General features: G+C 69.4%; 39 protein-coding genes and 5 pseudogenes. 16 read left to right on the top strand and 28 right to left on the bottom strand.

What is annotated here, in order from left to right; translation table 11 throughout:
• A pseudogene (locus tag OP79_RS57600) lies at window positions 1–104 on the bottom strand (HD domain-containing protein); the annotation flags it as partial.
• Between the two features lie 144 nt (window positions 105–248).
• Here OP79_RS57600 and OP79_RS50080 point away from each other — a divergent pair.
• Both OP79_RS50080 and OP79_RS44220 read left to right on the top strand, forming a co-directional pair.
• Complete coding sequence (locus OP79_RS50080; RefSeq protein ID WP_425428684.1) at window positions 249–569, top strand: MvdC/MvdD family ATP grasp protein; 321 nt, start codon at window positions 249–251, stop codon at window positions 567–569.
• A gap of 21 nt (window positions 570–590) precedes the next feature.
• Window positions 591–1,697 (top strand): methyltransferase domain-containing protein, encoded by a 1,107-nt coding sequence (locus tag OP79_RS44220; RefSeq protein ID WP_033328807.1) that lies wholly within the window; start codon window positions 591–593, stop codon window positions 1,695–1,697.
• A gap of 213 nt (window positions 1,698–1,910) precedes the next feature.
• Here the strand turns inward: OP79_RS44220 and OP79_RS50075 are convergent.
• A pseudogene (locus OP79_RS50075) lies at window positions 1,911–3,901 on the bottom strand (autotransporter).
• Window positions 3,902–4,156: 255 nt separating this feature from the next.
• On the opposite strand from OP79_RS50075, the gene OP79_RS44210 reads away from it, so the two are divergent.
• Window positions 4,157–5,251: a glycoside hydrolase family 43 protein gene (locus tag OP79_RS44210; RefSeq protein ID WP_033328806.1), complete on the top strand. Its 1,095-nt coding sequence runs from the start codon at window positions 4,157–4,159 to the stop codon at window positions 5,249–5,251.
• Window positions 5,252–5,340: 89 nt separating this feature from the next.
• Window positions 5,341–6,753, top strand: a complete 1,413-nt coding sequence (locus tag OP79_RS44205; protein ID WP_033328805.1) for an RICIN domain-containing protein — start codon at window positions 5,341–5,343, stop codon at window positions 6,751–6,753.
• Window positions 6,754–6,762: 9 nt separating this feature from the next.
• On the opposite strand, the gene OP79_RS44200 is transcribed toward OP79_RS44205, so the two are convergent.
• Window positions 6,763–7,743, bottom strand: a complete 981-nt coding sequence (locus tag OP79_RS44200; protein WP_033328804.1) for a polyprenyl synthetase family protein — start codon at window positions 7,741–7,743, stop codon at window positions 6,763–6,765.
• A gap of 198 nt (window positions 7,744–7,941) precedes the next feature.
• On the opposite strand from OP79_RS44200, the gene OP79_RS44195 reads away from it, so the two are divergent.
• Window positions 7,942–8,991 (top strand): rhamnogalacturonan acetylesterase, encoded by a 1,050-nt coding sequence (locus OP79_RS44195; RefSeq protein WP_033328803.1) that lies wholly within the window; start codon window positions 7,942–7,944, stop codon window positions 8,989–8,991.
• A 253-nt stretch (window positions 8,992–9,244) separates the two neighbouring features.
• Window positions 9,245–10,987, top strand: coding sequence for a DUF2264 domain-containing protein (locus OP79_RS44190; protein ID WP_033328802.1), 1,743 nt, complete (start codon window positions 9,245–9,247; stop codon window positions 10,985–10,987).
• On the opposite strand, the gene OP79_RS44185 is transcribed toward OP79_RS44190, so the two are convergent.
• Window positions 10,932–12,335: a hypothetical protein gene (locus OP79_RS44185; RefSeq protein ID WP_033328801.1), complete on the bottom strand. Its 1,404-nt coding sequence runs from the start codon at window positions 12,333–12,335 to the stop codon at window positions 10,932–10,934. The genes OP79_RS44190 and OP79_RS44185 overlap by 56 nt on opposite strands.
• Before the next feature lie 182 nt (window positions 12,336–12,517).
• On the opposite strand from OP79_RS44185, the gene OP79_RS44180 reads away from it, so the two are divergent.
• Together OP79_RS44180 and OP79_RS58155 are read left to right on the top strand one after the other, a co-directional pair.
• Entirely contained in the window at window positions 12,518–12,940 is a 423-nt protein-coding gene (locus OP79_RS44180) for an NUDIX hydrolase (RefSeq protein ID WP_033328800.1), read from the top strand.
• Between the two features lie 25 nt (window positions 12,941–12,965).
• Window positions 12,966–13,304, top strand: coding sequence for a DUF397 domain-containing protein (locus OP79_RS58155; protein WP_078492419.1), 339 nt, complete (start codon window positions 12,966–12,968; stop codon window positions 13,302–13,304).
• A gap of 334 nt (window positions 13,305–13,638) precedes the next feature.
• On the opposite strand, the gene OP79_RS50810 is transcribed toward OP79_RS58155, so the two are convergent.
• From OP79_RS50810 to OP79_RS44165, 4 genes and pseudogenes are all read right to left on the bottom strand, one after another.
• A complete protein-coding gene (locus tag OP79_RS50810) occupies window positions 13,639–15,846 on the bottom strand; it encodes a GDSL-type esterase/lipase family protein (RefSeq protein WP_169786250.1) in 2,208 nt (735 codons plus the stop codon).
• 824 nt (window positions 15,847–16,670) lie between these two features.
• Window positions 16,671–16,820, bottom strand: a pseudogene (locus tag OP79_RS58150) (NF041680 family putative transposase); the annotation flags it as partial.
• 89 nt (window positions 16,821–16,909) lie between these two features.
• A complete protein-coding gene (locus OP79_RS44170) occupies window positions 16,910–18,064 on the bottom strand; it encodes an EstA family serine hydrolase (protein ID WP_033328799.1) in 1,155 nt (384 codons plus the stop codon).
• Between the two features lie 132 nt (window positions 18,065–18,196).
• Window positions 18,197–18,760, bottom strand: coding sequence for a cysteine hydrolase family protein (locus OP79_RS44165; protein WP_033328798.1), 564 nt, complete (start codon window positions 18,758–18,760; stop codon window positions 18,197–18,199).
• Between the two features lie 57 nt (window positions 18,761–18,817).
• On the opposite strand from OP79_RS44165, the gene OP79_RS44160 reads away from it, so the two are divergent.
• Window positions 18,818–19,021, top strand: coding sequence for a hypothetical protein (locus OP79_RS44160; protein WP_033328797.1), 204 nt, complete (start codon window positions 18,818–18,820; stop codon window positions 19,019–19,021).
• A gap of 99 nt (window positions 19,022–19,120) precedes the next feature.
• Here the strand turns inward: OP79_RS44160 and OP79_RS44155 are convergent, their stop codons facing one another.
• Window positions 19,121–19,846 (bottom strand): hypothetical protein, encoded by a 726-nt coding sequence (locus OP79_RS44155; RefSeq protein ID WP_033328796.1) that lies wholly within the window; start codon window positions 19,844–19,846, stop codon window positions 19,121–19,123.
• A gap of 16 nt (window positions 19,847–19,862) precedes the next feature.
• A complete protein-coding gene (locus OP79_RS44150; protein WP_245685668.1) occupies window positions 19,863–21,194 on the bottom strand; it encodes a hypothetical protein in 1,332 nt (443 codons plus the stop codon).
• A 105-nt stretch (window positions 21,195–21,299) separates the two neighbouring features.
• Here OP79_RS44150 and OP79_RS44145 point away from each other — a divergent pair.
• Both OP79_RS44145 and OP79_RS44140 read left to right on the top strand, forming a co-directional pair.
• Window positions 21,300–21,788: pseudogene (locus OP79_RS44145) on the top strand (DUF5753 domain-containing protein); the annotation flags it as partial.
• Complete coding sequence (locus OP79_RS44140; protein WP_033328795.1) at window positions 21,769–21,987, top strand: DUF397 domain-containing protein; 219 nt, start codon at window positions 21,769–21,771, stop codon at window positions 21,985–21,987. The pseudogene OP79_RS44145 and the gene OP79_RS44140, both read left to right, overlap by 20 nt.
• Before the next feature lie 4 nt (window positions 21,988–21,991).
• Here OP79_RS44140 and OP79_RS44135 read toward each other — a convergent pair whose 3' ends face one another.
• Window positions 21,992–22,276: a putative quinol monooxygenase gene (locus OP79_RS44135; protein WP_033328794.1), complete on the bottom strand. Its 285-nt coding sequence runs from the start codon at window positions 22,274–22,276 to the stop codon at window positions 21,992–21,994.
• Window positions 22,277–22,411: 135 nt separating this feature from the next.
• On the opposite strand from OP79_RS44135, the gene OP79_RS44130 reads away from it, so the two are divergent.
• Window positions 22,412–22,885, top strand: coding sequence for an NUDIX hydrolase (locus OP79_RS44130; RefSeq protein WP_281194240.1), 474 nt, complete (start codon window positions 22,412–22,414; stop codon window positions 22,883–22,885).
• A 260-nt stretch (window positions 22,886–23,145) separates the two neighbouring features.
• Here OP79_RS44130 and OP79_RS44125 read toward each other — a convergent pair whose 3' ends face one another.
• The 6 genes from OP79_RS44125 to OP79_RS44100 form a co-directional block, all read right to left on the bottom strand.
• Entirely contained in the window at window positions 23,146–23,730 is a 585-nt protein-coding gene (locus OP79_RS44125; protein WP_033328793.1) for a TetR/AcrR family transcriptional regulator, read from the bottom strand.
• A gap of 76 nt (window positions 23,731–23,806) precedes the next feature.
• Window positions 23,807–26,845 (bottom strand): AfsR/SARP family transcriptional regulator, encoded by a 3,039-nt coding sequence (locus tag OP79_RS44120; protein ID WP_033328792.1) that lies wholly within the window; start codon window positions 26,843–26,845, stop codon window positions 23,807–23,809.
• Window positions 26,846–26,965: 120 nt separating this feature from the next.
• Complete coding sequence (locus OP79_RS44115) at window positions 26,966–28,240, bottom strand: LLM class flavin-dependent oxidoreductase (RefSeq protein WP_051745574.1); 1,275 nt, start codon at window positions 28,238–28,240, stop codon at window positions 26,966–26,968.
• Window positions 28,237–28,644, bottom strand: a complete 408-nt coding sequence (locus tag OP79_RS44110; RefSeq protein ID WP_063742130.1) for a winged helix-turn-helix transcriptional regulator — start codon at window positions 28,642–28,644, stop codon at window positions 28,237–28,239. The genes OP79_RS44115 and OP79_RS44110 overlap by 4 nt, the downstream gene beginning before the upstream one ends.
• A gap of 128 nt (window positions 28,645–28,772) precedes the next feature.
• The gene (locus OP79_RS44105; RefSeq protein WP_245685666.1) at window positions 28,773–30,545 is read right to left on the bottom strand and encodes an MFS transporter; all 1,773 of its coding nucleotides are present in this window, start codon (window positions 30,543–30,545) and stop codon (window positions 28,773–28,775) included.
• 76 nt (window positions 30,546–30,621) lie between these two features.
• Window positions 30,622–31,461 (bottom strand): NAD(P)H-binding protein, encoded by an 840-nt coding sequence (locus OP79_RS44100; protein ID WP_033328791.1) that lies wholly within the window; start codon window positions 31,459–31,461, stop codon window positions 30,622–30,624.
• Between the two features lie 183 nt (window positions 31,462–31,644).
• Between OP79_RS44100 and OP79_RS44095 the strand changes: the two genes are divergently transcribed.
• On the top strand, window positions 31,645–32,418 hold the full coding sequence (locus OP79_RS44095; RefSeq protein WP_245685665.1) for an SDR family NAD(P)-dependent oxidoreductase: 774 nt from the start codon (window positions 31,645–31,647) through the stop codon (window positions 32,416–32,418).
• A gap of 147 nt (window positions 32,419–32,565) precedes the next feature.
• On the opposite strand, the gene OP79_RS44090 is transcribed toward OP79_RS44095, so the two are convergent.
• Both OP79_RS44090 and OP79_RS44085 read right to left on the bottom strand, forming a co-directional pair.
• Window positions 32,566–34,107 (bottom strand): hypothetical protein, encoded by a 1,542-nt coding sequence (locus OP79_RS44090; RefSeq protein ID WP_033328790.1) that lies wholly within the window; start codon window positions 34,105–34,107, stop codon window positions 32,566–32,568.
• A gap of 83 nt (window positions 34,108–34,190) precedes the next feature.
• Window positions 34,191–35,546, bottom strand: a complete 1,356-nt coding sequence (locus OP79_RS44085) for a jacalin-like lectin (RefSeq protein WP_033328789.1) — start codon at window positions 35,544–35,546, stop codon at window positions 34,191–34,193.
• A 254-nt stretch (window positions 35,547–35,800) separates the two neighbouring features.
• On the opposite strand from OP79_RS44085, the gene OP79_RS44080 reads away from it, so the two are divergent.
• Together OP79_RS44080 and OP79_RS44075 are read left to right on the top strand one after the other, a co-directional pair.
• The gene (locus OP79_RS44080) at window positions 35,801–37,522 is read left to right on the top strand and encodes a PHP domain-containing protein (protein ID WP_033328788.1); all 1,722 of its coding nucleotides are present in this window, start codon (window positions 35,801–35,803) and stop codon (window positions 37,520–37,522) included.
• Window positions 37,519–38,031, top strand: coding sequence for a hypothetical protein (locus tag OP79_RS44075; RefSeq protein ID WP_033328787.1), 513 nt, complete (start codon window positions 37,519–37,521; stop codon window positions 38,029–38,031). Before OP79_RS44080 ends, OP79_RS44075 begins: the two co-directional genes overlap by 4 nt.
• 10 nt (window positions 38,032–38,041) lie before the next feature.
• Here OP79_RS44075 and OP79_RS52965 read toward each other — a convergent pair whose 3' ends face one another.
• Window positions 38,042–38,140, bottom strand: coding sequence for a DUF397 domain-containing protein (locus tag OP79_RS52965; protein ID WP_078492416.1), 99 nt, complete (start codon window positions 38,138–38,140; stop codon window positions 38,042–38,044).
• 180 nt (window positions 38,141–38,320) lie between these two features.
• Here OP79_RS52965 and OP79_RS44070 point away from each other — a divergent pair, with 180 nt between their 5' ends.
• Complete coding sequence (locus OP79_RS44070) at window positions 38,321–39,475, top strand: DUF4037 domain-containing protein (protein WP_078492415.1); 1,155 nt, start codon at window positions 38,321–38,323, stop codon at window positions 39,473–39,475.
• Between the two features lie 17 nt (window positions 39,476–39,492).
• Here the strand turns inward: OP79_RS44070 and OP79_RS44065 are convergent, their stop codons facing one another.
• From OP79_RS44065 to OP79_RS50070, 8 genes and pseudogenes are all read right to left on the bottom strand, one after another.
• Window positions 39,493–40,698, bottom strand: coding sequence for a PP2C family protein-serine/threonine phosphatase (locus tag OP79_RS44065; protein WP_245685664.1), 1,206 nt, complete (start codon window positions 40,696–40,698; stop codon window positions 39,493–39,495).
• 320 nt (window positions 40,699–41,018) lie between these two features.
• On the bottom strand, window positions 41,019–42,098 hold the full coding sequence (locus OP79_RS44060; RefSeq protein WP_033328785.1) for a glycoside hydrolase family 10 protein: 1,080 nt from the start codon (window positions 42,096–42,098) through the stop codon (window positions 41,019–41,021).
• 149 nt (window positions 42,099–42,247) lie between these two features.
• Complete coding sequence (locus OP79_RS44055) at window positions 42,248–43,414, bottom strand: MFS transporter (protein ID WP_051745572.1); 1,167 nt, start codon at window positions 43,412–43,414, stop codon at window positions 42,248–42,250.
• Window positions 43,411–44,250 (bottom strand): ABC transporter permease, encoded by an 840-nt coding sequence (locus OP79_RS44050; protein WP_245685663.1) that lies wholly within the window; start codon window positions 44,248–44,250, stop codon window positions 43,411–43,413. The genes OP79_RS44055 and OP79_RS44050 overlap by 4 nt, the downstream gene beginning before the upstream one ends.
• Window positions 44,251–44,252: 2 nt before the next feature.
• Entirely contained in the window at window positions 44,253–45,059 is an 807-nt protein-coding gene (locus OP79_RS44045; protein ID WP_033328784.1) for an ABC transporter permease, read from the bottom strand.
• Window positions 45,060–45,068: 9 nt separating this feature from the next.
• Window positions 45,069–46,133 carry an ABC transporter ATP-binding protein gene (locus tag OP79_RS44040; protein ID WP_051745565.1) on the bottom strand — a complete coding sequence of 355 codons (1,065 nt, stop codon included), beginning with the start codon at window positions 46,131–46,133 and terminating at the stop codon, window positions 45,069–45,071.
• The gene (locus tag OP79_RS44035) at window positions 46,130–47,296 is read right to left on the bottom strand and encodes an MFS transporter (protein WP_033328783.1); all 1,167 of its coding nucleotides are present in this window, start codon (window positions 47,294–47,296) and stop codon (window positions 46,130–46,132) included. The genes OP79_RS44040 and OP79_RS44035 overlap by 4 nt, the downstream gene beginning before the upstream one ends.
• Window positions 47,289–49,358: pseudogene (locus tag OP79_RS50070) on the bottom strand (beta-galactosidase small subunit-related protein); the annotation flags it as partial. The pseudogene OP79_RS50070 and the gene OP79_RS44035, both read right to left, overlap by 8 nt.

Genomic DNA, 49,358 nt, shown 5'->3' with positions numbered 1-49,358 from the left:
TGCCACACCGCGAGGTACGCGGCCCGCGCGGGATCGGCGCCTTCGAGCTTCGCGATGATCGTCGCAAGCAGAGCGGTGCGCCAGGAGTGCTCGGCCACCAGGTGGGCGGGGCGGTGATCTGCAAGCCACTCATGGGCGGCCCGCTGGAGTACCCGGACGGCCGCCGTACCGGAGTGCCGACGACCCTGATCAACCCCGACACCATCGACGACTCCGTGTCCCTGACGGCGCACCTGTTCCAGGAGTGGGTGCCCAAGTCGCATGAGGTGCGGCTGACCGTCGTGGGCACGGACCTGTTCGCCGCCGAGATCCACGCGGGCAGCGACGCGGCCCGGGTGGACTGGCGCAGCGACTACGACGCCCTGACCTACGACGTGTCCAAAGTGCCGGACGACGTACGGACGGGCGTGCTGGGCTGGCTGGAGCACTTCCGGCTCAACTTCGACGCGTTCGACTTCGCCGTCACCCCGTCCGGGGACTGGGTGGGTGATGTTCGAGTGCAACCCGTCCGGAGAGTGGTCCTGGATCCAGAACAAGACGGGCCTGCCCATCGCCGCGCACCTCGCTGACCTACTCGCCAAAGGACGACCATGACGACGCACACCGAAGAGCGCGCCGAGGAACTGCGCGCGGCGCTGGCCGACGACCTGGAGGCCAGCGGCCAACTCACCGACCCCGCCTGGCGGAAGGTGTTCGAGACCGTCCCGCGCCACCCCTACGTACCGGAGTTCTGGACCCTGACCGGCCAGGGGCAGCGGCGCGTGACGTTCGCCGACCCGGACTGGCTTGACCTGGTGTACACGGATGACGCGCTGGCCACCCAGCTGACCGACGGCGTGGCCACCTCGTCGTCGACGGCGCCCGGCCTGATGCTCACCATGCTCCAGGCCCTTGACGTCGCCGACGAACACCGGGTGCTGGAGGTCGCGACCGGCACCGGCTACAACGCGGCGCTGCTGTCCGAGCGACTGAGCAGCCACCAGGTGGTCAGCGTGGAGGTCGACCCCGTGCTGGCCCGGCTGGCGGAGTCGCGGCTGCGGCGCAGCGGATACCCCCCGCTCGTCGTCGCCGGGGACGGCCGCGACGGGTACCCGGACCGGGCCCCGTACGACCGGCTGATCGCGACCTGCGGGTTCAGCACAGTCCCGGCCGCGTGGCTGGAGCAGGTGAAGCCCGCGGGAATGATCGTGTGCCCGCTGGGTTGGGGCACCGTGCGCCTGGTCGTCGCCCACGACGGCCGTGCTGAGGGCCGGTTCCTGCCCACCGGCTCATACTTCATGGCCGTACGCGACACCGGCACCACCGGCACACCAGTGCACCCCGGCAGACCAGGTGCGATGAGCGGCCGACTCACCGGCCTGGACCTTGCCACCGTCGCCGAGGACGACGCGTTCCGCTTCGTGCTGTCCCTGGTCGCGCCCGGCACCGCATCCGCAGCGGAGCGCGGCGACGACGGCCGGACAACGGCCGTGGAGCTGTGGAGCGCTGATGGGTCGTGGGCGCGTGCCGAGGGCGAGACCGTACGGCAGGCAGGGCCGCGCCTGCTGTGGGACGCGGTGGAGGCCGCACACGAGCTGTACGTCGAGCACGACCGCCCCGGCCGGGAACGCTTCGGCGTAACCGTGACCGCCGAGGGACAGCGCATCTGGCTGGACACCCCCAGCCATCCCGTGCCTCAGGTCCCTGTCGCGGGCTAGGTGTATTGCCTGAGAGGCCCCGTCGAGCTACCCCACGGGGCGTCCCACGACCTACGCCCACCTGTGTCCGGACGAAAAAGATCGCACCCGATCCATCACGGCCGCCGTTCTAGGCGCCCCGAGGACCGGGTGCGGAAAGGGAGACGCTGCAACCAACATAATCGCAGGTCAAACGGCAAGATCGAAGATCAGGCCTTCTTGGTCCACGATGGCTCACGCCGCATGCCGCCCACCCCTCCTCCCCGTACGCCTGCGCCTGCTCACCGGCACCATCAGCGCTACCAGCCCTCCCAGAACCGCCGCGGCCACCCACCACGCGAGCGGTACGGAGCTCTCGTTGCTCGCATCAGGACGACGTCGTTGCCGTCGCCGCCGCGGTAGCTGATCCGGTACTCGGTCTTGCCCACCTTGAGCTTGGCGCCTTCCTTCAGGCCCTTGAAGGTGCCCTTCGTCTTTGCCTTGCCGGTGTGGTCGATGACGGTGACCGTCTTCGAAGGAGTCGCAGCAGTCGAAGAAGCCGCAGCAGTCGCAGAGGCCGGCTCGACCACGAGCCTCCCGCCCAGCCGCAGCGCACCCCCCACCTTCAACGCCCGCTCCTTCACGGTCAGTTGACCGCCCGCACCCTGCGTGTAGTCCCCGGTCACCGTCACCCCGCCGGAGACCTTCCCCGAACCCGTAACCGCCACCGCCCCGACGACCTTGCCCTTGCCGGACAGGGACGAGCTCAGGTTCAGCACCCCTCCGGACGCCCTGCGCACATCCAGCCGCGCGCCCGGTGAAGTGAGCCGGATCCCCTTGCTCCGCGCCAGGCTCGCCCCATCCAGCGCCAGCGTGCCCTTCGTGACGGTCGTCGTGCCCGTGTACGTCACGCCGCTGGTCAGCGTCGTCGTGGCGGCACCCGACTGCGTGACGGAGCCGCTGCCGCTGATCCTGGACAGGGAGAGCGGCTTGGCGGTGTTGCGGAGTACCAGCGAACCGTTGTTGACGAGCTTGTAGAGGTCCCCCTTGGTGTACAGGCCGCCGTCGCCACCGGACTTGCCGCTGCCCAGGCGCAGCACCGCGCCCTTCTCGACCGTTGTCGAGCCGTTGTAGTACTGGACGGCGGCGAAGGTGACGTCGTTGCCGGGCGTCCCCTTGATGACGATGTCGCCGGCGCCGGGCGTGGACAGCGTGTCGTGGAAGACGCCGCCGCCGATCGGCGCGCCCAGCGTCACCGGCCCGTTGTAGTTGAAGGTCAGCAGCGAACGGGATCTGGCCGCGAGCAGGTTGATGTATACGGTCTCGGCGGTGCCCGGCATGAAGATCTTGTTCGTGGTGCCGTCGCCCCACTGGACGTTGGCGCCCTTGATGTTGGTGCCGCGCTTGTTGATGTTCTTGCGTGCGGGCGTCCAGTTCAGGGCGGGGTCGCTGAGTGAGGGGTTGGTGTCGCCACCCTGGTTCGACCAGCTGTACTGGCCGGTCAGGACGACCTTGCTGCCCGGCCGGGACTGGACGTTGATGTCGCTGCCGTACTCGCGCTGGTAGAAGTCCATGCGCTGGGTGACGGTCTGGCCCAGCGGGGTGTCGACGGTCCAGGTGCCCTGGTTGAGGACCTTGCGCATGTTGGGCAGTGACGTCGCGTACTCCGGTCGTCCGGCGTTCGCCTGTGTGCCGTTGTCTATCACCCCGGAGAAGGGGTGGGTGCCCGAGATGTCCCAGGTGCCCCAGAGGAACCTCGGCTGGGTGATCAGCCCGGAACCGCTGATGGTGCCCAGGTTGTAGGCGCTCGTCAGGGAGAGCCGCAGGGTGCCGTCGACCCGGACGTTGTTCTGGTTGAGCCGGAACGCCGGGGTGTTGTACGGGAAGTGGCCGATCAGCCCGGTAGTACCGCCGTTGCCGTACTGCAAGGTCGCGCCGCGCTCGACCGTGATCGCGGGCGGGTCCGGGTTGGCCGTGGTGACGTACGGGTGGTTGCCGCCCTGCGTCCGCACCGCTTGCCGCTGCCGGGACTTCGGCAGCGTGAAGTCGCTGTCCTTGGTCAGGATCAGGGTGCCGGAGCCGCGCACGGTGAGCGTGCCCTCACCCCGGAACACCCCGTTGTACGTGGTCTTCCCGGCCGGCACCGTCACTACCGTGTCGCCGTCGAGCGTCACATCGCGGCCCGCCAGTACCGCCGCGGTGACGTCGTCGGCCGCGGCGGGTGCCGCCGTCGCGCTCGGCGTCATGATCCCTGTCGCGAGCACGGCCAGCGCCGCGCCCGCTCCTGCTGCCCGTCCACGGATGTTCTTGTTCACGCCTGTGGAGACGGGAGCAGAGCGGGGGCGATAACAAAAACTTGGGTCCGACTTGGGATCGGAAAGCGTCCGACTTTTTCTAACCTCCCGACCCGTTGACCTCCTCGTAACACACCCTTACCGTTTCGGCGTTCGGAATCGCAGATACCGTTCGAAATGTCGAATGGTCCAGTGTGAGGGAACGACATGAGCCGCCTTGACGAGAGCCCCGAAATCCCGAGTCGCAGACTCGTCCTGAAGGGCGCCCTCGCCGCGGGCGCGCTCACCGCCGTGCCCCAAATCGCCCAAGCCGCCACCCCGGACGTCGCCGGCGCGAGCTCCAAATACGTCAACCCGCTCGTCCGCAACCGCGCCGACCCGCACATCCACCGTCACACCGACCACCGCTACTACTTCACGGCCACGTCCCCGGAGTACGACCGCATCATCCTGCGCCGCTCCCGCACCCTGCGGGGCATCGCGACCGCCGACGAGGCCGTCATCTGGCGCAAGCACGCCACCGGTGTCATGGGCGCGCACATCTGGGCCCCGGAGATCCATCACATCGACGGCAAGTGGTACATCTACTTCGCCTCCGCGCCCGCCGAGGACATCTGGGCGATCCGCATCTGGGTCCTGGAGAACTCCCACAGAGACCCCTTCAAGGGCACCTGGGTGGAGCGCGGCCAGCTGAAGACGGCCTGGGAGACCTTCTCCCTGGACGCCACCACCTTCACCCACCGCGGCACCCGCTACCTCTCCTGGGCGCAGCACGAGCCCGGCATGGACAACAACACCGCGATCTGGCTGTCGAAGATGGCCGACCCGCTGACCTTGACGGGTCCTCAAGTGCGGCTCACCACACCGGAGTACGACTGGGAGACCATCGGCTTCAAGGTCAACGAGGGCGCGTCGTTCATCAAGCGCAACGGCCGCATCTTCATGTCGTACTCGGCCAGCGCGACCGACCACAACTACTGCATGGGCCTGCTCACGGTGGACGCCGACGCCGACCTCATGAACCCGGCGAACTGGTCGAAGTCCCCGACCCCGGTGTTCACCAGCAACGACACCACCAAGCAGTACGGGCCGGGCCACAACTGCTTCACCGTCGCCGAGGACGGCCGCACCGACGTCCTCGTCTACCACGCCCGCCAGTACAAGGAGATCGTCGGCGACCCGCTGAACGACCCCAACCGCCACACCCGCATCCAGAAGCTCGGCTGGAAGCCGGACGGCACACCGGACTTCGGCATCCCCGTCGCCGACACCCCCGTCCGGGACGGCAAGCGACCCAACTGACCGGCTTCGCACGTCACTTCACCATTCTGAAGGAGAGTGTCCAGATGCCACATGCTGGGATAAGACGTGCCGCGACAAAACGTGCTGGGATGAGACGTCTGTACGCGATCCTCGTCGCCCTCTGTCTCGCGGTCGCCGGAGCGCTCGCGACCGCGGGCCCGGCCCAAGCGGCGCCCCAGACCATCACCAACGGCACGCAGTTCACCGACACTTCGGGCAATCCGCTGCACGCGCACGGCGGCGGGGTCCTCAAGGTCGGCTCGTACTACTACTGGTTCGGCGAGAACCGGAACTCCGACAACACCTTCCGGTACGTGTCGGCCTACCGCTCCACGGACCTGAAGAACTGGGAGTTCCGCAACCACGTCCTGACCGAGGCCACCGATCCGGAGCTGGCGACCGCCAACATCGAGCGGCCGAAGGTCATGTACAACGCCGCCACCGGCAAGTACGTGATGTGGATGCACAAGGAGAACGGCGTCGACTACAGCGAGGCGCGCGCCGCCGTCGCCGTCTCGGACACCGTCGACGGCGACTACGAGTGGCAGGGCAGCTTCCGTCCGCTGGGCCAGCACATGTCCCGTGACATCACCGTCTTCACCGACACCGACGGCACCGGCTACATGATCTCCGCCGCCCGCGAGAACTACGACCTCCACATCTACCGGCTGACCAGCGACTACGCCGGCATCGCCGCCCTGGTCGCCGACCCCTGGCACGGCGGTCATCGCGAGGCCCCGGCCCTCTTCAAGCGCAACGGCGTCTATTTCATGCTGACTTCGGGCGCCACGGGCTGGAACCCCAACCAGCAGCAGTACGCGACAGCCACCTCGCTCGCCGGTCCCTGGACGGCGATGCGGAACATCGGCGACTCGACGACGTACGGCTCGCAGACCACGTACGTCCTTCCCGTGCAGGGGAGTTCGGGCACCTCCTACCTCTACATGGGCGACCGCTGGGGCAACTCCTTCGGCGGGACGGTCAACGACTCGCGGTACGTCTGGCTGCCGCTGACCTTCTCGAACTCCACCACGATGTCCATGTCCTGGTACCCGGAGGTCACCATCGACACGGCCGCCGGGACGGTCACCGGTCGGGGCGGCCCGTACGAGACGCTGGCCGCCCGGCACAGCGGCAAGTGCGCCGACGTCCCCGACCAGTCGATCCTCGCGGGCGCCCAGATCAAGCAGTGGACCTGCAACGGCGGCGGCAACCAGCGGTTCTGGTTCAAGGACCTCGGCAACGGCTATGTCCAGCTGATGGCGCGTCACAGCTCGCTGTGCCTGCGGGAGAACGCTTCCAACGTCACCCAGGAGGCCTGCTCCACCTCCGCCACCGCGCAGCAGTGGACGGTCACCACGTCGGGCGGCTACGTCACGCTGAAGTCCCGCGCCAGCGGCGAGTGCCTGGACGTGAACGGCGCGTCGACCGCCGACTCCGCCGCGATCATCACGTACGCCTGCAATGGGGCGACGAACCAGCAGTGGACTCGGGCCAGTTGACGTAGGCCCTCACTCCGTCTGGTGGAGGAGGAGTTCGGCCGACTCCTCCACCAGATGGCGCAGCACCGGTACGTAGTTTCCGTCGCCACCCAGTTCGGTCAGGAGGCGCTGGGCTTCGTCGCGGAATCTGCGCAGGTCTGCTTCGTACTGCTGAAGACTGGTGGGCGCGAGAAGGAGAGCTGTGAGCTCTGGCCTCGCTTCCTCGGAATTTTTCGCGGCTGCGTGCAGGTCCAGGAGGCGATTCCTGGATCGAGGTGACGCGTTCTCGAGGGTGCAGGCGAAGAGATAGGTGATGGTGCCGTTCCGCAGGTCTTCATTGCGGCCGGAGAGGATGTCCTCCTGGTCGTTGAAAAGCTGCCACAGGATTCCGAAGACATCGCCGAACTCACGCCACATCCGTATTCGTTCGTGTTCCGCGCCGGCCAATATCGCACCCATTGCCGTGATCATGCCGAAGGGTGCCCCTGATTTACCTCGGTACGTCGTGACCACCGAGTCCCGTGTGGCGTCGCCGGCATCTCGGCGCAGATCGCTCAGCTGGCCCTCGGTGCTGACGATTGCGCAGGTCACAAGCTCGGCTGCCAGGGCGCTGCGCACCGAGTCGGGAACCTGTTGGGCCTGGATGATGTGAAGGGGAAGGGCGTTTCCGCTGGTGATCGAGGCGAGCAGTGCCTCGTTCTTGCCGAGCGCACCGGACACGCTTGCGGCCTGCCCGTCCGCCAAGTCGTCGAGATAGCAGGCGGAAGTCCACCACAGCACATGGACCGCGGACAGCGGAACTGCCGGTCCGGGATCTCCCGTCTCGGCGGCGTGCACCAGGAGCGGCAGTACTTGCAGGGGGTACTTGAACTTCTGGTGCTGCAGGAGTTCGGTGACCGCATTCTTGATGGCGGTCGAGGAGGGGCCGAGCCGTTCGATGCCGGTTTTCAGCTCCGCGTCGATATCCGAGGAGAACTGCCGGTACAGGTCCAGGTATGAGATGGAATTCATGGTGACTTCCTTTTTGTCGTGCCGCTTATGGCCCCGATTTGATCACTCGGAAACGTGGGCCAGCCAGAGCGATTTCCAGTCATGGCCGGTTTCTTTCCGGTGGTACGGAATCGAGATACCGCACGCCCCTAGAAAGCGCTTGCCATCGCGGGGTACGGTCCATCGACCAGGAGAAGTCGCCCTGTTGAAGGAGCCGCGTTGAGACGCACCCTGATAGCCGTGCTGGCCACGCTGACCGTCGCCACGGCGCTGTCCGCCACCCCGGCTTCGTCCGCCACTCCGGCGCAGACGGGCGCCCGCGGCGCGGGCCTGGAGAACTGCACCGCGACGGCCTGCCACTTCGACGTCGCGCCCGGCACGTACGACGTACGCGTGCTGCTCGGCGGCGACGCTGAGGCGAGTACCGGCATCACCGGAGAGACCCGCCGCACCCTCCTCCCCGAGACGGCCACCGCGGCGGGCGAGCGCGTGGCCCGCAGCTTCACCGTGAACGTCCGTACCCCAGAGGGCGAACCCACCGGCCCCGCGGGCACCCCCGGCCTCGACCTCACCCTCGGCGGCTCGGCCCCCGCGCTCGCCGGCATCCGCGTCACCCCCGCGCGGCACACCCGCCAGATCTTCCTCGTCGGCGACTCCACCTCCTGCGACCAGCCCGGCGACCCGTACTCCGGCTGGGGCCAGCAGCTGCCCCAGTACCTCCGCAAGGGCCTCTCGGTCGCCAACTACGCGGATTCCGGGGAGAGTACGGTCAGCTACCTCGACAACCCCGCGCTCTTCGCGACCGTCCAGCCGCTGATCCGCAAGGGCGACTTGGTCCTCATCCAGCTCGCCCACAACGACAAGCAGACCGACGAGGCGACGTACCGCGCGAACCTCGAAACGCTCGTCGCCGGCGTACGCGACCGGGGCGGCCGGCCCATACTGCTCACGCCCATCGTCCGCCGCTGGTTCAACGCCGACGGCACCCTCAACAACGGCACGGCGCTGCTGGTGAACGGCCTCGGCGTCGACCACCCCGCCGTCACCCGCTCGGTGGCCGCCGCGCACGGCGTACCGCTCATCGACATGACCGCCAAGACCAAGGCCCTGGTGGAGTCGCTCGGCGTGGAGGCCTCGAAGGCGCTCTACCTCTACAACGAGAAGCGGGACAACACTCACACCTCCGCGCACGGCGCGACCGTCTACGCGGACCTCGTCCGCGACGAGCTGGTCGCCCAGCGACTGGTCCCCAGGGGCCTGGTGAGGTGACCCAAGACCCTGGGGCGTCCCGACCGGAACCGGGGCGTCCCAGGTACCTCAGCGTTCCGCTGGGTGCGCAGTTAACTGGGGCTGCGCCCCAGGCCCCCCGCCGGGGGGGTGACACTGCGTGTCGCGGCTGCGGGCCCGTCGTGGCTGGTCGCGCAGTTCCCCGCGCCCCTATTGAGGGGCCTGCGGCCCTCAATAGGGGCGCGATACTGCACCCGGACTTCACCAAAGCCCGCCTAGACAGGAAGCACCACCCATGATCGCAGGCGTTCCCGAAGACGACCGCACCCTCAGCCCGTACACCGGCTACACGCGCGCCCACTGGGAGGCCGCCGCCGACTCCCTGCTCGCGGCCGTGGAGCCCTACGCCTCCGAGGACCGCGCTCTCTACCACCTGCCCGGCGAGCACACGAGCTGGTCGGGCCGCCTGTCCGACGGCCTGGAGGGATACGCCCGTACGCTCCTGCTGGCGGCCTTCCGGCGCGACGAGAAGGCCCTCGTGCGGTACGCCGACGGGCTCGCCGCCGGAACCGCCGGCGTCTGGCCGCGCATCGAGGACCGCAGCCAGCCCCTCGTCGAGGCCGCCTCGATCGCCCTCGCCCTGCGCCTGACCCGCCCCCTCCTGTGGGACCGCCTCGACGACGGCGTACGGCAGCGGGCGGCGGCCTGGCTCGGTGACGCGCTGACCGCCGAAGCCTGGCCCTGCAACTGGGAGTTGTTCCCGGTCACCGTCGGCGGCTTCCTGGAGGAGATCGGCTACGAGGCCGAGTCGTCGCGGGCGGCGATCGACCGTGGCCTCGACCGCATCGAGCAGTGGTACGTCGGCGACGGCTGGTACACCGACGGCGACGGCCGCAAGTTCGACTACTACAACGGCTGGGCGATGCACCTGTACCCGGTCCTGCACGCCTGGCTCGCGGACGACACACGTCTGCTCGACCTGTACGGCGACCGGCTGTCCACCCATCTCGCCGACTACGCCCGCCTGTTCGGCGCCGACGGCGCCCCCATGCACCAGGGCCGCTCGCTCACCTACCGCTTCGCGACGACCGCACCGCTGTGGCTGGGCGCGCTCACCGGGCGTACGCCGCTGCCGCCGGGGGAGACGCGCCGCCTGGCCTCCGGCGCGCTGAAGTACTTCCTCGACCGGGGAGCCGTGAACGACCGAGGCCTGCTCACCCTCGGCTGGCACGGCCCCAACTCCGCTGTCCTGCAAGGCTATTCGGGCTCGGCGTCTCCGTACTGGGCGAGCAAGGGCTTCCTCGGTCTGCTCCTCCCCGCGGACCACGAGGTGTGGACGGCGCCCGAGGAGCCCGGCCCGGTGGAGCGGCAGGACGAGGTGCGGCCGGTCGGCCCGCCCAACTGGCTGCTTCAGTCGACCAGTTCGGACGGCCTGGTCCGCCTCCACAACCACGGCAGCGAGGACGTCCGCTACGACCCGTACTACACGCGGCTCGCGTACTCGACGGTGACGGCGCCTTCGGAGACGTACGACAACAGCGTGATCGTCGACGAGGACGCGAGCCGAACCGGCATCGAACCGTTGGGAGTCGGCGACGGGTGGGTGGCTTCGCGGCACGAGGCCGGGGGCTCTGCCCGGGTCACGAGCCTGGTCGTGGCGTCCGGCGCGGTGGAGGTACGCGCGCACCTGGTGGCGGGCGCGCCTCCCGGAACCCCCGTGCGGGTCACGGGCTGGTCGACGGGGGAGGAGCGGCAGGACGGCGAGGAGGGCCTACGGGCTGAACTCGTCCCGGCCTTCGGCCTGTCGGGCACATCCACCCTGGCGGGCGTAACGACCGAAGAGCCCACGTTGTTCGTAGCCCTCGCCCGCCTCACCGCCGAACCGGACCCCCTCCCGCTCCAGGCCCTGGTGTCCGTGGAGGTGGAGGGGGCGTATGAGGTGCGCGTCCGCTGGGCCGACGGCCCCGAGACGCGTTTTCGGTTCAGCGCTCCAGACGGGCGATCCGCAGCTTCTTCGTGGTCGGTGACGCCCCTGTGAGTGCCGTCGAGTAGGACGGCGTGACGGGTGCGTACGCCCAGGTGAGGGAGCCGTCCGCGAGGGCCGCGATGTCACCGGTGATACGGGCCTTGACGACCTTGTCCGGCGTCTTGAACTTGCCGTTCCAGTCGATCAGGCGCAGGTGCGTGCCGGTGAAGGTGCCCGTGCAGGTGCCGTTCGCGCACTTGGCGTTCTTCAGGGACTCCCAGGAGACGAGCAGCCGGTCTTTCCCGTACGGGGCGATGCGGACGTTGACGTGCTCGGTGCCGGGGGCGTTCGTGAGGTAAGTCGGCTTGCCCGCAGGGGAGTTGCGGTTCTTGAGGAAGGCGACGGCGACCTGATGGGTCTTCGTCTTCGGCTTCACCGTCCAGCCGCGGCCGCTCGCGTCGTCCGGGTTCTTGGCGGCGGAGGCGGCGCCGCGGGAAGCGAAGGCGGTGGCATAGCGGCCGCTGGACGACTTCACGAGGTCGCCGGTACGGCCCGGGAACGTGCCGCCGCAGTAGCCCGCCCAGCACTGCTCGCGCTGCACGACCGGCGCGTTGTCGGGCGCCCCGATGCCGGTCGACACGAACAGGCCCGAACGCCAGTCGTCGAAGCAGAGGGAGGTGAAGGCTCCGGTGGGCTCGGCGTGCAGCGCGATGCCCTCGTTGTGGCTGCAGCCCCAGCCCCAACCGCCGCTGAGCTTCGCGCCCTTGGCGCTGACGTACGCCAGCTTGTCCCCGAAGTGGCCGTCGGCGAAGCCGCCCGCGCCGTGCACGACGAAGTACGCGCCGTACTTCTTCCCGTTCCAGGCGAGCTGCCCGTCGAGCAACGGGGCCGTGTCGTGCGAGGCGGTGCCCGTGAGCTTCGTACGGAACGCCTGCTTGCCGTTCTTGTAACGGACGAGCGCGGCGGCCGTCTCCTTCCACTTGTTGCTGTCGGAGACGCGGGTCACCAGCGCGAACCCGTCGTTGTGCGCGACCAGCCCGCCGACCTCCTTGGCGCCCTTGACGACCGTGTCGGATCCGGAGCGCTTCCCGGCCTTCGTGAGCGGCGTGACATGAATCCCGTCGGACGCGGGCCAGGCCACCCGGAGGGTGCCATTCGGAGCCACGGCGGTCGCCGTGCGCGTCCACTCGCGGGTGTTGTTGTAACCCGCCGACAGATAGGGGAACTTAGCCGCCAGATTCACGGTGGTGTTCGTGACGGCGAGGTCGTCGGCGGCCTTCGGGGCGGGCGTCGCCGTGGCGGTCGCGTACCACGCACCGGTCAGTAGGACGCCCGCCGCGAGCGAGCCCGCCACGGGCTTGCGGGCGATTCGGCGGCGGCGGTGTCTTGTTGTGGGCGTTACGGATGTTGCGGGTGTCATGCCTCCGAGTCGCCGCCGGGCGGGTGGAGGTTGCCGCGCGATTGAGCACGCCCAGCGGCAACGCCTCCTATACCACGAGTGGAGGAGCCGAGCCCGCATTGAAGGGCGTAAGCCTGGTACGGTTGAGACTTTCGCGGGTACTGAACCCTTTGGACTCCGACCGGCAAGGGACCGAGGAAACCATGGATATGGACATCCCCGGCGACAAGCGACTGGCCGCCGCCGTAGTGATGCACAAAGGGCGTGTGCTGCTGGTGCGGCGTAGTGAGACCGAGCGGTTTCTGCCCCGGGTGTGGGGGGTGCCCTGCGGGAAGCTCGAACCGGGGGAGAGTCCCCAGGACGGCGTTCTGCGGGAGTTGAAGGAAGAGACCGGGCTTCTCGGCGAGGTCGTCCGGAAGGTCGGCGAATCGTCGTTCGTGAGTGAGTATCGCGGCCACGAGGTCAAGAACTGGCAGGACAACTTCCTGGTCAGGCCCCTCTCCCGGCACATCACGCTGCCCGAGCCCGACCAGGCGTACGCCTGGCTGAGCCCGGCCGAGCTGAGTAGCGTCGACATCGACGAGTACAACCTCGACATCGTGCGGCAGGCTCTCCACCGCGTGTGACCTGCCCGCGCCTCACGAACTGCGCATGACCTGGGCCCTTAGCCTGAGTTGTAACCTTTCTCGGGTTGTCTGGGCTTGCCGCATCGGCCATCCACACAGGTCAAGTGGCGTGCCCGCGCCTGATGCGGCGTTCGAGAACAGCTACCGTGACGACGGGCGGGGCGGGGTGGCCTACCCTCCCGCGAGCCTGATTGCGCTGCTCCTGTACTGCTACTTCCCCGGCATCGTCCCCGTACGGGACTCCAAACGCCCCCACGGCCCCATGCTTTTGTTCCCCGCTACCGCCTGGGGCCGTTTCGTCGCCGCCCCTCAGCCGCGGTGCCGGACGCCGCGACGCCGCTCCCTATTGCTCCCCAGGTCGTAAGCCGACCGCAAGGGAGGCCCAACTCCTCAGTGGGCGCAGGACGGCCAAGAACCGAACGCCGGAGAGCCGAGGGAGTCCTGCCGGGCCCGGGTCCAGGTGGATGAGGACGTTCGTCGGCCCGGTTCAGGCAGCGGGAAGGGGTGGCAGGCGCGGTCTCCTCAGACGACGGGCGGCACCACCGCGGAGATCGGTGGTGCCGCCGTGTACCGCCCGGACGCGCTGCGCCCGTTACGCCATCGCTTTCCGGTCCGCCGGTTGATACCGACGGCCCGGGCAGTCCCGGTGCGGGCCGCCCTTGAGCCCCTCGCGGAGCCCTGCGCCCGGGATCACCGGCTCAGCTGCGGCAGCGATTGATCGCCGAGCAGCCCCGGTTGTAGGTGTTCGCCGGGACGGGGTCGTCCGCCGCTTCCTTGAGCAGGGACGCGTACGCTTGATGTCCCTTGGCGTTGGGGTGGTACGAGTCTTCGGTGTGGAGCAGGCCAATGGTGCCCGGGTCGGTTATGAAGGGGTCCGCTGAGCAGACGCCGTGTCCGTCGAAGGCCGGCTGGGGATCCACGAACTGGACTCGTCGCCCAGCCTGCTTCACCGCGTTCTGGACCACCTGGCTGAGAGTCTCGGCGGAATGGTTCATGCGCTTGCGCACGTTCGGGAAGGGGTTGATGCGGTTCTGCGTGAGCGTGCACGAGCCTTGCTCATCGAACAGCTTGGGGTATCCGAGGACGATGAGACGGGCATTCGGTGCGGCGGCCAGGACCTTTTGGTAGGTCTCCGTCAGCCGCCCCTCCAGGTTCATCATGAGCGTCTCGGATATGTTCAGCGCGTCCGAGCAGGCTTTCTCCGAGAACAACCCCACGGGCTTGGCGCACTCCCTCATCGCGTCGGCGAACCTGATGTCGTTGCCGCCGATGGTGAGCGTCACCAGCTCCGTGTCCGAGCTCAGCGCGTCCAGCTGCCCGTTCAGGACGTTCTGTGTGACCGCCCCGGCGCACGCGGCGAAGGTGAAGTCGCCGACGGTGACATTTCCATAGAGTGAGTCCAGCTTGGCGGTCAGGGGACCGTAGGCCTGCTCACTGCGCTGGCAGTTGTTGCTGTGGTTGACCGAGGCAGGCGGGTTGTTCACTTCCAGGCCGTCGACCGGCGTGATCGTTTTGTCGTTGGGCAGGTACGGCCCGGCGCCGGTGCCGGCCGAGAAGGAGTCGCCGAGGGCGACGTAATTCAGTCTGTTGTCCAGCATGCCGGCGACGTCCCGGGGCTGGCGCTCCGGCGGTCGGCCGCTGCCCGAGGTCGGCTCGACGTCCCGGGGCTGGCGCTCTGGCGGTCGGCCGCCGCCGCCCTGCGACCCGTCGTCGGCAAGCTTCAGCTGGTACGGGCTGCCTTCCGGAACGATGGGGTCGATCGGCTGGACATTGGTGCTGTTAGGTGTCGGCGGGTTCTGCCTCTCCCCGCAGTTGCCATCTTTGTCTGCCCGGCCCCCCTGGACGATTCCGATGGCAATGACCGAAGATCCGGCTTCCGCGAAGACCGGGCCACCGCTGTCGCCGCCCTGAGCGCAGAGGTTTGTCCGGATCAACCCACCGATAGTCGCGATGGTGCCGTCGGGCATCCGGCTTCTGCTGCTTGCGCTGAGCTCCGTGATCTCTCCGCACGTGTAGTCGGTGGTCATTCCGAGCTTGCAGACGGCGGTGCCCACGATCGGATTACGGTCCACCCCGGTGACCGGGTCCTCGATGAATGCGAGTTTTGGCTGGCTGGAGAACTGGGCATTCAGCCTGACCATGCCGAAGTCGCCCTCCGGCCCGAGGTGGACGTTGAACGCGGTACCGGCGTCCTGGTCGTTGACCTCAATCCCCTCGTTGTTCCGGAGGCAGTGGCCGGCGGACATGAAGCCGTCGGCGCGTGTTGATCCTCCCTCGGCTCCTGGGTCGAGAGCGGAGATGTCGATTCCCCACCCGGCCGTACACGACATCCCGTTTGAGGTGAAGCCGCTTCCGGGATCGACGTCTGCGGTAGTGCGGAGCGTGCCGGCGCCCTTGGTGACCGTCACCAGATCGCCGTACTGCTTGGCCTTGGCCCGCAGCGACGCAAGGTTCTTCGCGGAGAAGCCGGAGGAGTAGGTGACGTTGACGGTGCCGCTCTTCGGATCGATACCGACGCTCAGGCCATGGCTGTTCTTCACCGACGCCAGCAGCTGCTCCTGGATGCCCGTCAGCTCTTTCCAGCCGGCAGTTACCTTGTGTGGCGTCACTCCGGCAGCGCGTGCCAGCGCAGCGCCCCTTTCGGTCACCACGTTCGCCACCAGCCGGCCGGCGCGGTTGATGTACAGCGACTGGAAGTCACCCGGCGCCTCGGCCCGCAGCTTGCGGGCGACCTGCCGAGATCGCTCCTGGTTCTTCAGCCGCGTCTCCGCGGCACTGCGCGTCATGCCGGAGCGAATCAGGTAGTCGACCGCCGCCTGGTGGGCGCGCTTGGGGTCGATCTCCGGACGATTCGACCGCATCCCACGGCTGGGGGCATCGTCCTGGGCGGCGTCGGCCTTCTGCAACTGCGGGAGCACCAGGGCGCCGCCGCCCAGCAGCGTGGCCCCGGCGAGGAAGGTCGCCAGGAACTTCCCGTTCAGCCATCGGGAACGGCGTCTGCGCGCACGGGCGCCGGGCGTCGACCCGGCGCCCGTTATCGGGGTCTTTTCCATTCGTCCACTTTCTTTGCGCCTTCGAAGATGCCCCCGGAAGAGCCGGTCTTCGCCAGGCCCGCCGGGCTTCGGTCCGGAGGCCGGTACCGGCCGCCTCGGGGCGATCCGAGGCCGATGAAGCGACATCTCGTCGCGTCCATTACGGGGGCCCCTGGGGCCTCAGGCGGCCTCAGAGTTCGCGCAGGTTATCAGCTGCCACTGATGTCACATACCCCTGTCATCGGGCAATGATTAAGCCCTTTCAACCTCCCCCAGGAAGCTGGGCAGTTGCGCTGTCAGACGAGAAAAACCCCTGGTGGATGGGTTTTCGACCAGGAAGAACCCGCACCCACCAGACGCTTCGCATGCCCGTTCCACCGCTCAGGCTGGACGCGCCCAACTCCCCCTCCCCTTCGCAGTCCGCCTGCGGGAGCACCGCTGCCGCCTCGGCGCCCGAGACCACGCCCGAGCGCGGAACGACAGGCCCCGCCCACCTACGCAACGTTCATCGGCGCGCCCAACTCCGGCCGGCTTTGACACACCACACCTTCACAGTTACGCGCGTTGCGTTCACAAACTCTTGCGAAGACGCCGCGCGCCAGGTGCGGGTTCACCCGCACTTCAAGGCAGGCGCGTTCTCCAGGGTTGGGCCATCCGCCCTCGCCGAACGGGGACGAGGGCACGTACGGACGTGAAGTTTGGTTGCGTTCGGTGATGCTCTCGGGGCGTTTGGCCGTCTTTCCCACGTCGTAACGGATGGCCGGGTGGCGATTCTTCGAGCCAAGTGGCCTTACCAGGCCGGGGGTTGATGGTTTCGGCGCACGGGCCGGACAGTGCAGAGGCTGTCGCACGGCTTCTGGCCCCTCCTGCAGTGTTCCGAAACCACCGCCACGGGGCCGCGTGACCCGTCACCCCGCAGCCGGCGTGTCCCCGCCTCTCAGAGCACGCTGTAGAGGGCGTCGATGAGCGCCATCTTCCGAGGGTCGTCGGCGATGTGCGGCCCCATGCGGTTCATGACGTAGCCCAGCGAGACGCCTGCCTCCGGATCGGCGAGACCGCAGGAGCCGCCGAATCCGTCGTGTCCGAAAGCCCTCGGATTCGGACCGTAGGAGTTGTTGGGGCCGCTGAGCCAGAGGCCGAGGCCGATCTCTGTCTCGCTTTCGAAGCCGGCGCCGAGCACCAGATCGCGGCAGGCGCCCTGCCCTTCACGGACCCGCTCAGCAGCCTCCGGCGAGAGGACGCGATGCGAACCGTACGACCCGCGCCCGGCGAAGATCCCGTACAACGCGGCGACCGCCCGTGCCGTGCCGTGCCCGTTGGCGGCCGGGATCTCGGCGGCCCGCCACGCCGCCGTATTGGCCTCGGTCGCGCCCGCCAGGGGATTGGCCAGTGCGGCCAGCGCCACGGGCGTCAACTGGCTGAAGATCGCCGCCTGTTCACTCGACGAGGCGGTCGGCGGATGCACCAGCTCGGCCGTGCGCCCGGCCTCCTTCTCCGGCAGTCCCACGGTGAAGTCGATGGCGAGCGGACCGGTCACCTCCCGCTCAAGGAACGCGCCCGGCAGCAGCCCCGAGACACGCCGCACCACTTCACCGACCAGGAAGCCGTACGTCAGCGCGTGATAACCCGAGACCGTGCCCGGCTCCCACCAGGGCTCCGTCGCCGCGAGGCGCTTCGTGGTCAGCTCCCAGTCGTAGAGCTGCTCCAGCGAGTGCGGCTCACGCAGCCCGGCCAGGCCCGCCCGGTGCGACAGCAGATGCCGTACGAGCACCGACTCCTTGCCCGCCGCCGCGAACTCCGGCCAGTACGCGGCCACCGGCGCGTCGAGGTCGAGCAGCCCACGGTCGGCCAGGATGTGCGCGCACAGCGCCGTCGGCCCCTTCGTGGTCGACCACACGTTGACCAGCGTGTCCCGCTCCCAGGCGCGCGTCCGCGCCGCATCCGCCCAGCCGCCCCACAGGTCAACCACGGTCTCGCCGCCCACCGTGACGGTCACGGCCGCGCCCAGCTCGTCGCGGTCCCGGAAGTTCTCCTCGAACGCGACGCGCACCGCCTCGAAGCGTGTCTCGCAGTGGCCCTGAGCCTGGGACATGGGTCCTCCGTCGTCCGCCGGGAACACCGGGCGCGGAATGGCGGCCCCGGCTCCCCTGAACGTACCGACCGGTCGGACTGGATGGAAGTCGCTGTACCCGACGCGTCCCAGGCCCGACCGGGCGGCATCCCGCTATTGCGGTGCGATGGCCTTGAGCCAGTCCTCGACGGCGAGGACATCTGCCCACTGCGGGAACAGCTTTTCGGTGAGCATCGTGTGCACCTCGGGGTCGGTGTCGAGGCAGGCATCCGCCAGGACGGTGAGGCCGAAGTCCAGGTCGATGGCGTGCCACAGGGTGGACAGCACTACAGCACTGGTGGCGATGCCGGTGAGAACAAGGCTGTCGATATCGCGAGCCCTGAGCACCAAGTCGAGGTCGCTGCCCGAGAACGCGCTCCCCCGCCTCTTGGTGACCACGACGTCGCCCTGCTGGGGCGCGACGTCGTGATGGATCTCGGTACCAGGGGCACCCTCGGTGAACAGGCCGGCCCGCACGGCGTTTGTCATCACCTTGTTGCGAGGGCTGACTTCCGGGTCGCCCGGCCGTAACCCCATCACCACGTAGATCACGGGGATTCCGGCAGCCCGGGCACCGTCGATCGCCCTGCGCAAGCGCGGCAGATAACCGGAACCGTCGTCGGCGATGGCCACGACGTCCCGTTGGACGTCCATCACCAGAAGTGCACTGTTCGCCATGCCTGCCGCCCCTTCTCCGTTGGGAAACAAGGGCAAGTCTGGTGGATCAACCGATCCGTGGTGGAGGTTTCGGAGGTCCTCATCAGCGTCGCGCCGCAGTGCGCCCATGACCGGTGTCGGTTCTCATCGACCTTCCTTGTCCTCGGCAAGAACGCCACCGAGACGTTCCTGGCCGCTGAGCGCGATCTCCTGACTGAAACCTTCCCGAACGGGACGGTCGAGGAGCGCTACGTGGTCAGCTTGGCCGTTGCTACCCGTTGACATGGCAGTAGGTCGGCGGGCGGATCCGTCCATGCGATAGGGCTCTGACTTGTGTCGAAGCCCAACTCAACTTGTCATGTGGGGCTCAGGCATGAGCCCTTACGAGCTCCTGAGCAGCTCCGCCAACGCGTCGAGTTCGCTCAGATACTCCTCCACCCTCAGCGGCACCTTCGGCACCGCGCCCGGATGCGGTCCCGCCGCCGTGAACACATCGGTGTGGCGTCGCCGTCCGCTGCCCGTCTCCAGGAAGAGCGTCACCGTCGGCTCCGTCGTCTCGGTCCACGCGCGGTGCAGGGTGTGGGCGGGGAGGGCGTAGGTGCTGCCCGCCGCGTACTGCGCCACGTGCGTCAGACGCAGCCGGGACGGGCCCGCGGGCTCCAGGAGCCAGTCGGCGGACTCGTCGGACAGGGACTCCTGGTAGCGGTCCGCCTCGACCCCGCCCTCGGGCTCGGACGCGTACAACTCCATCGTCAGCTGCCCGCGTACGACGTAAGAGGCAAGCGGGGAACGGTGGTTGTGGATGTCCTCCTTGCCGACCGCGCCGCGACCTGCGTGCCACAGGTGGGCGCGCAGCATGTGGTGGGGGCCGCCGTCGATGAGGAGGAGCTTGTCGAAGCCGAGGACATGGCGGTACGAAAGCCGGGCGCAGCCTTCCGGGTCGCCCTCGCCGGAGGCGAGTTCGGCGGTCAGCTCCAACAGCCGGGCGGGAGAGCCCAGTTCGGCGATGACGGTGCGGGCCGCCAACACTCGTTCGTGCTCGGGGAGTTCGCCGTCCAGTGCCTCGGCGAGGAGTCGCCTCGCCGCCTGGACCTGCCGACCACCCATGCACGCTCCCTCTGACTCAGCCATGCGGCTGGTACATCCATACGGCATGAGCGCGCAGCGCCGAAAGACCTTGATAGGTCATCCACATGGGACGACGCAGCTCGCTGGTGGTGTCCTCGCGGGGCCAGGTCCATATGCCGTCCGTCTGCGCGGCCCACACGGCGGTGGCCGCGCCGTCCAGCCGCTCGCGCCACTCCGCCTCCATGTCGTCCTCGCGTGCGATGTCGCGGGCGCCCGGGGTGAGCAGGGCGCGGACGACCCAGGAGGCGGTGAAGTGCCGTACGTTCAGGACCTCGTGGCGTGACGGGTCGTCGGGGCGCGGGCGGCGCACCTCCTCGCGGAGGCTGGTCAGGTCGAGGCAGGAGTCGTGCGGGGCATCCGGGCAGGCCAGCAGCCAGCGGATGCCGTCCTCGCGGGCGGCGCGCGCGTTGGCACTCTCGCCCACGACGCGGGCCGCGCGGTCCAGGGCGACCACGGCCTGCGAGGTGTGCAGCGGGGAGGGCGGGCCGTGGCGGGGCGCCAGACGGTAGCTCCAGCAGCGGCGGTGCTGGCGGCGCGGGTCGGTGACGGCGCCGTCGACGAGGGCCTCCTGGAGGATCGGCAGTACGTCGGAGCGGGGTGCGGCGCGCAGCAGGCCGCGCAGCACGGTCGTCACGACATGCGTCAACTCGCGTCCGTTGCGGTCGAGTTCGAGCGTGAAGCCCGACTCGCAGTGCGCCACCTCCGCGGCCACCCGGGCCGGGTCCACGCCGGCCCTCGCCAGTGCGCCGAGCACCAGCGCGGTCACCTCTGGCCGGGCCACCGTCCCCTGCGAGCGCGCCGACCAGCCGCCGTCCGGCAGGCGCAGCCGCCACAGCGTCTCGACCAGCTCGCCCGTGCTCAACCGCCCGTCGGGGACGCCGAGATCGAGCGCGATGTGCAGCCCGTACGCCGTACCGACCGGCGTCGGCCGGCCCGCGCTCTCGCCGAGCGAGTGCGGCCAGCCGGTGAGCCGTCCGCACACCGGGTCGTCGACCACGCAGAGCTGCTCGACGAGAGCGTCGTACGCCGACGAGAACAGCTGGGGAAGCGGTCCCGGCCCCGACAGCGACGCCGATCCCGCGTTGAACTGCCCAGTCCCCGTAAGGCCGTTGCGCTCGGACCGAGCCCGCAGCAGCTCCGCCGCCAGCCAGGCCGCGAGCGCCGTACCGAGTCCGGCGACCCCGGCGATCGCATACCGTGCGGCCTGCCCGTCGATGCTGTCCGGCAGCAGGCCGAACAGGGCCTGGAACACCGCGTAACCGGCGGCCACGCAGCCGAAGCCGCCCAGCCACCGCACAAAGCGGGGTGGCCGGGGACCGTCCGGCACCGGCGGCACGGGATTCCCTGCTCCACGCCCCAGCACAGCGCGACCGCGTCGAGCAGCAGGAGTCCGCGGCCCGTCTCGTCGTCCGGGCCCGGACGACGTTGGATGAGCCAGGCGTACGCGTCCGGGTCGCTGACCTCCAGGCGCGTACGGTCACCGTCCGTACGGGTCAGACGGACGGTCATGGAGCGGGCCCGCCTCTTCGAGGACGACCACAAGCAGCCGGAGTACTGGGTGGTCCTGCCAGAGGTGCTGCTGCGCAACCCGATCATCCCGCCGGAGGAGATGGCTGTACAGCTGGAGAGGATCGCGGCGCTGGCGCGGCGGCGCCGGATTGCTCCACAGAGCCTTCCGTGGAACTGCGGACCGCACCCGCTCATGCTGGGCATGGTCAAGATCATGACCTTCCCGGATGCCCCGCCCCTCGTCTACACGGAGTCGTCGTACAGCGGTGACACCATCGACGATCCGGCCCTCGTGAAGAGCTACCGCAAGGCATACGATCGGCTCAGGGCCGCCGCACTGCCGCCGGAGGCGTCCCTCGCCATGATCGAGGCAGCGGCAGAGGATTACCGAAATGGCAAGCAACCGGATTGACTTGAGCACTGCCGTCTGGCGCAAGAGCAGCTACAGCAACGGCTCCGGCGGGGACTGTGTCGAGGTCTGTGACGACCTCCCCGGCCTCGTCCCCGTCCGCGACTCCAAGAACACCCGGGGCCCCGCCCTCCTGTTCCCCGCGAACGCCTGGGTTCCCTTCATCACCGCGCTCAAGGGCGGCGACGTACCGACGAGTTGATCGCTTATGGAGCCTCGACACCGGAAATCCGGTACCTGCTCACCGCGGCGTCGCGGATCTGAGCCGCCTGCTCAGGCTCGGGGCCCGCGCCGCGGAAGCGTTCGAGGTCCTCGTCCGTCTCCCAACGCTCGTACACGTTGATCCGATTCGCCTCGATCAGGTCGGCTGACAGGGCGAAGTCGAGGCAGCCGGGGGCGGCCCGGGCCTGCTCGATCACCTTCGAGCACCCGGCCAGGTACGCGTCGCGGGCAGCAGCGTCCACGTACAGCTTTCCGGCAATAATGATCACGTTTGCTCCAAGTCCTGTGAATACTCGTCTGTGGTGCAGCGCGACCGGCCTTCGGCAGCGCCGCTGCGGAGATAGACCACAGCGGCACGGCAAACTCATCGGTCACACGACGAGATGCCGCCTAGTGTCGGGATCGTGGAGACGACACATCGGCCCGCCGCGCGGGTGATCTGCCTGGATGCTGCCCACCGTCTGCTTCTTCTCCACTGGCGTGATCCGTTTGACGGGGCACGGCTCTGGGAGCCGCCCGGCGGGGGCATCGAACTGGGCGAGAGCCCGCTGACGGCGGCACGTCGTGAACTGGCCGAGGAGACCGGCCTGGACCCGGCCGCGGTCCTTGACCGTTGGGTGCCAGTCGAGCGTGACGTGCGGTGGAACGGCAAGCGGTACGTCGGGCAGGAACACTTCTTCGTGGCCCATTTCGCCGAGGACCGACCGGAGTTGGTTCCAGCCGGCCTGCTCCCCGATGAACGTGCCAACCTCGACGAATACGCCTGGGTCGCGTGGCCCGACCTGGACTCGCTGCCGGATCGGATCGAGCCGCCGCAACTACCGGCCGTTGTCGCAGCGTTGGCACCGGAGGGACCTTGGGGCGATCTCGCCCTGTGACCTTGAAGGGTGCCGGGCTGCCTGGTCGGCCCAGCCGCCCCGATCGACTTCGGCGGGGCCGGGGACTGGGCGCCGCGAGCGAGCCCGTGGGCCTGCCGCGTAAAAACGTGAACGATGAGGGACGAAATGTCCTCCAGGCGCTCAAACGAGAGATGCATGAACACGGCGGGGAGAACTGCTCACGCTCTGGGACTCAGCCCACCGAGGATGACCAGCAGCACGGGTCCGCTGCCGCGCACCTTGTGGGGCGGGGGGTGGTCTCAGACATGTTTCTTCTCCTCCCGGGGCCAGTGCTCCAGGGCGATGTGCAGGGCATCGACGGCCTTGTCCCAGGACGTCTGTACGTTGCGGGGGTGGCCGAATCCGCCGCTCGATTCGAGGTGGCAGTAGCCGTGAAATGTGCTGCGCAGCAGCCGTACGGCGTCGGTGAGATCGGGCTCCGACAGCCCGTAGCCGCGCAGCATTCCGTACGTCACCTCGGCGGTCCGGCGCAGCACCTCGGACTCGGCGACCACGGCCGGGTCGACCCGGATCTGCGTGGCCGCGTACCGCCCGGGGTGCTTCAGCGCGTACTCCCGGTAGGCGTCGGCGAACGAGACCAGCGCGTCCTTGCCGGCCCGCCCGGCCACGGCGAGCTCGATCCGTTCGATCATCTCGCCGCCCGCCAGCAGCGCGAGCCGCGTGCGCAGCTCCCGCACGTTCTTGACGTGCGAGTACAGACTCGCGTCCTTCACCCCGAACCGCCGCGCCAGCGCGGTGACGGTGACCTTCTCGAACCCGACCTCGTCGGCGAGCTCGGCGGCGGCCTCGACCACGCGGGCGGTCGTGAGCCCGGCTCGGGCCATGGGGGTCACCTCCGGTCACCTACGGCAGAACCTAGACCTCCTAGGTTGGCGGCCCATGTAAGCACGTTTCCCACGCTTACCGCTGTAGTTGCTTGAGCAGTCTGCGGGTGCTGGGGGAGGGGGACGTGTCGATGCGGCTCAGGGCCGCCTCGCAGCGCTGGAACGCGGTGAGGACGCCACCGTCGTCGCCCAGGGCGTTCGCCGCGCGCATCCTCACGCGCCAGGCCACTTCGCGGAGCGGGTCGAGTGCGGTCGCCCGGTCGCACAGGCGGGCGGCGTCGACGTACTGGTGGAGTTGCAGGGCGAGTTCGGCCGCCGACGAGAGGGCCTCGACGGATTGCCGGGTCAGGGTCCCGCGCCGTTCCTCCACCCACTGAGAGGTGCGGTCCGGCAGGTACTCGCCCTCGTTGCGGGCCAGGAGCCCCTCGATCGTGGACAGCTTCGCTTGTCCGGCCAGCCGGTGCGCCTGGGCAAGGTCGGCTTCGAAGCGCAGCGACTGACACCCGCGGGCGACTTCTTCGGCGAGAGCCAGTCTGTTCTGCTCGACGGTGAGGCGCAGTTGGGGCGGCAGTGCCAGGTTCAGCTGGTGGACGGCCTGGCGCAGGTAGGCGCGGGTCGACCGGTCGTCACGGGCGAACAAGGCGTCCAGCACGTCCCGGCGATCGGCGGCGTGGCCGTGCCTGCTGCTCAGGTAGGAAAGCAGTTCGAGGCTCTTGCTGATGCGCAGGCGGGCCTCTACGCCGTCGACGGCCAGGGCGTGCCGTCCGAACTCCGGGACCGTCACCGCCGGAACCCGCTCGGTGACCTGGATGTTCGCCCCTTGGGCGGCGAGCGCCCGGCCGACCGCGTGCCACGGGGTGTCCGTGTCGGCCTCGGCGTCGATGCGCCGCGAGGCGACCGCGGGGAACTCGGTGAGGATCTGGAGCAGTACGTGGTGGGACCCCTGACGGCCGGATGTCTCCAGGGCCAGATCGGCGGCCCGGTCGGCCTCGTCCTCGTGGCCCGCGCGCCATTCCGCCTCCGCCAGGAGCACCGCGACGATGGGCAGTTCCAGGAAGAGGCCGCCGGCCTCCAGGAGCGACACGGCATCGCGCAGGCAGGCCAGTGCGTCGGCGTCGGCGCCGCTGCGCAGCAGGAGCCAGCCTCGCCAGGCCCGGGCCTTGGCCCTGAGCTGTAGCGCATGTTCGATGAGCGGGTCGTTCTCCAGCTCGTCGAGGAGCCCCATGGACGCCGCGGCGTCGCGACGGTCGACGATTCTGAGCTTGACCAGCCCTTCCGTGAATCCGATGTACCAGGCGTGTGCCCCTGTGTCGAGGGCGAGCTTGCGGCCTTCCTCGAGGGCCGCGATCGCTTCGGCGGGGCGCCCGGCGTCCATGAGAAGTCCTGGCACCACCACGCCCAGGCTCAGGGAGTTGGAGACCGAGTCGCGGGTCCGTTCGTACAGCTCCAGGGCCCGGCGAGTGTGGCCCTGCGCGCGGAGCGCCCCGATCTGCCACGGGGTGGCCAGTGACGTGCCCCAGTGCGACTGCAGGGAGATGTCGAGGTCGGTCAGGTGGCCGAACCAGTACTTCGCGATCAGCACAGCCGCATCGAACGGCCCACCGGTCAGCTCCGGTGGCGTGTCGGTGCGGTAGGAGGGATAGATGGTCCCCAGTCCGTAGCGCACAGCGGCGACCTCCCCGCCAGGGTCGGCCAGCCGCAGGATCTCGTCCACATCTTCAACACGGCCGCACTGGGCGTAGCAGTAGATCATCAGCGCTGCCGCTCGTTCGGATGCCTCGACGACCTCCTCACGGACACCGGACTTGAGGAGCGCGTCAGCGATGGCCACTCCCCCTCGGGGGTCGTCCCGGGCCCAGGCGAGCATCAGTCGTGCCGTGGTCAGTTCCGTGGGCTCGTGGCCAACAGTGCCGACCGTGCCGAATGCTTCAAGCCAGCGTTCGGCCACGGGTAGGTCCAGCCGCTCCATCACATGTCGGATCACGCGCGCCGCGCAGACACGTGCCTCGGCCACCTCTCCCGCCTGCAGCAGGACCTCGGTGGCCTCCTCGTCGTGCCCCTCGTCGGCCAGGAGCCTGCCGTGGGCCCGGCGGATCCGGCGCAGTTGTGCGTCGTCGCGGTGCTCGAGCTGTTCCAGCAGGAACTCCCGGAGCCGCGGATGGCAGCGCATCGTGCGACCGTCGGGCGACCAGACGACGGGCAGCCGGAACGAGCGCAGCGACCTCATCCGCCCGGCAGGGCTGTCCAGTCCGAGCGCCCGGGCCCGCTCGGCCGTCACCGCGTCGAGGACCGAGGTCGTCACGAGGAACTCCCGGTCCGCGCCGGGCAGTTCGCCGAGGATCCGCGAGGAGATGTAGCCGTGCAGCGGGTCGGCCTCGCCACCGACGACCGCGGTGTGCTCCTCGGAGCGCCAGGCCTCGAACAGCACGCCGGTGACCCAGCCGCCCGTCGCCGACACCGCCTCGGCCGCGTCGATCGTGTCGTTGTCGTTGAGCCGCAGGGCGTCGGCCGCCTCCTCGACGGTGAAGGCGAGGTCTTCCTCACGCAGGCCCGCCACCGAGGTCGGGTCGAGTTCCCGATGGACGGCCGCCGGGATGTCACGCCGGCTGAGCAGCACCGCACGCACCGTACGCGGCAGATAGTGCAGGAACGTGCCGAGCGCCTCCCACCCGTCGCCCGAGACCCCGAGGCGTTCCAAGTTGTCGAGTACGAGGACGAGTTGGTGTCCCTTCAGGGATTCGGCGAGCAGCCCGGCGGACTCCGTGTGCTGGATGCCCGCGCGCAGCGCACGGGTCGCCACCTGGCGGGCGGCCGGTACGTGCCGGGCCAACGCGTCCTCGAGGTAGGCGAGCAGGCGTCCCGGCCGGCTGTCGGTCGCGTCGACCGACAGCCACGCCACCGGGTGGGGCAGCCGCGTCGTCGCCTGCCGGATGGCGATGGTCTTGCCGGCGCCCGCCGTCGCCAGTACGAGCACGACCTGCCGTCGTTCGATGAGCGTGCCGAGGGCGGTGTCGATCCTCGGTCGAGAGACGAGCCGTTCCGGCAGGTCGGGAACGGAGAGCTTGTGCTGGATGAGACCTACGGCGTCGGGCGCCGTCTGACGGGGGTCGTTCATGTCACCTGACCATGAGGGCCTGCCGAAGTGGTCCGCGACTCGGCTCGGCAGCGGTGCCCCGGAGTCTGCCCCTTCACCGGCCTCTCGGTCCAGCGCAGCGGGGCACTGTCGCGCAGCAGGTCACAGGCCCACCTTGCCCGTCGCCCAGTACGGCTGTGAAGTGCTGCGGAACTCGGGCATGATCTGCTCGGCGTACGTCTTCAGCTGCGCCCGCTGGATGTCCGGCGCCTCGTCGCCGGGCAGCGCCTGCGCCCAGTACTCCCAGACGAACCAGTCCAGCCGGCCGCCGCCGTAGACCTCGTGCATGTCCTTCATCTGGTCCCGGACCTGGTCCGCCGTGCCGCAGAAGAGCAGTCCCGTCTCGTACATACGGCGGGTCAGCGCCCGCGCGTCGTCCAGTCGCACCTTGCGGTGGGGGTCGTCCGCGGCGGTGCGCAGGCCTTCGTTGAAGCCGAAGGCCTGGAAGAAGTTGTGGAACCAGTAGCCCGCGGTCTGCACGGCGAGGTCGAAGGCCTCGTCGAAGGTGTCGCCGAGGAAGACCTTCGCGACGACGCCCATGCCTTCGCCGAGCCGAAGGTCGCGGCGGTGCGCGCGGGAGGTGTCGCGGTACAACTCGGCGATCGAGCGCACCTTCTCCCGGCTGCGGGCGGTCAGCAGCAGTGTCCGTCCGTTGCGGGCGGCGTCGATCACGGTCCGCGGTGAGGTGGTGGTGGGGACGAAGATCGTCGGCCGGTACAGGGGCTTGGGGACCACGCCGATCTGCCGCACGGTGTCCTCGTCGTCGATCTCGGCCGGGCCGCCGTAGGCGCGGGTCCAGTCGGCGAGCGGCCAGTCGCGGATGCCGCCGGTCGGGTACGGCACCTGGAAGTGCTTGCCGATGTGCTGGAAGGAGTCCTCGGCCCAGGCCTGTTCCACGATCGACAGGTACTCGTTGAAGATCTCCCGGTTACGGGCGTCGGAGCGCGGGTGGGAGGAGACGACGGCGTCGTCCTGGGCCAGGGTCTGCATCCAGCGGCTCTGGCGGCCACGGGCGAAGGCGACGCCGAGCCGGCCGGGGAACATATGGGTGAACATCGCGAGGTCCTCGGCGATGCGCACGGGGTTGTGGGCGGGCAGGACGAGGGACATCGGAGCGAACATGATCTGCCTGGTCTGCGCCGCGAGCTTCGCGTAGAGCAGCAGGCTGTTGGGCATGTTCTCGCCGCCCTCGGTCTGGAAGTGGTGCTCCGCGCTGCCGAATCCGTCGAAGCCGAAGGCGTCGGCCCAGCGGGCGATGTCCTCGTAGTTGCGCAGCATGGCCTGATAGGCGTGGACGTCCCGGCCGATCGGGCGCCGTGCGCGTCGCTCCGAGGGCGTCGCGGGGATGGCGCTGCTGCACCAGACCAGTGTTTTCACGGTGTCTCCTTCTGGGGTGGGCATGGTGGCCGACCCCGCGAGTCCCGCGCCGGGAGGTGGTCCTGTGCCCACATGGTCAGGGCGGCCAGGGGGATGAGGAAGGCGTCGCCGTGGGGGGTCAGGGTGTACTGGCTGCGGGGAGACGGTCCTGGGCGGGTGGTCCGGGTGATGAGGCCGACCGTGGTCAGTTCCTGGAGACGGTCGGCGAGCGTGTCGTCGCTGATGCCGGGGACCCGCTCGCGCACCCGGGCGAAGTCTGCCTGGCCCGTGGCCAGAGCCGCGATGATCAGACCGTTCCAGGGTGTTCCCAGCAGGGCGAAGGCTCGGGTGAGGGCGAGGACGGACTCGGGTGGCCGCGGGAGTTCGGACCAGTGCACGGACTCGATGCGCTGTGGGGTCGTCATGGGTGTCCGCTCCTGTACGGCGAAGGCGTCGCGGTGCGGTGTGGCGCCTCCGCCGTACGTCGTCGTGATCGTTGCGGGCGCGGTACGCCGCCCTGTGCGGGATCGGCCCGCGTGGACAGTGGCCGCGGTCAGCTCATGTGGACGGGCGCCGCGCCCTCGGTGTGCTGCTGCCTGCCCGCGTTGACGGCCAGGAACATGACCGCCAGTCCGCCCAGGAACATGGCGCCCGAGGCGACGAAGGCCATGGTGTAGCCGTGCGTCAGCGCCTCGCCCGCCTTCGCGACCAACGGGAAGTCCTGGGTGGCCAGGCCCCTGAAGAAGGCGGAGGCCGCCTCGGGCAGCTTGTCGTTCGCCGCCGAGGTGGAGATCGTCGACAGGACCGCGAGTCCGAGTGCGCCGCCGATCTGCTGGGCGGTGTTGAGCAGGGCCGAGGCCATACCGGTGTCCTGGTGGTCGACGCCGCTCACCGCGCCCAGCGTCATCGGGACGAAGCTCATGCCGAGCCCGAGAGCGGTGACGAACATCGCCGGCATCAGATGTCCGGCGTACGAGGAGTCCGGCTCCAGGGTGGCGAACCAGAACATGCCCGCCGCCGCGACCAGCAGGCCCGGTCCGGCGATCAGCCGGGGCGCCAGGTGGGTGACCAGCTTGGAGCTGATACCGGCGGCGGCCGCCATGCCGACGCTGAAGGGCAGAAAGGCGAAGCCGGTCCTGACGGCGCTGAAGCCGAGGACCAGCTGCATGTAGAGCGTCAGGAAGTAGAACATGGCGAACATGCCCGACCCGACGAACAGCATCGTGCCGTAACTGCCGGAGCGGTTACGGTCCTTGAACAGCCGCAGCGGCATCATCGGGTCCGCGGCACGCGCCTGGATGACCAGGAACGCCGTCAGGAGTACGGCGGCTGTCGCGAAGGACGCCAGCGTCAGGCCGTTGGTCCAGCCGTGCTCACCGCCCCGCGTGATGCCGTACACGAGGGCGATCAGACCGCCGGTGCCGGTGATGGCGCCGGGGACGTCCAGGCGGCCGGGGTGGCGTTCGGCCTCGACGAGGGTGCGGGTGCCGGCGAGGACGGCCAGGCCGATGGGGATGTTGACGAAGAGCACCCAGCGCCAGTTGAGCGCGTCGGTCAGTACGCCACCCAGCAGCAGGCCGACCGTGGCGCCGACGCCGCCCATGGCCGCGTACACGCCCATGGCCGTGTTGCGTGACTTGCCGGCCGGGAAGGTGGTGGTGATCAGGGCCAGCGCGTTCGGCGCGGCAAGGGCGGCGCCGACGCCCTGGAGGATGCGGGCTCCGATCAACAGGCTCTCGTTCGGGGCGAGTCCGCCCAGCAGCGAGGCAGCGGTGAAGACACCGATGCCTGCCTGGAACACGCGCCGCCGTCCGAAGAGGTCACCGGCCTTGCCGCCGAGCAGCATCAGCCCGCCGAAGGCCAGCGCGTAGGAGTTGACGATCCACGCCAGGTTCGCGTCGGTGACACCCAGGTCGGCCTGGATGGCGGGCAGGGCGATGTTGGTGATCGTGGCGTCGAGGATCACCATCAGCTGGGCCGCGGCGATCACGAAGAGCGCCAGGCCCAGATGCCGTCGGCCGCCCGAGGGGGCTCCGGACGCGTCGGCGCCCGGCTGCGCCGGGGGTGCGGTGGTCGTGCTGTCGGAAGGCAAGGGGGAACTCCAAAAGGTGCTGATGGTGGCGATGGTGCCGATGGGCGAATTTGGCGAACGGCGAAATCGTGCCGTCAGGGTGTTAGCGAAGGAGAAACCCGAGGTCACGCACCTTTCGCCGGCCTCGTGGGCGCTGAGCGCCCAGTACCCGACGAGCCACGCGAGGACGAGCGCGCCGACCGTGGCGAGGAAGACGCGGAGGCGGCGCTCCCGAACCCGGAGCACCGCCTCCACGCGGGCCTCGCACCCCGCCTCAACTCTCCCTGCTGTCGCGGCCCTTGCTCTGCGGGGCTTGCCCATGCTGGGGGCGTCAGGAGTTCCAGACGCCCTGCGCGGCAACGGCCTTGGCGTAGTCGGAGAAGTCCCGGGCAGGCCGCCCCAACGCGCGCTTGACGCCGTCACCGAGTGCGGCGAGGCCGCCGGAGCGTACGTGCTCGTACAGGCCGATCGACAGCTGCACCCACTCCTCGGGCACACCCTGCGCGCGCTGCTCCTCCGCGTACTCCTCCGGGGTCAGCGATACGTAACGGATGTCGCGGCCGGTGGCCCGGGCGATCTCCTCGACCGCTTCGGCGAAGGACATGAGGCGAGGGCCGCTGACCTCGTAGCACCACCCGGCGTGCCCATCCTCGGTGAGCGCGGCGACCGCCGCCTCGGCGATGTCGTCGGCGTCGACGAACGCCTCCTTGCCGTCCCCGGCCGGCAGCCGCACCTCGCCGCTCAGCACGGGGTCGTACAGAAAGTCCTCGCTGAAGTTCTGGAAGAACCAGCGCACCCGCAGCACGGTCCACTCCAGGCCCGCGTGCTCCAGCGCACGCTCCGTGGCCAGTACGTGTTCCTGGGCGGGGCCCCAGGCATCGCTGGGTGTGGACAGCAGCACCGCGTGCCGGGCTCCGGCGGCGGCTGCCTGCCGGGCGAACGCAGCGACGTCCTCAGCGGCCTGCGGGCTGCCGAGGTCGGGGTGCACCAGGTACATCTTCGTCACGCCGCGCAGTACGGGCTCCCAGGTACCGCGGTCCGACCAGTCGAAGGCCGGCGTACCCGAACGGGACGCTGCGCGGACCCCCACGCCCCGCTCTTCAAGCAGCCGTACCACCCTGCGTCCCGTCTTGCCCGTAGCACCCGTCACCAAGATCATCTCGTCGCTCATGGCCTCCACTGAACCAGCCGCCGTCGGCCCCGACCATGCCATGCAGACTCAGGTCCATATCCGTTCGTCCACCAGGTTCATCGGTAGTGCTCCGCCGCTCACGGCGGAGGTGAAGGCGAGGAGCCAAATGAGATGACTTCTTGAGGGGTGTGCTCCAGGGACCTCAGAAGGTTTACTCGCCGCATGAATGAGACGAATGGAATGCTGGCCGGTAAGACCGTCATGATCACGGGTGCGTCGAGCGGTATCGGAGAAGCGGCCGCTCGTCTGTTCGCCGCCGAGGGAGCGGCGGTTCTCCTGATGGCCCGCCGCGAGGACGTACTGAAGCACTTAGCCCAGGAGATAAACGACTCGGGCGGCCGGGCGGCGATCAGCGCGGGCGACGTCTCGGTCGCCCAGGACGTACAGCGCGCCGTGGACGCGGCCCGTGAGCACTTCGGCGCCTTGGACGCGGCCTTCAACAACGCAGGCTTCGCCGGCGACGACCTGTCCCCTCTGCATGAGCTCGACCAGGCCCTCTTCGACCGCATGATGGCCGTCAACGTCAGCGGCACCTGGAACTGTCTGCGCTCCCAGATCCCGGTGATGCTCGAAGCGGGGAAGGGGGCGATCGTCAACACGTCCAGCACCGCGGCCATGGGGGCCACCGGAGCCCCCGTGCCCTACGTCGCCGCGAAGCACGCGGTGCTCGGCATGACCAGGGCCGCAGCGGCCGAGTACGCGGCACACGATATTCGCATCAACACGCTCGTCGTCGGCACCACCCGCACAGAAATGATCAACCAGGTAGTGGATGCCTACCCGGAGTTGGGGCCTGCTTTCGTCGCCCGCCAGATGCAGAAACGCATGGCAGATCCCGTCGAGATCGCCCAGGCGGCCCTGTGGCTGTGCAGCGACCGCGCCTCGTTCGCCACGGGGTCGGCACTGGCCGTGGACGGCGGGTGGACGGCCGGCTGACGGCTGCCGCAGGTGGCGAAGGCGGGAGGCGACGGGTGAGGGGGCGCGGCCCCCTCAAGGCGTCATCTCGGTCAACAAGACGTCATCTCGGTCAACATGCGGGCCTTGAAAAGATGACATGCAGGAGGGGCCACCACGGGACCGCACTCAGCAGCGCCTGCCGTCCGCCACCACCAGCGCCACGTCCTCGGCCCGCACCCGTAGGGCGTGGCGGGTGGTGTCATCGCCTCGGGACGGGGCCGGGTCCCAGAGCCAGACGGTGTCGCCGCTTGCCTGGAAGGAGAGGACCGGGTGGGCGGTCGGGACGGGGCCGTTGATGACGGGCGTCTTGTCGCCGACGGGCTCGACGCAGACGAGTTCGGCCCGGATGCCGAAGTAGGCAGGGGGACGTCGGCCCGCCGCTGCCGCGTCCATCGTTCGGTCGGCGGCCTTCTCCACGTCGCCCAGCGCCAGTTGCACGACCGTCAGGACCGCGATGAGCCCCGCCAGAACCAGCATCATGCGGAAGAACCCGCCGACGGTCGCCGGCACATTGAAGTGCCGTGCCCAGCCGGCCACCGCGACGAGCACCAGGAGGAACAGCACGGCCACGGTCAGCGGCCGGGCGGCGATGGCGTATTGCCAGTAGAAGCCCACGTGCACCGCGCCGGCCGGGATCCCGAACATCTCCTCCAGATACATGGCGTGCAGGAGCGACCCGACCCACGGCATGACGAACGGCAGCGGAGCGGCGAGGACGGGCAGGAACCACTGCACGTTGCGGCTGAACCAGGACGCACTCAGCGCGTACCAGAGTCCGAAGGCGGTGAGGCCGATACCCAGGGCGATGCCCAGCCCAGGGAGCAGCCGGGACAGCCCCGTGTCCTCGGAGTGCCCCCACATCCAGCCGCCGAACGTCATGCTCCCCGTCAGGACCACGCCGAAGCCCAGCTGGACGAGTCTCGGACGCGGCGCGTTCGAGGTCATCCACACGCCCACCGGCCAGGAGATGGCGGCGGGTATCAGCAGCGCCGCGAACCGCCACACGGAGGTGAGGGCGCCGAGGATGATGCCGCTCGCGCAGCAGACCAGCACGATCGCGCAGACCACCGCGATCGTGCCCACGTCGCGATGCGGTTCGGCCGACCCGGCACTGGCCCTGGGCGCGCTCGCCAGGCGTATGTCGTGCGCGTCGGGGTCGAAGGGCGGACCGCCGATGTTCCGCGCCTCCAACTCGGCGAGTGCCTGGTCGCGTTGCTCGTCGGAGTGCGCGCCGCGCAGGTGGAGGGTATGGCGTACGTCCAGCCCGCCGACGGCGATCCAGTGCTCGGCCAGCCACCGCTGGACCGGGCCCGCGGTGTCCGGCACCCTGCGGTGCACGTGGTAAGTGGTCTGCGGCTCGGCCGACTTGTGCGGGACGAGCTTGGTCTCCCGCACCCACAGGTCGATCTTCCGCCGCTTGGCGAGCGACGTGAGCTGCTCGACGGCCGCCGACCTCGCGGTCCAGCGGGAGCCGTGGACCGGGATCTCGACGATCAGCCCGGTGTAACCGTCGCCGGCGCTGACCGAGTCGCTGTCCCGCGCAGGCCGTACGCCCCACCCCTGAGCGGCGAACACGCTGTTCGCCAGCTCCAGTTCGTCCTGGTCGTCACGGACCTCGACGACCAGGCGAACCCTGCGGTTGAACGGTCCCTGAGCCTCCGGTGTCACCGGCGAAGTCTCGCATACAGCAGGTGAGCCCCCTGATCGCTGGGGCTCACCCCTCCGGGATACGCCGGCCTCACCGCAAGGCGTCAACCGATCGGTGCGTACAGCACCCCCAACTTGTCGATCTCCGTGCCCGCGCGGCCCGCGAAGCCGACGATCTGCCAGCCGGCCGGGGCCGTGTACGTCACGGTGCTCGAGGTGGGTGAACCGGACGCCAGCGTGCGGGACTTGTCCGTCGTGAAGGCCGCCGAGAAGATGCGCGTCCGGCCGTCCTTCTGGGCGCTGGTGAGCTTCACCGAGGTGAGGTGTTCGTCGGGGGCCAGGGTGAGGGACGAGGCCGTGCCGCCCGTACCGCCGTGGGTGAGGGACGTACCGCCGTCATGGGTCAGGGATACGGCGTCCAGGCGGGCGTTGCCGCGCAGGGTGAGCGTGCGGGGTGCGGGCGTGGCCGGGAGGTCGTCCGCGTCGTTGAAGGCCGTGCCGTGCGGGCCGCCGAAGAAGTCGCTGGCGCGGAGGTTCGCGGGCAGTTTCCAGGAGAAGTCGACCGTGTGCGGGAAGTGGTCGGAGAGGTTGCCGCCGGCCTCGTCCAGGAACTTCGACCAGTCGTTGTTGTAGCGGGTCGCGTCGAGGTCCACCAGGTCGCTGCCGCGGTAGAGGACCTTGTCCACCACCTCGCAGTCGTTCGTCGGCGCCGTCTGGGGGCAGACGAGCGCTTCGCTGCCCTGCGCGGGGGCGTTGCCGCCGCGGACCAGGTCGACCCAGGGGTCGCTCAGGCCGTTCTCGTTCACGAGCGTGCGGATGTTGTCGCCCGCTCGCGTGTAGCGCGTGTTGGTGTCACCCATGACGATGACCGCGTTGCCCGCCGAGTTCGCCTTGATGAAGTCGGACAGCTGGGAGATGTTGGCGCGGCGGGCGGCCAGCGCGTCGTCGGTCGAGTCGGCGTTCGTGTGGACGTTGTAGAGGTCGACGAAGACGCCCTCCGCGAGCCGCACCCGGGCGAGCGAAAAGCCCTTCGGAGTCAGGCAGTTGGTGCCGGTGCACTTGTTCCACTTCACCCGCTGGAAGTCGTCGAAGGCGTAGTCCGAGAGGGTGTTGAGGCCGTCGCCGAACGGGACCCCGCCGCTGGTCGCGGTGCGGTGCGGGTGGTCGTCGCCCGCGTACAGCGCCGCGTGGTAGTTGAAGTCCTCCTGCACATTGACGATGTCGTACGCCCCGAGCCGCGGGGAGATCAGCGGGGTGTTCTTCGCCGGGCTGCCGGAACTCAGCCCCTCCGGGAGGCCCGCGACGTTGTACGCGAGGACGTTGAAGGTGCCCGACGAAGGGGCGGCGGCGGCCGTCGCGGATCCCGTGGCCGTGGCGGGTGCACCACTGGCCGTGGCTGCGGTGGCGAGCCCGGCCGCGGCCAGCGCGCCCGCCAGGATGGTGCCGATGACTCTTCTCATGGGGGGTGTCTCCAGGGGACGGAGGAACGGGAGAGGACGATCAACGGTGCTCAGGGTCGAGGTCAACTCATGTGCTGTACAGGGGTAGTTGAGAGAATCCTGCGAAAATTGTGAAGCGCGGGGACAGTTGATGCGACCAAGTCGCCTGCGGATCATGCCCTGGTTGAACATTGTTCATGTTTCGCGCCGAGTCTCGCACCCGCGTGGTCAAACCGACAGCGCGAAGGCGAAGAAGGCACAGAAGGCAGGCCGACATGGGTCACGGTCACGGGCACGGTCACGCGCACGGACACGGGCATCACCACCATCACGACCACCAAGGCACCGAACTCCCGGCCGCCTTCGACACCTCCGTACCCGACGAGGCCCTGACCCCCGAACAGCACTCGCGCCGCTCCATGCTGCGCCGCGCGGGCCTGCTCGGCGCGGGTCTGACGGCGGCCGGAGTGCTCGGCGGGACGGCCGCCGCGCAGGTGTCCACGTCCGCGCCGGCCTCCACCGGCAGCCGGAAGGGCAAGGGCTTCCTCTGGCTGGCCGGCGACCACCACATCCACACCCAGTACAGCAACGACGGCAAGTACCGCGTCTCCGACCAGGTCCGCCAGGGCGCCAAGCACGGCATGGACTGGATGGTCATCACCGACCACGGCAACGAGACGCACGCCAAGATCGGTGTGGAGAAGGTCAACCCGGACATCGTCGAGGCCCGCGACACGTACGAGGACACCCTCGTCTTCCAGGGCCTGGAGTGGAACATCCCGGCCGCCGAGCACGGCACGGTCTTCGTCCACCCCGGCAAGAACGAGGTCTCCGTACTCAAGCAGTTCGAGACCGACTACGACGGCGGCGTGAAGAAGGCGACGGACTCGACGCCCGCCAACGAGGCCCTCGCCATCGCGGGCCTCAACTTCCTTGCCGAGCAGGTCCAGCGGCGCAAGGTCAAGGACGCCCTGATGCTCGCCAACCACCCGGCGCGCAAGGGCATCGACTCCCCGCACGAGATACGCGCCTGGCGCGACGCCACGTCCGCGCGCCACCGGATCGCGGTCGGCATGGAGGGCGCCCCCGGCCACCAGGCCGGCGGTATCGCCGAGCCGCTCGGCATGGGCCGCGCCCGCGGTATCTACGACGGTAGCCCGAGTGCCAACTCCTTCGCCGGTTACCCCCTGGAGAGCTACCGCACCTGGGGCGGCTTCGACTGGATGACCGCCACCGTCGGCGGCCTGTGGGACAGCCTCCTCGCCGAGGGCAAGCCCTGGTGGATCACCGCCAACTCCGACTCCCACAACGTCTACACGGACACCGCCAAGCGCGGCGGCCCCGACAGCGACTACCTCGCCAACGGCAAGCACACCGACCCCGTCTACAGCGGCAAGGTCGACCTCACCGAGGGCGACTACTGGCCCGGCCAGTACAGCCGCACCCACGTAGGCGCCGACGGCTTCAACTACGCCGCCGTCATGGACGGCATCCGCGCCGGCCGCGTCTGGGTCGACCACGGCCAGCTGATCAGCGGCCTGGATGTACGGGTGGCCGGCGGCAGCCGCTGGGCCACGCTGGGCGGCGCGCTGCACGTCAAGAAGGGGACGAAGGTGACCCTGACGGTCGAGATCGCGCTTGCTAGTGGCGCCAACTGGGCCGGTTTCGTACCGGAGTTGGCCCGAGTCGACGTCATCCAGGGCGATGTCACGGGCGCGGCGAAGGACAAGGACACCTTCACCGCCCCGACCGCGAAGGTCGTCAAGTCGTACGAGGTCGGAAAGTCCTCCGGCAGGGTCAAGCTCACGTACGAACTCGGCCGTGTAGACCGGCCGTTGTACGTCCGCCTGCGCGGGACGGATGGGAACCGTTCGGCAACGGGCCTGATGGGCAAGGCGGTTGACCCGGCCGGCCCCGCGATCGACGTCGTCGGCGACGCGGACCCGTGGGCCGACCTGTGGTTCTACTCCAACCCCGTGTGGGTCCTGCCCTCGTGACCACGTACGCGGGTGACAGCGCCTTCTGGGTCGACACCGAGACGACGACACTGCGCGAGGCCGACCACCTGCTCCAGTCGCTGGCCGCCGAACTCGCCTTCCCGGACGGCGTGTTCGGCTGCACGCACCTGGTGCGGGGGGAACGGCCGCGGGTTGTGTTGTCGCTCACGGGTGCGCCTGAGGAGGCGAGGCGGGGGTTGGTGGCGAAGGGGTACGAGGTGACGGCCGGCGTTCCTGACGCGGTGGGCCGCGCTGTCCTGTACCCCGGGGTCGCGGGGCTGACCGGGACGGTGACGGTCGCGGGGCTTGTCTCGGGCTCGGCGATCGACCGGGTTGCGGTGCTGGGCGGGTCCGGCGAACCCGCGCCGGAACAGCGGATCCTGACGAGGGATTTCGTACGTCCGGAATGGCGGGACGGGGAACTGGTCCTGACCGCCATGCCCGCCGCGGGCGGGGTCCTGGTCCCGTTCGAGGTACCGGACCCTACGCCGTGTTGCGCGGACCACTGAACGCCGCCGCTCAGCCGCGGGCGGCCGCGTACGTGAAGAACTCCGTCCAGGTGGTGGGGGAGAGGGCGAGTTGGAGGCCCTCGGTGTTCTTGGAGTCGCGTACACGCATGTGGTGCGGCGGCTGCCCACAGGCAGGTAGATCTACGAACGTTACAGATTCCCCGAATGTGTAACATTCACAGCCGATACACCCTGCCCGCCGACGCGGCCACCGCCGCCTTCGGCGCGCGAACCCGGCCCGCACGTAATCCGGTGGTGGGCGGGAGCCCGGCCCCGGCACAGTGACCGCATGCCGACACCAGCTCCCACTCCACCCAGCGCCGCGTTCATCCCCGGCCTCGAACTCTCCCGGATCCTCTACGAGGAGGCCGTGCGGCCGATCCTCGCCGAGGCGTACCCCGGACTGCGCTACACGGCCGCCCGGATCGGCTCGGGTTCGGAGGTGCTCGGCTTCGACACGGCACGGTCGGCGGACCATGAGTGGGGGCCGCGCTTGAACCTGTTCCTGTCGGCCGAGGACGTAGTCGAGCATGGCGAGCGCATCCACCGGCTGCTGGCGGAGCGCCTGCCCAAGGAGGTGCGCGGGTGGCCTACGCACTTCCGGCGCCGTGACGACGACGCGTTGGACCCGGTGTCGGGCCACATGGAACTGGTCGACGGGCCCGTAGACCACCGAGTGTCCGTGGACGGGCTCGGGCCGTGGCTAGTGGCGCAGCTCGGCGTGGACGCGCTCGCCACCCCCGAACTGACCGTGCACGACTGGCTTTCCATCCCGCAGCAGCGGCTCGCCGAGGTGACGGCGGGCGCCGTCTTCCACGACGGACTCGGCGCGCTGGACGCCGTACGGCGGCGCCTTGCCTGGTACCCGGACCAGGTGTGGCGCCACCTGCTGGCCTGCCAGTGGCAACGGCTCTCCCAGGAGGAGGCGTTCGTCGGCCGTTGCGTGGAGGTCGGGGACGACCTCGGCTCGGCGGTGGTCGCCGGGCGCCTGGTCCGCGACCTGATGCGGCTGTGCCTCCTGCTGTCGCGGACATACGCCCCGTACAGCAAATGGCTCGGCAGCACCTTCGCCCGGCTGCCGGTGGCCGCCGGCCTCACCCCGGCGCTGCGCGGGGCGCTCGCCGCGACGGAGTACGCGGACCGGGAACGGCACCTGTGCGACGCGTACGAGAAGGTCGCCACCCTCCACAACGCCTCCGGCCTCACCGACCCGATCGACCCCACCCGCCGCCGCTACCACAACCGCCCGTTCCTGGTCCTGCACGCCGAACGCTTCGCCCAGGCCCTGAACCAGACGGTCAGCGACCCGGAGCTGCGCTCCCGCCCACTGATCGGCAGCGTGGATCAGTGGGCGGACAGCACCGACTTCCTCAGCCTTATCGGTCAGGTCGACGGTCCGGCCGCCGGGTTGATGCGGTTCGACAGGTCGGCGCGGGTCCTGTAGCCCGCCGTGGCGGGCATTCAGTCCAGTGCGGCGAGGTGGTCGGTGGCGCCTCCGCGCCACTCGATCAGAAAGAGGGTCGCGTCGTCGCTGGTGCGTCCGCCGCGTTCCTCCTTCAGCGTGTGGGACAGCCAGCGAACCTCCGCCCTTACCCCCTCTTCGATCTGGCCCATGAGGTTGACGCAGCGGATGAGCTGTTCCTCGCCGAACAGCTCCGCGCCGTCCTCGTGCTCCTCGATCACGCCGTCGGTGTAGCACAACAGCTGGTCACCGCGCTGCAGCCGGTGTTCGCTGACCCGGGGCTGGTCGCCGCCGAACCCCACCGGCAGCGTGGTCGGTCCCTCCAGCGCCCGTACGACCTTGCGGTTGCGGATCAGCAGCGGTGGGGGGTGTCCGGCGTTGACCCAGTCCAGGTGGCCTGTGGCAACGTTGAGCTGCATCATCTGCGCGGTGACGAAGTGTTCGGGCCCGAACTGCCGGGCGATGGCCTGGTCCATGAACGCGTACTTCTCGGCGAGACTGATGTCGGCGCGTCGGGCGTGGCGGTAGGCGCCGACGGCGACGGTGGCCATCGTGGCGGCCTCCAGGTCGTGGCCCATCGCATCGACGACGGCCACATGCAGGATGTTGTCGTTGAGGGCGTAGTCGAAGCTGTCGCCGGCGACGTTGTAGGCGGGCTCCAGGATCCCGGCCACCCCGACCTGAGGCACGGACATCGCCAGCGGCGGCAGCAGGGACCACTGCATCTCCGCGGCCAGGCTCATCGGCTCGCGCCGTCGGGCCTGGAAGAACTGGTCGGTATAGGCGTTCTTGGTCACCAGCAGGTCGGCGACCAGGCCGGAGAGCCTGCGCAGCAGACGCCGGTCGTCGTCGTCGACGCTGTCCAGGGTGAGCACCATGACGCCGACCTCGTCGCTGCCGTCGAGCAGCGGCAGGTGCATCCGCACGGCGTCGGCTTGCGGCACCTCGATGACTTCCGTCCGCAAAAAAGCCCGTCCGGCCGGGGAGTCAGCGATCGGTTGGGGCTCGCCGACGCGCAGTTCGCTGCCCGGCAGCGGTACCAGCAGTTCCTGCCCGTAGTCCTGCAGCAGGATGGAGACCTCGCGGCCGCCGATCCTGGCCACCTCCTCCGCGATCAGTGGAGCGATCAGCTGCGGCGGCATCTGCTGCGCCCGATCCAGCAGCAAGCCCAGCAGCCGCTCGCCGAACCCTTCCGACCGGTCCACCGCGCTGTCCTTCACTGCCCGTCCCCTCTTCGCCTCCTGCCATGCCGCGCGATTCCCGGCAACCCGGGGTCCGCCCCCGGCACAGCCGGCCACCGCACAGCGACTGAGGCCACCGGCCCGTCCGAGCCGCAGGGCACGGCATGCCGCGGTCACCGCGCGCACGGCATCAGTCAAGCCGCTGGATGACGGACGGCGGTCTGACGCTTCGGCGTGGAGGCCGTTTTTCACCCGTGCAGTCGCGAAGCCGCCGCCAGGGCCGTGGGACCCCGAACGAGGGGACAACATGCTCTTCAATGCGTACCGGCCCGACCGGACGGTCGTCAGGCCGCTGGGTCGAGGCCCTTCGACAGGCCGGTGTACGCGGGCTTCGCCCCGTAGCTCTCGTTGTACGGCAGGGCCGCCCCGTACCCGTTGAACGTGCCCGGCACCCACGAGTACTTGTCGGTGATGCCCCAGACCGTGATGCCCGCGCAGCGGGGGACGCCCAGGCAGTTCTCGCTGGCCGTCTTGTAGTCGGTGGACTGCTGGGCGAGTTCGGTGGAGGAGGCGGGCGTGGGGATGCGGATGTCGAGTTCGGTGATCGAGACCTCCAGGCCCAGGTCCGAGAAGCGCTTCAGGTTCGCCTTCATCGAGGAGGGGACCTGGCCCACCACGAAGTGGGACTGGAAGCCGATGCCGTGCAACGGGACGCCGTCGGAAAGGAGTTGCTTGGCCAGGGCGTAGAGGGCGTCGCTCTTCGCGTTGTCCGCCTCGATGTTGTAGTCGTTGATGTACAGCTTGGCGGTGGGGTCGGCGGCGTGCGCCCAGCGCAGCGCGTTCGCGATGTAGCCGGTCCCGAGCTTGTTCTGCCACAGCGAACTGCGCATCGAACCGTCCTCGTTGAACGTCTCGTTGACGACGTCCCAGGAGTAGATCTTGCCCTTGTAGCGGCCGACGGTCGTGTCGATGTGCTTCTTGAGGATCGTGTTCAGCTCGGAGGCGGAGAAGTTCCCGTTCTTGAGCCAGGACGGGAGCTGGCTGTACCAGGCCAGGGTGTGGCCGCGTACCCCCTGCTTGTGGGCGCTCACGTGCGCGACGAGGCGGTCCGCGGCGGCCCAGTTGTAGCTGCCCCGGCTGGGTTCCAGCGCGTCCCACTTCATCGCGTTCTCGGCGGTCACCGAGTTGAACTCCCGGTCCAGGACGGCCGTGTACGCCGACTCGTTCTGCAACGGGCCGTCGGCGACCGCCGCGCCGATCTTCACGCCGCGTGCGTCGGCGTGGCCGCGAAGCGTGGTGGCGGCGCTGGCGTCGGGCGTGAGCTGGGGAACCGTGACGGCCGCCGCCGCGACCAGCGCACCGATGGCCACGAGGGGGATGGGGCGCAGAAAACGGCGACGGCGACGTCTGGGGGAGTACGGCATGGATGCTGCTCCTGGCTCGATGTGGGGGTGAGGGCCGGGCCCGCGGGTGCGGTGGTACGTCACCCTCCAGTCGCCGCCCACCGGGAGGAGGTTGCCGGGAAGCCCGCAGACACGCGTGAGTCCCGCCGGGTATCAACCCGAAAGAGCCGTCACTCCCGTATCCGCCCCGCCAGTACCGCCGCCCCCAGCGCCGACACGATCAGCGTCACCAGTGCCAGTCGCAGATCGGCCGTGCCCGCGAGGAGGCCCACGGCGGGGCCGGCGAGGAGGAAGCCGGGCCACTGGCCGATGGTGATGACGGAGACGCCCTCGCCGGGCGGGACTCCGGGCTGCTGGCCGGCCAGGCCGATCGCCGCCGGGAGGACGCAGGCGATGCCAAGCCCGACGACGGTGAAACCGGCCAGAGCGAGCGGCAGGCCGGGCCGGACGAGGACGAGGGCCGTACCCAGGGCGACCGTCAGCAGCGAGAGCCGTACGAAGGTGCGTTGGCCCAGGCGAGCCACGAAGCGGTCGCCCAGCAGCCGTTGCACCAGGATCGCCACGGAGAAGCATGTGTACGTCGCCGCACCGAGCGCCGAGCCCTCGCCCAGATAGTCGGCCGTGTAGACCGAGCTCCACTGGGACGCCGCGCCCTCGACGAAGGACGCCAGGAACGCGATGGAGGCGAGCAGGATCAGCTGGGGAGTGAAGCGCTGCCGTACGGACCGGCGGCGTTCCTTGCGGATCTCCTCGTCCGGCAGCCAGCCGGCGGACACGAGCAGCAGTGTCCCGAGGATGCCGCTGCTCACCGCCATCTGCACGCCCGGCGACACCCCGGTGGCCGCGGCGAGCGTGCCGAGGGCGCCGCCGGCCAGCACCCCGCAGCTGTAGGTGGCGTGGAAGCTCGAGAGCAGGGGCCTGCCATGGCGGCGTTCCACCGCGACCGCCAGCGCGTTCACCGGCGTGGCCAGGAACGTCGCCGCGACACCCCAGAGCGTCAGCCCGGTCACCAGGGCGGGGACGGTCGACGCCCCCGCCAGCAGCGGTGCGTTGAGCAGGATGAGGGCGGCTGCCGAGAGGCTCAGCAGGCGGGTGCTCACCCGTCCGATCAGCGCGGTGATCAGCACGATCGCGACGAGGTCCCCGGCGGCGGACGTACTGCTCACCAGCCCCCACTCGGACACGTCCAGGCCGACCGCACCCCGGATCGCCGGGATGCGCGCCATCCAGCCGCCCTGGGTGGCACCCAGGATCACGAAGACCAGGCAGACCGAGAGACGGGCCCGTAAGTCGGAGGAGGACGGGGACGAGGATGACGATGTCGTGGCCGCCTTCATCCGTTCACCCCCGTGTAGTGCCGCAGACTCCACCTCCACAGCAACCTGGTGCCCAGGTACGCCACCGCCCCCAGCAGCGGCGAAGCCGCCGCCAGCCAGTACGGAACGCCGGTGTCGTGCCCGTGCCCGGTCAGTACGGCCGCCGGGAAGTACGCCACGAACGCCAGCGGAAGCGCGAACGTCAGGAAGCCGCCCACCGCCTTCGGCAGCACGTTCAGGGGATAGCTGCCGAAGGTGCCGAGCAGTTCCTCCAGCCAGCGGCCCCAGTAGTCGGCGGCCGGGAAGCGGAGGGCGGCGCAGGCCACCACCGTGAACAGGGCCGCCTCCAGGAGCATCCCGCCGAGTACACAGATGATGAGGTAGGTGATCCGGCCCGCCGTCCAGTCCAGTTCGCTGCGGGTCAGCGCGCCCACCATCAGGCCGACCGCCACCGTCAGGTCGCCGATCGCGTTCGTGGGGAAGTACTGCAGCTGGAGCTGGCGGTACACCGGCATCGGGCGGACGAGGTACGTGTCGATCACCCCCTCCTGGATGTGGCGGCTCAGGCCGTGCACCCGGCCGAGGAAGAGCACGAACAGGCCGTGGGCCAGCATCCGGATCGCCGCGATCAGCAGTACGTCCGCGCTCTCCCAGCCGCCCATCCCGGTGAACCGGGTCAGCAGCACCGTCGCGAACACGATCACCGACACCTGCCAGATCGCACCGATCGCGATCATCATCAGGAACTCGGAGCGATACTCCAGCTGCGAACGGAAGTTGAGCTTCGTGATCCGCCAGACGGTCCGCCAGGGCTTCAGCGAGAACAAGGGAGTGGACCAGGACTTCTGCGAGGACACCGTCAGCCTCCCTGGGAGATCACGCGCCGGGCGGCTCGCCGCCACACCAGCCGGGTGAGCAGGGCGAGGACCACCACCCAGGCGGCCTGAATCGCCAACTGTGCCCAGGCGTCCGACAGTTGGATCCGGCCCACGTGCAGCGACAACGGCACACTCAGCGTCGCCTGGAAGGGCAGAAAGCCGCTGAGCGTGATGAACCAGTCCGGGAAGAACCACAACGGCGCGTACACCCCGGACAACAGGTTCTGCGCGAAGATCAGGATCAACATCGCGGCGCCGTTGCGGAGCGTGAAGAAGCACAGCTGGTCGATGGCGAGCATGATGTAGTACAGGACCCACTGCCCCAGCAGCAGGCTCACCATGAATACCCCTGCCACGGCAGCCGACTCGGGCAGCTGTACGACTCCGGCGGCCACACAGACCGCGTAGCCGACGATGGCCCACGCGAAGCCGTAGATCTGCTCGCCCAGCGCCCGCAGGGCGTAGTAGCGCTGCGGCGGCAGCGGGCGCAGATACCAGTACACGATGGTGCCGAAGTGCATGTGCTGAAGCACCGTGTCGCGGCCCGAGTACTGGTCCAACTCCCGTACGCGCGTGGCCAGTACGGCGAGCACGGCGTACGTGACGGCCTGTTCGCGGTCGAGCCCGGCGGTGGTGCCGGTCGCCGCGTACAGGCCCCGCCACAGCGAGGCGACCAGCACCACCTGGACGGTCAGTCGCAGCAGGGCGGCGGTCATACGGGGCGGGGTGTGCAGCTCGCCGAGCGGGGTGACCCGGGCGGCCCGCCAGGCGCGCAGGGCGGAGGGCATGGCCACGGATCAGCCTCCCTGCGTCTGAGCCGGTGCCTGGGCGGCCACGTCACCAGCCACGTCGCCCGCCATGTCCGCGGCCATGTCGCCCGCCTGGACGTACGCCGCCCGCATCACGTCCTCCAACTCGGCCTCGTCCAGGGCGATGTCGGTCACCTCGTACCGCTCGATGACCTGCTTCAGCGCCTGGTGGACGGTCGGGGCGGTCGGCCCGTCCGGGCCAAATACCACCTGAGGACCCTCCCGCCGTATGAGCACGACCCCGGGCCACGGCTCGACGACGGCGTGCGCATCGGCGAGCGTGGCCCGTACCTGCCAGGTCGAGCCGAACTTCCGGCGGATCTCGTCCAGCGTGCCGTCCAGGACCAGCCGCCCGTGGTTGATCAGCACGACGCGCTCCGCGAGCCGCTCGACCTCCGTCATGTCGTGCGTGGTGAGCAGCACCGTCCGCCCACGCTCCTCCACCTGGTACCGCAGGAACTCCCGCACCTGCTCCTTGACCACCACGTCCATGCCGATGGTCGGCTCGTCGAGGAAGACCACGGGCGGGTCGTGCAGCAGTGCGGCGGCCAGGTCAGAGCGCACGCGCTGGCCGAGCGAGAGATGCCGTACGCGCGTGTCCCAGAACGAGGACAGGTCGAGCAGCTCGTCGAACTCCCGCAATCTCGAAGCGTGTTCGTCCGCCGGTACGTCATAGATGTCGCGCAGGATCGCGAACGATTCCCGCACGGGCAGGTCCCACCACAGCTGGGTGCGCTGCCCGAACACGGCCCCGATGTTGCGCGCGTTGCGCTCGCGCTCCTCGTACGGGACGGCGCCCACGACCCGCGCCTCACCGGCCGTGGGCGTGAGGATGCCGGTGAGCATCTTGATGGTGGTGGACTTGCCCGCGCCGTTCGGCCCGAGCAGGGCGAGGAGTTCGCCGGGCTGCACCTCGAAGCTGATGTCGGTGACGGCGTGCTTGGCGACCCGCTCCGGGTTGACCAGTGATCTGACGGCGCCCAGGAAACCGGGTCGGCGCACGGTCGTGTGGAAGGTACGGGACAAGCCCCGGACCTCGATGCTGCCGCTCATGCAGCGGACCTCCTGGTCAGCCGGATCAGCCATACGGTCGCGACGAGACTGGCCCCCGACAGCACTGTCAGCAGCCACGGCACCGCGCGGATGCCGGACGATTCGATGCCCATCCCGAGCAGCGGAGGAGCCGCCACCCCACCGATCATCGACGCTGCGATCACCCAGGCGCCAGCCCTTTTTGCCTGGGGGAGGGCCCTGTTGAGCCAGGGCAGTCCGGTCGGGAAGACCGGCGCGATGAACAGACCCACACCCGCGTACGCCCATGGGGCCGCCCCCGGAATCAACGCGAGCAGCAGGCACGCCGTCATCCCGGCCGCGCACACGGTGAGGATGCGCTCGGGCGAGTACCGCAGCGTGATCGGCACGACGAGGAAGCGGCCGACGGTCATCATCAGCCAGTACACGGAGGTGGCGGAGGCCGCGACGGTGGCGCTGTAGCCGACGGTCTCCAGATGCGTGGGCTCCCAGCCGCCGACGCCCGTCTCGACGGCCACGTTGAGGATGTAGAGGACGAGGAAGCCGATGAGTACGCGGGAGAGAAGGCCCCCGGTGGCGGCAGGTTTTTCCACTGAGAGTGCCGGTGCCTCCCGGCCCACGCCGCCCGTGCACAGGATCAGCGCACCCGCCAGTACCGCACACACACCGAAGGCGTACGCGTACCCGTCCGGGCCCATCCAGGCGATGAGCGCCGGGCCGAGTACGGCGCCGATGCCGAAGTGGGCGTGGAGAATATTGAGCATCGCCGTCGAGCGGTTGCCGAAGCCGACGGCGAAGAGCTGGTTGAGGCCGTAGTCGATACCGCCGAAACCGAGGCCGCCGAGAAAGGCCGCGGCAAGCGCGAGAGGCCAGTTCGGGGCGAACGCGAAGCCCGCGCCGCCGGCCGCCATCAGGGCGTAACTCGCCCCGAGCAGCGTCCTGTTGCTGATTCGGGAGTGGATCGCGTTGAAGACCAGTACGCCCGCGACGCCGCCCGTGAAGTGCAGGCTGAGCCCGAGTCCGGCCCCGGAGGGGGAGAGGCCGAACTCCTCGCGCAGGCCTGGGACCGCCGGGCCGTAGAGCGACTGGAGTATGCCGATGAGGACGAAACCGACACATGACGCGACCGCGGCCGGACGGCTGAAGAGCCGCCCGGCCGCAGTCGGGGTGACCGTGTCAGTCACGAAGGTCCGAGAACACGAACGAGAACTCGGCGGGTGCCGCCCGCAGTTGGTACTGCGGCAGCGCGCCCGGACCGCAGGACTGCGAGCCGATGCCCTGCTGGCCGTGGTCGAGGTTGACCCACACAGTGTCGGTGGGGGTCAGATCCGTCAGATGCCGGGCCGCGTCCAACTGCTCGTTGGTCCAGCGCCTGGCCGAGAACCAGAACTCCGGGTCGCCCTCGATCCGCAGCCCGCCGAGCTCCGCCCAACGGACGTCGGCCCGTGCGCCGTTCTCCTGCGGACGCACGTACGGAGTCTGCAGCTCATCCACCGAGGAGTGCCAAAGACCCAGCATCGAGGCCGACTTGGTGTCCGGGTACGCCTCGCCGGGACCGCCACCGAACCACTTCACCTGGTCCGCCTGCGCGAGCCCGAAGCGAATGCCCAGCCGCGGCAACGGCACCGTCCAGTCACCCTCGGGCGCCACGGACACGGTCAGCTTCAGCCGCTTGCCGTCGGATGTCCACCGGTACACCGTGCGCAGGCCCACCTCCCAGGCGGCGGGCGCCACCCGGGTCCGTACGGTCAACGCGTCGTCGCTCAACTCGACGCCGTCCAGGCGGTGTTGCATACGGTGCAGGCCGTACTTGCGCCACAGCGAAGCCCAGCGGATGTCGTCCTGCCAGGAGGCGCCCTCGTCGTTGTCGGTCGGCGCACGCCACACGTCGAGACGGAGATCCGTGACGTTCAGCCTGCCGATCGTCTTCAGCGCACCGGTGCGTACGTCGAAGGACGCCGGGCCGACGTAGATCAGCCGCTCGCTCGCGCTGGGCCTGTCACTTGCCACGACAGACGGCAACGCCCGTGGACTGACCGGCAGTTGAGCCCACGCGACCTCATGGTCCTTCCTGCCCCACGCGGTGTCCTCCGCCAGCAGCGCCCGTACCGTCCACTGCGTCTCGGCCCCGCGCCCGTCGCCCGACGGCGGCGTCGGCAGCTTCACCTCCGCCGACTCGCCCGGCGCCAGCGCCGGCACGGACAGGCTGCCCGCCTCGACCGTCTTGCCGTCCACCTGGTACGACCACTCGAAGGCGAGATCCGACAGGTCGGCGAAGTCGTACGCGTTCGTGACCCGTACGGTCCCGTCCGCGCCGTCTCCCTCGATACGGACCGGCTCGATCACCTTCTTGAACTCGACCAGCCCCGGCGACGGCTTGCGGTCCGGGAAGATCAGCCCGTCGCAGACGAAGTTCCCGTCGTGCAGCTCCTCCCCGAAGTCACCGCCGTACGCGAAGCCGAACCGCGCGTCCTTGATGCCGTGGTCGATCCACTCCCAGATGAAGCCGCCCTGGAGCCGGTCGTACGCCTCGAAGATCCGCTGGTAGTCGGCGATACCACCGGGGCCGTTGCCCATGGCGTGCCCGTACTCGCACAGGATGAAGGGGAGCCCACGCCGCCTGTGCGTACCCCCGTCGAGGTCCCGGCCGATCTGCTCGACCTCGTCATGGGCCGCGTACATGCGTGAATACATGTCCGTGTCACGGCAGTTGATGTCGCCCTCGTAGTGGATCAGGCGCGAGCCGTCCCGGCCGCGGATCCACTCGGCCATCGCGGTCAGGCCGCGGCCGGTGCCGGCCTCGTTGCCGAGGGACCAGATCACGACGGACGGGTGGTTCTTGTCGCGCTCGACCATGCGGGACGCGCGGTCGATCAGCGCCGGAGTCCAGCGGTCGTCGTCGACGCGAGTACGACCGTGCGGAAGCCGATCCGCAGGGGGATCCGCTCGCCCTCGGTGGCCAGCACGCCGTCGTACAGCTTCGGTGTCTCCGCGGTCCACGGCTGGACCGAAACCGTCACGGACCCGCCGGTCGCGACATCGATGTCCAGGGCGGGCACGGTGACCCGGCCGTCGACGTCGGAGTCGACGCGCAGGGTGCCCTCGCCGCTGACATGGTCGTACGAAGCGTGCACGAAGAAGTCGAGCGCGCTGCCCGCCGGGCGGTGCAGCAGGGTGACGTCCCGGAAGATGCCGGGCAGCCACCACTGGTCCTGGTCCTCCAGGTACGAGCCGGCCGACCACTGG

Source organism: Streptomyces yerevanensis (assembly GCF_000716805.1).
GTDB classification, from domain to species: domain Bacteria; phylum Actinomycetota; class Actinomycetes; order Streptomycetales; family Streptomycetaceae; genus Streptomyces; species Streptomyces flaveus.
The sequence above is the reverse complement of the archived record's forward strand: the minus strand, read 5'-3'. Positions and strand labels throughout refer to the sequence as shown.

Coding starts and splice junctions, on each gene's coding strand:
- OP79_RS44220 (WP_033328807.1), top strand. CDS start 591: ATGACGACGCACACCGAAGAGCGCGCCGAGGAACTGCGCGCGGCGCTG.
- OP79_RS44210 (WP_033328806.1), top strand. CDS start 4,157: ATGAGCCGCCTTGACGAGAGCCCCGAAATCCCGAGTCGCAGACTCGTC.
- OP79_RS44205 (WP_033328805.1), top strand. CDS start 5,341: ATGAGACGTCTGTACGCGATCCTCGTCGCCCTCTGTCTCGCGGTCGCC.
- OP79_RS44200 (WP_033328804.1), bottom strand. CDS start 7,743: ATGAATTCCATCTCATACCTGGACCTGTACCGGCAGTTCTCCTCGGAT.
- OP79_RS44190 (WP_033328802.1), top strand. CDS start 9,245: ATGATCGCAGGCGTTCCCGAAGACGACCGCACCCTCAGCCCGTACACC.
- OP79_RS44185 (WP_033328801.1), bottom strand. CDS start 12,335: ATGACACCCGCAACATCCGTAACGCCCACAACAAGACACCGCCGCCGC.
- OP79_RS44180 (WP_033328800.1), top strand. CDS start 12,518: ATGGATATGGACATCCCCGGCGACAAGCGACTGGCCGCCGCCGTAGTG.
- OP79_RS58155 (WP_078492419.1), top strand. CDS start 12,966: ATGACCTGGGCCCTTAGCCTGAGTTGTAACCTTTCTCGGGTTGTCTGG.
- OP79_RS44170 (WP_033328799.1), bottom strand. CDS start 18,064: ATGTCCCAGGCTCAGGGCCACTGCGAGACACGCTTCGAGGCGGTGCGC.
- OP79_RS44165 (WP_033328798.1), bottom strand. CDS start 18,760: ATGGCGAACAGTGCACTTCTGGTGATGGACGTCCAACGGGACGTCGTG.
- OP79_RS44155 (WP_033328796.1), bottom strand. CDS start 19,846: ATGGGTGGTCGGCAGGTCCAGGCGGCGAGGCGACTCCTCGCCGAGGCA.
- OP79_RS44140 (WP_033328795.1), top strand. CDS start 21,769: ATGGCAAGCAACCGGATTGACTTGAGCACTGCCGTCTGGCGCAAGAGC.
- OP79_RS44125 (WP_033328793.1), bottom strand. CDS start 23,730: ATGGCCCGAGCCGGGCTCACGACCGCCCGCGTGGTCGAGGCCGCCGCC.
- OP79_RS44120 (WP_033328792.1), bottom strand. CDS start 26,845: ATGAACGACCCCCGTCAGACGGCGCCCGACGCCGTAGGTCTCATCCAG.
- OP79_RS44110 (WP_063742130.1), bottom strand. CDS start 28,644: ATGACGACCCCACAGCGCATCGAGTCCGTGCACTGGTCCGAACTCCCG.
- OP79_RS44100 (WP_033328791.1), bottom strand. CDS start 31,461: ATGAGCGACGAGATGATCTTGGTGACGGGTGCTACGGGCAAGACGGGA.
- OP79_RS44095 (WP_245685665.1), top strand. CDS start 31,645: ATGAATGAGACGAATGGAATGCTGGCCGGTAAGACCGTCATGATCACG.
- OP79_RS44085 (WP_033328789.1), bottom strand. CDS start 35,546: ATGAGAAGAGTCATCGGCACCATCCTGGCGGGCGCGCTGGCCGCGGCC.
- OP79_RS44080 (WP_033328788.1), top strand. CDS start 35,801: ATGGGTCACGGTCACGGGCACGGTCACGCGCACGGACACGGGCATCAC.
- OP79_RS52965 (WP_078492416.1), bottom strand. CDS start 38,140: ATGCGTGTACGCGACTCCAAGAACACCGAGGGCCTCCAACTCGCCCTC.
- OP79_RS44070 (WP_078492415.1), top strand. CDS start 38,321: ATGCCGACACCAGCTCCCACTCCACCCAGCGCCGCGTTCATCCCCGGC.
- OP79_RS44060 (WP_033328785.1), bottom strand. CDS start 42,098: ATGCCGTACTCCCCCAGACGTCGCCGTCGCCGTTTTCTGCGCCCCATC.
- OP79_RS44055 (WP_051745572.1), bottom strand. CDS start 43,414: ATGAAGGCGGCCACGACATCGTCATCCTCGTCCCCGTCCTCCTCCGAC.
- OP79_RS44045 (WP_033328784.1), bottom strand. CDS start 45,059: ATGCCCTCCGCCCTGCGCGCCTGGCGGGCCGCCCGGGTCACCCCGCTC.
- OP79_RS44040 (WP_051745565.1), bottom strand. CDS start 46,133: ATGAGCGGCAGCATCGAGGTCCGGGGCTTGTCCCGTACCTTCCACACG.